General features: G+C 73.5%; 50 protein-coding genes (2 of these 50 cut by a window edge). 26 read left to right on the forward strand and 24 right to left on the reverse strand.

The window, feature by feature from the left end; all coding sequences use genetic code 11:
- Positions 1–806, forward strand: the 3' portion of a protein-coding gene (locus LY05_RS00750) for a branched-chain amino acid ABC transporter permease (protein WP_148921749.1). 250 nt of this gene lie to the left of the window's left edge; only the last 806 of its 1,056 coding nucleotides appear in the window; its start codon lies beyond the left edge, outside the window; it ends in the stop codon at positions 804–806.
- Complete coding sequence (locus tag LY05_RS00755) at positions 803–1,576, forward strand: alpha/beta fold hydrolase (RefSeq protein ID WP_148921750.1); 774 nt, start codon at positions 803–805, stop codon at positions 1,574–1,576. Before LY05_RS00750 ends, LY05_RS00755 begins: the two co-directional genes overlap by 4 nt.
- On the opposite strand, the gene LY05_RS00760 is transcribed toward LY05_RS00755, so the two are convergent.
- From LY05_RS00760 to LY05_RS00830, 15 genes are all read right to left on the reverse strand, one after another.
- Positions 1,573–1,962: a hotdog family protein gene (locus LY05_RS00760; protein ID WP_148921751.1), complete on the reverse strand. Its 390-nt coding sequence runs from the start codon at positions 1,960–1,962 to the stop codon at positions 1,573–1,575. The two genes, LY05_RS00755 and LY05_RS00760, sit on opposite strands and share 4 nt — an antisense overlap.
- Complete coding sequence (locus LY05_RS00765) at positions 1,956–2,315, reverse strand: MaoC family dehydratase (protein WP_148921752.1); 360 nt, start codon at positions 2,313–2,315, stop codon at positions 1,956–1,958. Before LY05_RS00765 ends, LY05_RS00760 begins: the two co-directional genes overlap by 7 nt.
- Complete coding sequence (locus tag LY05_RS00770) at positions 2,312–3,814, reverse strand: AMP-binding protein (RefSeq protein ID WP_148921753.1); 1,503 nt, start codon at positions 3,812–3,814, stop codon at positions 2,312–2,314. Before LY05_RS00770 ends, LY05_RS00765 begins: the two co-directional genes overlap by 4 nt.
- Positions 3,815–3,840: 26 nt before the next feature.
- A complete protein-coding gene (locus LY05_RS00775; protein ID WP_148921754.1) occupies positions 3,841–4,626 on the reverse strand; it encodes an enoyl-CoA hydratase/isomerase family protein in 786 nt (261 codons plus the stop codon).
- On the reverse strand, positions 4,623–5,204 hold the full coding sequence (locus tag LY05_RS00780) for a TetR/AcrR family transcriptional regulator (protein WP_148921755.1): 582 nt from the start codon (positions 5,202–5,204) through the stop codon (positions 4,623–4,625). Before LY05_RS00780 ends, LY05_RS00775 begins: the two co-directional genes overlap by 4 nt.
- Positions 5,205–5,299: 95 nt before the next feature.
- Entirely contained in the window at positions 5,300–6,280 is a 981-nt protein-coding gene (locus LY05_RS00785; RefSeq protein WP_148921756.1) for an energy transducer TonB, read from the reverse strand.
- Entirely contained in the window at positions 6,277–6,660 is a 384-nt protein-coding gene (locus tag LY05_RS00790; protein WP_072746394.1) for a biopolymer transporter ExbD, read from the reverse strand. The genes LY05_RS00785 and LY05_RS00790 overlap by 4 nt, the downstream gene beginning before the upstream one ends.
- A gap of 3 nt (positions 6,661–6,663) precedes the next feature.
- Positions 6,664–7,038 (reverse strand): ExbD/TolR family protein, encoded by a 375-nt coding sequence (locus LY05_RS00795; protein ID WP_148921757.1) that lies wholly within the window; start codon positions 7,036–7,038, stop codon positions 6,664–6,666.
- Between the two features lies 1 nt (position 7,039).
- Entirely contained in the window at positions 7,040–8,161 is a 1,122-nt protein-coding gene (locus tag LY05_RS00800; RefSeq protein WP_249041816.1) for a MotA/TolQ/ExbB proton channel family protein, read from the reverse strand.
- Complete coding sequence (locus LY05_RS00805) at positions 8,158–9,240, reverse strand: siderophore-interacting protein (protein WP_170258713.1); 1,083 nt, start codon at positions 9,238–9,240, stop codon at positions 8,158–8,160. The genes LY05_RS00800 and LY05_RS00805 overlap by 4 nt, the downstream gene beginning before the upstream one ends.
- An 11-nt stretch (positions 9,241–9,251) precedes the next feature.
- Complete coding sequence (locus LY05_RS00810) at positions 9,252–10,040, reverse strand: ABC transporter ATP-binding protein (protein WP_282957551.1); 789 nt, start codon at positions 10,038–10,040, stop codon at positions 9,252–9,254.
- Positions 10,041–10,075: 35 nt separating this feature from the next.
- The gene (locus LY05_RS00815; protein ID WP_148921759.1) at positions 10,076–11,092 is read right to left on the reverse strand and encodes a FecCD family ABC transporter permease; all 1,017 of its coding nucleotides are present in this window, start codon (positions 11,090–11,092) and stop codon (positions 10,076–10,078) included.
- A complete protein-coding gene (locus LY05_RS00820) occupies positions 11,089–12,177 on the reverse strand; it encodes a FecCD family ABC transporter permease (protein ID WP_249041817.1) in 1,089 nt (362 codons plus the stop codon). Before LY05_RS00820 ends, LY05_RS00815 begins: the two co-directional genes overlap by 4 nt.
- Positions 12,167–13,162: an iron-siderophore ABC transporter substrate-binding protein gene (locus tag LY05_RS00825; protein WP_148921760.1), complete on the reverse strand. Its 996-nt coding sequence runs from the start codon at positions 13,160–13,162 to the stop codon at positions 12,167–12,169. Before LY05_RS00825 ends, LY05_RS00820 begins: the two co-directional genes overlap by 11 nt.
- Positions 13,163–13,219: 57 nt before the next feature.
- Complete coding sequence (locus tag LY05_RS00830) at positions 13,220–15,313, reverse strand: TonB-dependent siderophore receptor (RefSeq protein WP_211356251.1); 2,094 nt, start codon at positions 15,311–15,313, stop codon at positions 13,220–13,222.
- A gap of 26 nt (positions 15,314–15,339) precedes the next feature.
- Between LY05_RS00830 and LY05_RS00835 the strand changes: the two genes are divergently transcribed.
- The 3 genes from LY05_RS00835 (at position 15,340) to LY05_RS00845 (ending at position 21,658) form a co-directional block, all read left to right on the forward strand.
- Positions 15,340–17,334 (forward strand): ABC transporter transmembrane domain-containing protein, encoded by a 1,995-nt coding sequence (locus LY05_RS00835; protein WP_428842378.1) that lies wholly within the window; start codon positions 15,340–15,342, stop codon positions 17,332–17,334.
- Between the two features lie 527 nt (positions 17,335–17,861).
- On the forward strand, positions 17,862–19,781 hold the full coding sequence (locus LY05_RS00840) for an acyl-CoA synthetase (RefSeq protein ID WP_072746387.1): 1,920 nt from the start codon (positions 17,862–17,864) through the stop codon (positions 19,779–19,781).
- Positions 19,782–20,152: 371 nt separating this feature from the next.
- Complete coding sequence (locus LY05_RS00845; protein ID WP_148921762.1) at positions 20,153–21,658, forward strand: protein adenylyltransferase SelO; 1,506 nt, start codon at positions 20,153–20,155, stop codon at positions 21,656–21,658.
- Between the two features lie 6 nt (positions 21,659–21,664).
- Here the strand turns inward: LY05_RS00845 and LY05_RS00850 are convergent, their stop codons facing one another.
- Positions 21,665–22,270 carry a TadE/TadG family type IV pilus assembly protein gene (locus tag LY05_RS00850; RefSeq protein ID WP_148921763.1) on the reverse strand — a complete coding sequence of 202 codons (606 nt, stop codon included), beginning with the start codon at positions 22,268–22,270 and terminating at the stop codon, positions 21,665–21,667.
- Complete coding sequence (locus tag LY05_RS00855) at positions 22,267–22,788, reverse strand: TadE/TadG family type IV pilus assembly protein (RefSeq protein ID WP_170258715.1); 522 nt, start codon at positions 22,786–22,788, stop codon at positions 22,267–22,269. The genes LY05_RS00850 and LY05_RS00855 overlap by 4 nt, the downstream gene beginning before the upstream one ends.
- Positions 22,789–23,126: 338 nt before the next feature.
- Between LY05_RS00855 and glpD the strand changes: the two genes are divergently transcribed.
- The 11 genes from glpD (at position 23,127) to LY05_RS15045 (ending at position 36,096) form a co-directional block, all read left to right on the forward strand.
- On the forward strand, positions 23,127–24,656 hold the full coding sequence (gene glpD, locus LY05_RS00860) for a glycerol-3-phosphate dehydrogenase (RefSeq protein ID WP_148921765.1): 1,530 nt from the start codon (positions 23,127–23,129) through the stop codon (positions 24,654–24,656).
- Positions 24,653–25,744 carry an ABC transporter ATP-binding protein gene (locus LY05_RS00865; protein WP_148921766.1) on the forward strand — a complete coding sequence of 364 codons (1,092 nt, stop codon included), beginning with the start codon at positions 24,653–24,655 and terminating at the stop codon, positions 25,742–25,744. The genes glpD and LY05_RS00865 overlap by 4 nt, the downstream gene beginning before the upstream one ends.
- Before the next feature lie 18 nt (positions 25,745–25,762).
- Complete coding sequence (locus tag LY05_RS00870; RefSeq protein WP_148921767.1) at positions 25,763–26,854, forward strand: ABC transporter ATP-binding protein; 1,092 nt, start codon at positions 25,763–25,765, stop codon at positions 26,852–26,854.
- A complete protein-coding gene (locus tag LY05_RS00875; RefSeq protein WP_072746382.1) occupies positions 26,851–27,726 on the forward strand; it encodes a carbohydrate ABC transporter permease in 876 nt (291 codons plus the stop codon). Before LY05_RS00870 ends, LY05_RS00875 begins: the two co-directional genes overlap by 4 nt.
- The gene (locus LY05_RS00880; RefSeq protein ID WP_148921768.1) at positions 27,723–28,562 is read left to right on the forward strand and encodes a carbohydrate ABC transporter permease; all 840 of its coding nucleotides are present in this window, start codon (positions 27,723–27,725) and stop codon (positions 28,560–28,562) included. The genes LY05_RS00875 and LY05_RS00880 overlap by 4 nt, the downstream gene beginning before the upstream one ends.
- Positions 28,562–28,969 (forward strand): DUF2160 domain-containing protein, encoded by a 408-nt coding sequence (locus LY05_RS00885; RefSeq protein WP_072746381.1) that lies wholly within the window; start codon positions 28,562–28,564, stop codon positions 28,967–28,969. Before LY05_RS00880 ends, LY05_RS00885 begins: the two co-directional genes overlap by 1 nt.
- 64 nt (positions 28,970–29,033) lie before the next feature.
- Positions 29,034–30,743, forward strand: a complete 1,710-nt coding sequence (locus LY05_RS00890) for an ABC transporter substrate-binding protein (protein ID WP_148921769.1) — start codon at positions 29,034–29,036, stop codon at positions 30,741–30,743.
- 312 nt (positions 30,744–31,055) lie between these two features.
- Positions 31,056–32,552, forward strand: coding sequence for a glycerol kinase GlpK (glpK, locus tag LY05_RS00895; protein WP_148921770.1), 1,497 nt, complete (start codon positions 31,056–31,058; stop codon positions 32,550–32,552).
- A 465-nt stretch (positions 32,553–33,017) separates the two neighbouring features.
- A complete protein-coding gene (locus LY05_RS00900) occupies positions 33,018–34,322 on the forward strand; it encodes a cobyrinic acid a,c-diamide synthase CobB (protein WP_148921771.1) in 1,305 nt (434 codons plus the stop codon).
- Positions 34,323–34,360: 38 nt separating this feature from the next.
- On the forward strand, positions 34,361–35,116 hold the full coding sequence (locus LY05_RS00905) for a metallophosphoesterase (RefSeq protein WP_148921772.1): 756 nt from the start codon (positions 34,361–34,363) through the stop codon (positions 35,114–35,116).
- A 5-nt stretch (positions 35,117–35,121) separates the two neighbouring features.
- Positions 35,122–36,096 (forward strand): hypothetical protein, encoded by a 975-nt coding sequence (locus tag LY05_RS15045; protein WP_170258717.1) that lies wholly within the window; start codon positions 35,122–35,124, stop codon positions 36,094–36,096.
- Positions 36,097–36,237: 141 nt separating this feature from the next.
- Here the strand turns inward: LY05_RS15045 and LY05_RS00915 are convergent, their stop codons facing one another.
- The 3 genes from LY05_RS00915 to LY05_RS00925 all read right to left on the reverse strand — a co-directional run bounded on the left by LY05_RS00915 (position 36,238) and on the right by LY05_RS00925 (position 39,050).
- Positions 36,238–36,999 (reverse strand): FCD domain-containing protein, encoded by a 762-nt coding sequence (locus LY05_RS00915; protein WP_072746375.1) that lies wholly within the window; start codon positions 36,997–36,999, stop codon positions 36,238–36,240.
- 81 nt (positions 37,000–37,080) lie between these two features.
- Positions 37,081–37,584, reverse strand: a complete 504-nt coding sequence (locus LY05_RS00920) for a DUF302 domain-containing protein (RefSeq protein WP_148921773.1) — start codon at positions 37,582–37,584, stop codon at positions 37,081–37,083.
- Positions 37,585–37,649: 65 nt separating this feature from the next.
- Positions 37,650–39,050: a YeeE/YedE family protein gene (locus LY05_RS00925; RefSeq protein WP_148921774.1), complete on the reverse strand. Its 1,401-nt coding sequence runs from the start codon at positions 39,048–39,050 to the stop codon at positions 37,650–37,652.
- Positions 39,051–39,240: 190 nt separating this feature from the next.
- On the opposite strand from LY05_RS00925, the gene LY05_RS00930 reads away from it, so the two are divergent.
- Genes LY05_RS00930 through LY05_RS00945 form a run of 4 tightly spaced genes read left to right on the forward strand, consistent with a single transcriptional unit; the run spans position 39,241 to position 43,583 of the window.
- Entirely contained in the window at positions 39,241–40,620 is a 1,380-nt protein-coding gene (locus LY05_RS00930; protein ID WP_072746373.1) for a tetratricopeptide repeat protein, read from the forward strand.
- On the forward strand, positions 40,617–42,257 hold the full coding sequence (locus LY05_RS00935) for an OpgC family protein (protein WP_148921775.1): 1,641 nt from the start codon (positions 40,617–40,619) through the stop codon (positions 42,255–42,257). Before LY05_RS00930 ends, LY05_RS00935 begins: the two co-directional genes overlap by 4 nt.
- A gap of 58 nt (positions 42,258–42,315) precedes the next feature.
- Entirely contained in the window at positions 42,316–43,017 is a 702-nt protein-coding gene (locus LY05_RS00940) for a RibD family protein (protein ID WP_148921776.1), read from the forward strand.
- On the forward strand, positions 43,014–43,583 hold the full coding sequence (locus tag LY05_RS00945) for a cytochrome b (RefSeq protein WP_148921777.1): 570 nt from the start codon (positions 43,014–43,016) through the stop codon (positions 43,581–43,583). The genes LY05_RS00940 and LY05_RS00945 overlap by 4 nt, the downstream gene beginning before the upstream one ends.
- Positions 43,584–43,792: 209 nt before the next feature.
- Here LY05_RS00945 and LY05_RS00950 read toward each other — a convergent pair whose 3' ends face one another.
- From LY05_RS00950 to LY05_RS00965, 4 genes are read right to left on the reverse strand one after another with little or no spacing between them, the layout of a single operon-like run.
- Positions 43,793–44,560, reverse strand: a complete 768-nt coding sequence (locus LY05_RS00950; protein WP_148921778.1) for a class I SAM-dependent methyltransferase — start codon at positions 44,558–44,560, stop codon at positions 43,793–43,795.
- Positions 44,557–45,624: a glycosyltransferase family 4 protein gene (locus LY05_RS00955; protein ID WP_148921779.1), complete on the reverse strand. Its 1,068-nt coding sequence runs from the start codon at positions 45,622–45,624 to the stop codon at positions 44,557–44,559. The genes LY05_RS00950 and LY05_RS00955 overlap by 4 nt, the downstream gene beginning before the upstream one ends.
- Positions 45,621–46,034 (reverse strand): 6-pyruvoyl trahydropterin synthase family protein, encoded by a 414-nt coding sequence (locus tag LY05_RS00960; protein ID WP_072746367.1) that lies wholly within the window; start codon positions 46,032–46,034, stop codon positions 45,621–45,623. Before LY05_RS00960 ends, LY05_RS00955 begins: the two co-directional genes overlap by 4 nt.
- On the reverse strand, positions 46,031–47,053 hold the full coding sequence (locus LY05_RS00965; protein WP_211356252.1) for a zinc-dependent alcohol dehydrogenase: 1,023 nt from the start codon (positions 47,051–47,053) through the stop codon (positions 46,031–46,033). The genes LY05_RS00960 and LY05_RS00965 overlap by 4 nt, the downstream gene beginning before the upstream one ends.
- 649 nt (positions 47,054–47,702) lie before the next feature.
- Here LY05_RS00965 and mdoH point away from each other — a divergent pair.
- The 6 genes from mdoH to LY05_RS00995 form a co-directional block, all read left to right on the forward strand.
- Complete coding sequence (gene mdoH, locus LY05_RS00970; RefSeq protein WP_211356253.1) at positions 47,703–49,688, forward strand: glucans biosynthesis glucosyltransferase MdoH; 1,986 nt, start codon at positions 47,703–47,705, stop codon at positions 49,686–49,688.
- A 405-nt stretch (positions 49,689–50,093) separates the two neighbouring features.
- Positions 50,094–51,089 (forward strand): N-acetyltransferase DgcN, encoded by a 996-nt coding sequence (dgcN, locus tag LY05_RS00975; RefSeq protein WP_148921780.1) that lies wholly within the window; start codon positions 50,094–50,096, stop codon positions 51,087–51,089.
- Positions 51,086–52,066: an N-acetyl-D-Glu racemase DgcA gene (dgcA, locus tag LY05_RS00980; protein ID WP_148921781.1), complete on the forward strand. Its 981-nt coding sequence runs from the start codon at positions 51,086–51,088 to the stop codon at positions 52,064–52,066. The genes dgcN and dgcA overlap by 4 nt, the downstream gene beginning before the upstream one ends.
- 16 nt (positions 52,067–52,082) lie before the next feature.
- Positions 52,083–52,937, forward strand: a complete 855-nt coding sequence (locus LY05_RS00985) for a D-amino-acid transaminase (protein WP_072746363.1) — start codon at positions 52,083–52,085, stop codon at positions 52,935–52,937.
- A 176-nt stretch (positions 52,938–53,113) separates the two neighbouring features.
- Entirely contained in the window at positions 53,114–54,817 is a 1,704-nt protein-coding gene (locus LY05_RS00990; protein ID WP_072746362.1) for a bifunctional sulfate adenylyltransferase/adenylylsulfate kinase, read from the forward strand.
- Positions 54,818–55,441: 624 nt separating this feature from the next.
- A protein-coding gene (locus LY05_RS00995) for a TAXI family TRAP transporter solute-binding subunit (protein WP_072746361.1) crosses the window boundary here: on the forward strand, positions 55,442–56,227 show its 5' portion. The gene runs 363 nt beyond the window's last position; only the first 786 of its 1,149 coding nucleotides appear in the window; it begins with the start codon at positions 55,442–55,444; its stop codon lies off the right edge, out of view.

Here is a 56,227-nt window from a genome sequence, read left to right on the forward strand (position 1 = left end):
CGAGCGACGGCATGGGGCGCAGCTTCGGCGCGCTTGCGGCGGGCAGCCTCGCCGGCGCGCTGGCCGCGGCGGCGCTGGCGCTGCTGGTGGGCCTGTTCAGCCTGCGGGTGCGGGCGATCTTCTTCGCCATGATCACCCTTGCGGTGGCCAGCGCCGTGGCGGTGCTGTTCAGCCAGCTTTCCGGCATCACCGGCGGCGAAGACGGCCTCAACTACCGCATCCCGCGTGCGCTGACGGCGGCGGCCAGATACGCCGAGGAACCGTTCCTGGGCATGCGGCTCACCGGCAAGGTGCTGAACTACTACCTTGTCTTCTTCGGCGCGCTGATCCTGTTCCTGGCGCTCTTGCGGGTGGTCAACTCGCCCTTCGGGCGGGTGCTGCAGGCGATCCGCGAGAACGAGTTCCGCGCCGAGGCGATCGGCTGCCGCGTGGTCTGGCATCGCACCGCGGCGACGGTGATCTCGGCGGTGAGCGCGGCGCTGGCCGGCTCGCTCTACGCCATCTGGCTGCGCTATGTCGGCCCCGACACCGTGCTGAGCTTCGAGATCATGGTGGACATCCTGCTGATGGTGGTGATCGGCGGCATGGGCACGATGTATGGCGCGGCGGTCGGGGCGGCGCTGTTCGTCCTTGCCCAGAACTACCTGCAAGCGCTGATGGGCGCGGCGGCCGAGGCGGCCGCGGGCGTGCCGGGGCTGCCGCTGATCCTCGATCCCGACCGCTGGCTCCTGTGGCTGGGAGCGTTGTTCATCCTGTCGGTCTACTTCTTCCCCACGGGGGTGGTCGGAAGGCTGCGCGGTCGATGACGATCGAGGCCGGAAGCGGGCGGCCCGTGATCTTCCTGCATGGCTGGACGATGCGCGGCGCGGTCTTCGCCGGGCAGATCGCGCGGCTTGCGGGGCGGGCGCGCTGCCTGGCGCCGGACCTGCCGGGGCATGGCGCGGCGCCCGGCCCGGCGCGGCTGGACGCGATGGCGCGCGCGGTGGCGGCGCTGATCGCCGAGCGGGGGCTGGAGCGGCCGGTTCTGGTGGGCTGGTCGATGGGCGCGGCCGTGGCCTGGCGATATGCGCGCCTGTTCGGCTGCGCGGGGCTTGCCGGCATCGTCAGCGTGGACATGAGCCCGAGGCTGATCAACCAGGACGGCTGGACGCTGGGCATGATCGGCCAGACGACGCGCTCGGCGGCCGCCTTCGCCCGGCGCCTGGCGTCGGATTGGGAGGGCGCCGCCGGGGCCATCGCGGCGGGGATGTTCGCGCGCCCGCCGGGCCCGCGCGGCTTCGACGTCGACGCCGCGCGCGCGCAGATCGCCGCCTGCGATCCGGCGCGCATGCTCGAGGCCTGGCGCGACCTTGCGGCGATGGACGAGCGCGCGACGATCGGCGCGCTGGCGCTTCCCTTCGCCGTCTTCCACGGCGCCCGGAGCCGGGTCTACCCGGCCGAGACCGCGCGCTGGCTGGTCCGCGCCGCGCCGCAGGCCGAGCGGGTCGCCTTCGCGCGCTCGGGCCACTCGCCCCATCTCGAAGAGCCCGACGCCTTCGCCGCCGCGCTCGGGGCGTTTCTGGACCGGCTGGACTAGGCGCCGGCCGGGCGCGCGAAGGCGCCGGCCACGTCCCGCGCCAGGACAAGCGCGCGGCCCTCGCAGATGAGCCGGCCGGCGCCGTCGCGGCAGGTCGTCGCCAGATCGACCAGATGCTTGTCGGGCCGCAGCCGCACGATCTCGACCCGCGCGGTCAGCGGCTCGTCGAGCGGGGAGGGGGCGAGAAAGCGCAGCTCCTGCTTGAGATAGTTCGTCCCCGGCCCCGGCAGCCGCACCCCGAGAAGGTAGGAGAACAACGACGCCACGAGCGGCTCGGGAACATGTCCGGGCGGCGCGCCCGGAGCGCCCGAAAGCGCGGCGAAGCCCGCCAGCTCGTCGCGCCCGAAGCGCCGCTCGATCTCGGCGGCCTGGCCTAGGGTCAGCATGCCGCCTCCGCCTCTCCGACGAACAGCGCGGCGCCGTCGGCCGCGCGCTCGGCCCTCAGCGACCAGCGGGTTTCGTCGATGCGCTCGACCGTGAGCCTGACCGGCTCGCCGGCATAGGCGGGGTTGGGAAACATCATGCTCTGCGACGCCTGGCGAAAGCCCGGGCGCGCCTCGGCCAGCATCGCCCAGAGCCTGGCGTAGATCAGCATGCCGTGGCTGACCGTTCGGCCGAAGCGGGTGCGGGCGGAAAACTCGGGGTCCACATGGATCGGGTTGTCGTCGCCCGAGACGCGCGCAAAGGCGTCGAACTCGGCCTGGGTGGGGGTCCATTCGCGGATGATGCGCGCGCTCATCGGATCATCTTCCTCAGCTCGGGCTTGCGCACCTTGCCGGCGGCCGTGCGCGGGAAATCGTCCAGGATGCGGTAGGCCCTGGGCGTCTTGTAGGCGGCGAGCCGCTCGCGGCACCAGGCGTCCAGCGCCTGCGGCTCGACGGCGCCGCCGGGCCGCAGGATGAGGAAGGCCATGCCCACCTCGCCCCATTTCGGGTCGGGAACGCCGATCACCGCCGCTTCCAGAATGGCCGGATGGGCGTTGAGCACGCGCTCGACCTCGGCGGGATAGACATTCTCGCCGCCCGAGATGTACATGTCCTTGATGCGGTCGACGATGTAGTAATAGCCGTCCTCGTCGCGCCGGCCGACGTCGCCGCTCCTGAGCCAGCCATCCTCGGCGAAGGCCTCGGCCGTGGCGGCGTCGTTGCCGAAATAGCCGGGGGTGACGTTGGGTCCGCGGATCTGGATCTCGCCCTCGCCCGGCGCGCCGTCGGGCACGCCCGCAAGGCGGACCTCGGTCAGCATCTGCGGCCGGCCCACCGAGCCGACCTTGCGCGCGGCGTTGGCGGCGTCCATGAGAAAGACGGTCGGTCCGGTCTCGGTCATGCCCATGCCGTTGCAGACCGTCCCGCCGCGTTCGGCGAAGAAGCGGATCAGCGGCTCGGGCAGGGGCGCGCCGCCGCAGCCCATCCCGAGGGCCGACCAGTCGATCTCGTCCGCCTCGGGGCGCAGGCTGAAGGCCTGATAGATCGCCGGAACCCCGAAGAAGCGGTTGATGCGCCCTTGCCGGATCAGGTCGAAGAGCATGTCCGGCTCGAACCGGCGCAGCACATGCGACAGCCCGCCCTCGAGGAAGGTCGGCAGGGCGTAGAGGTTGATGCCGGCGGTGTGGAACAGCGGCAGGAAGTTCGCCGTGGCCGTGTCCGCGCCCAGATCGGCCGCCTGGCCGATGTTCACGGCGTTGGCCCAGGCCATGCGCGCGGTCTGGATCACCGCCTTGGGCAGGCCGGTGGTGCCGGAGGTGAGGAGCAGATACCAGGGCCGGTCGGCGTCGATCATGCCCGCGCCGAAGGGGGCGGGCGCGGCGGCCAGCTCGGCGAAGGCGGTCTCGCCGGGGGCGGGGGCGTCCATGGCGATCGCGGCCATCGCGCGGCTTCGGGCCAGGGCGCGCGCGGGCGCGGCGTTCTCGTCGTCGAAGATGATGGCCGACGCGCCCACGCTGTCGAGCACGGGGCCAAGCTCGGCCACCGGCTGGCGCCAGTTGAGCGGCGCAAGGATGATCCCCGACTTCTGCGCCGCGAAAAGGGCGACGAAGAACTCGACCCGATTGTGGCACAGCGCCGCCAGCCTGTCTCCGGGCCCAAGGCCCAGCGCGCGCAGCCCGGCGGCAAGGCCGGCGGCGGCGCGGTTGATCTGCGCAAAGCTCCAGTCCCGGCCCGAGGCGACGTCGGCGAAGGCGACGCGCTCGGGCGAGATCTCGGCCCGCTTGGCGGCCATGTCGGGTATGCGGTCGAACATCGCGCCCCTCCCTCCCTGCGGCGTGTTCAGCTGTTCCTGGACAGAAACCGTTCCATCCCCGCCCGCGTCGAGCCAAGGTCGATGCGCGCGGCGAAGGCGTCCCTTTCGGCGGCGAGGCGACGCTCGAGCGCCGCCAGGCGGGCCTCGTCCCACACCAGCCGCTTGGCGGCGACGAGCGCCTGCGGGTCGGCCGCTTCGGCCAGGTCGGCCAGCATCCGGGCGGCGGCGCCCGCCAGCCCGTCGCGCTCCGTCACCAGGTCGGCGATGCCCAGGCGCAAGGCCTCGCGCGCGTCGATGCGGGCGTTGCGCAGCTGCCATGCCAGCGCCCGCCGCGCGCCGACCGTTTCGGGCAGAAGGGCCGCCCAGCCGCCGTCGGGGGCGAAGCCGACCTCGCGATACCAGGGCTGAAGGAACGCATCCTCGGACAGCGCCGCAAGGTCGGCCGCCAGCACCAGGCCCGCCGCCCCGCCGGTGATCGCGCCTTGCGCGGCCGCGACCACGATCGCGTCGCGCGCCTTCAGCGCCAGCACGATGCGCTGCAGCGCCCCGACCAGCGCCGCCGCATGCGCCGCCGCGCGCCCCTCGCGCGCGGCGCGGTCGAAGGCGGCGATGTCGCCCCCGGTCGAGAAATGGCGCCCCTCGGCCGCGATCAGCACGAAGGGCGCGCCGGCGTCTTCGGCGAGCGCCGCCTCGAGCTCGGCCAGGAACGGCTCGGTCAGCGCGTTGCAGCGCGCGGGGTTGTTCAGCGTCACCGCCAGCGCGCGCAGCCCGCCGGGCAGCGCGATCCGCTCGGCCTTGACCATCGCGCTCATGGGGCCAGCCCGTCGCGGATCATGTCGAAGGCGGCCTCGACCACATGGTCCAGATCCCCGCCGCCCTCCCACAGCACGAAGCGGTCGCCAAGGCTCTTGGCGATGCCCATGAGCATCCAGGCCCGCACCTCGTTGTCGCCGGGGCGGATGCTGCCCTCGGCCTCGGCCTTGTCGAGCGATTGGCGGTAGGCCTCGGCGAACTCGGTGAAATAGGCGCGATAGGCGGCGGGATCGACGAAGCGCGCCTCTTCGACGATGCGGTAGAGCGCCGGGCGTTCGGCGGCGAAGCGCAGGAAGGCGGCAAGCCCGCGTCTTTCGGCCTCGAGCCTGTCGGGCGCATCGGCCACCGCCCGCGCCATGGCCCGGCGCGTCATCCGCCCCATTTCGCGGACCAGCTCGGAGAAGATCTCCTCCTTGCCCGAGAAATAGATGTAGAGCGTGCCTTGCGCCGCGCCCGCGGCGCGGGTGATGTCGGCCACCGACGTGTCCGCATAGCCGCGCGCGCCGAACATCTGTTCCGCGGCGGCCAGGATCTGGGCGCGGCGCTCGCGGCCTCTCTTGGTCTTGGGGGCGGACATCGTCCTCTCTTCATGAAACATGACTCATGTCTCATTATCATGGCGGCGCGCGCCAGTCAAAGCATGCGGGACGGGCGTGCGGCGGCCGCGATCGCTCAGCGCTTGGTCAGCATGGCCAGCGAAAAGACGTATGAGTCGCCCGGCAGCTCGCGCGGCGCCGCGGGGAAGCGGCCGACGCGCCGGACGGCCTCGAGGGCGGCGCGGTCCAGGGCCGGATGGCCGGACGAGCGCGAGATCTCGACCTCAAGCAACCGGCCGTCGCGCGAGACGGCGATCCTGAGGCGGACCTCTCCGGCCGCGTTCGCGCCTCGCGGCGGGCGCTTGGCGCGCTCGATGCTGGCGCGGATCCTCGCGCCCCATTGCGCCAGCGCCGTGGTCGCGCGGCCGCCCGAAGGCTTGGCCGCCGCGCCCGAGTCCGCCCCGGCTCCGGCCGTCGTTCCGGCGGTTGCGCGCGCCGTCGACTCCGCGCCCTGCGCCCCGGCTTCGGCCGTCATGGCCGAGCGATCGGGGCGGGCGGGCCGCTCCTCGGGCGCCGCTTCGCGGGCGGGCGAGGCGCGGGGCCTCGGGCGTCCGGGCGGGGGCGGAGAGGCGTCGACGGCCGCGGACCGCCGAGACGGAGTCCGCCGGGCGTCCGCCGCGTCCGGCGTCTCGGGCAAGGCGGGCGCGGCCGCGGCGGGCTGCTCGGGCGGGGGCGGGGCGACCGGCGGCCGATCGGGCGCCGTCGTCGCGGCCGGCGCGGCGAGCGGACGCGGGACGTTCGGCGCCGCGGGCTGCGGGGCGGCCATGCGGATCTCGGCGCGCGGCCCCCGCCCCAGGGCGATGCGCGGCGCGGCGGGAGCGCCGTCGGCCTGCGCCGGCGCCGCCGGCAGCGCGGCCTGCGCAACCCAGGCCTGCGGCGGGCGATCCCACGCCGCGACCATTTCCGCCACCGCCGCGTCGGCCGCGTTCAGCACGATCGGGGCCGCCCGCCGCGATCCGGCCGCCTCGTCGGCCGGTTCCGGCGCCGACGCGAGCAGAACCGCATGGGCCAGCGTCGCAAGCGCCGCGAAGACCGCGAATTCGGCGGCGCGCCTCATTTTGGCGCGACCACCAGCTCCACGCGGGAAAGGCCCGCCTCGGACAGTTCGCGCAGGATGGCGGCAAGGCGCCGCGCCTCGAGCGCGGCATCGGCGCGCAGCCGCACGGCGCCGCCCTGCGCCCCCGGCCCCGCCAGGGCCGCGATGGCCTGCGCGCCCTCGTGGCCGTCGAAGGCGATCCGGCCGTCGCGGCTGACGAAGACGACCGCCTCGGCCTCGGCCTGCGCATCGGTCCGCGCCCTGGGCGGCGTCGTTTCGAAAGGCTCGGGACGCGTCAGCTGCGAGGTCGTCAGGAAGAAGACGAGCAGCAGGAAGACGACGTTGATCATCGGCACGATCGACTCCCTGCGGGGGCGTCGAGCCGATTCGTTCAGATCCATGTCTCACTCCACCAGAACAAGCGTGACGAAGCCTGCGCGGCGCAACTCTTCGCCGACGTCGACGACTCGCTGAAGGTCGGCGCCCTCGCGGCCGCGCAGGATGATCATGTCCGTGGGCGCGTCGGTCAGCGGCCGCAGCGCGGCGGGCAGGTCGCGCACGACCCTGCCGTTGAGCGCCACGGCGCCGGGCGATATGTCGACCAGGCGCGGCGGGCCGGCATAGGCCGTTCCCCCGGATGAGGCGAGCGGAAGGGGCGTCATGGCCTCGGTTCCGAAGCGCGACGCCAGCATGAAGAAGACGAGCAGCAGGAACACCACGTCGATCATGGGCGTCAGGCTGGGCTTTCGCCCTGGGCGGGGGGGCGGAGCGAGCTGCATCTCATTCCGCCGCCAGCCGCAGCTTCTCGGGCCGCGCCGCGACGAAGATGCGCGTGGCGTTGTCCTCGATGTCGGCGCGCATACGCTCGACGACGGACTCGAACCATGTCAGCGCCGCCGAAGCCGGGATCGCCACGGCCATGCCGGCCGCCGTGGTCAGGAGCGCCTCCCAGATGCCGCCCGCGAGCAGTGCGGGATCGGCGCGCGAACCCGCTTCCTGCAGGGTCCGGAATGCGGCGATCATGCCCAGAACCGTTCCCAGAAGGCCAAGCAGGGGCGCGATGCCGGCGATAAGTTCGAGCGCGCCGAGCCCCTCTCTCGCCATGGCCAGCTGACGCTTGGCGACGCGCGCCGTCTCTTCGCGCGCGGCTTCGACGGGCAGGCGCTCGAGACTGCGCATGGCGGCGGCCAGGACTTGCGCGCGGACCCCGCGCCGCCCCTCGACAAGGGCCAGCGCGCCGGCCGCGTCCGCCCTCCGCCAGGTCTCGACCGCGCGTTCGGCCCGGCCGCGCGACCAGGCCCCCATGAGCGCCAGACGCCAGATCTTCCACAGGATCAGCGCCAGCGTCGCCACCGAAAGCGCCGCGATGGCCCACATCGCCGGGCCGCCATCGCGCAGGAAGGTCCAGGCCCGGCCGCCTGCGACCCCCATCGCCGACAGGATCGAAGCCGAGGCCGCGCCGGGCGCGGGCGCCTCGGCCCGCGCCTCGTCACCTGCAGCCGCAGCCGTCGCGCCCGCTTCGCTTGCGCCGGGCGCGGAAGGCCCCATCGCGGCGTCGGACGCCGCTTCGGTCTGCGCGCCGACGGCTTCGCCGGGCGCCGCGGCCTTCGGCGCGGCGGCGTCGGCCGGCGCCCGGGTCGCCGGCGCAGAGGCTTCCTGGCCGGAGGCGGCGAGGGTCGAGCCTGCGCGCGGCGTCGGCCCCTCGGGGCCGCCGCGAGGCGCGGGCCCGGCCTTTTCGGGCTGCGCGGGCGCGACGATCTCGGGCGGCGCATCCGCGGTCGCAGGGGGTCTGGGGCTCTCCTGCGCGGCGGCCGCGGCGGCCAGCGCGCACAGCGCGAGCATGGCCCATCCCGCCGGCGCGGCGCCCGGGCGGCCCGGCGAGGGGAAGCTGAATCGGGTCATGTCCGGTTTCCTCGTTGTTTGCTCTCGTCCCGCGTCCAGTAGGCGGCGACGTGGTGGTCGCGAAGATCGACGCCGTTTGCCCTGCACCAGTCGCGCAGCATTTGCGCGCCGGCCTTCTCGGCGGCGAACCACAGGCTGCGCGCCGGATCGTCGGAGCGTTCGGCGATGGCGATCCTGGCCAGCCGGGTCGCCGAGCCTTGCGCCAGCCAGCGAAGGCGCACGCCCGGATGGGTCGGCAGGGGGTAGGAGGACGGCGCCGCGCCGGTGGTGCTCAGCACCGCATGCCCGGTCGCGTCGGGCGGCAGGGCCTCGAGAATCCTCGCCACCGCGGGATAGCCGGTTTCATCGGCGTAAAGCGCGATCCGGCGCGTTCGCGGGACGCCGCCGCCGCCCGGTCCCGCAAGCCCGACGCGCGCGCCCGCCGCGACGGACCGCGCCCATGCGCTCGCGCGTCCGCCCTCGTGCACGAACAGATCGAACGTCAGCTCGCCGCGCGCCGCATCGACGCGGCGCGCCGTATAGACCGGTCGGTGCAGCGCCTTGGCCCCCTTGGGCCAGATCGTGGCGCCGCCGGGGCCGATGCGGGGCCATTCGGGAGCCGGGTCGCCGGGCGGAGGAAGCACGAGACGAAAGTGGATGGCGTCGTCGCCATAGGCCGACAGATCCTCGGCGCGCGCCGTGACGCGCAGGAAGTCGCGGCCGAGCGGCGCGGCCGAGAGGATCTCGGCGAGCTGGAAGTTGGGCGGCCGGCCCCCTTCCGGCGCGGCGTCCGACCAGCGCAGGCGCTGGGCCGCGGCGGGATCGATGGCCGATGCGTGCTCGCTCAGCGCCTCCTTCAACGCGAACAGCCAGTCGGCCCGGGGCGAGTCCACCTCGGCGCGCGCCGCGCCGGCCTCGACGATCAGCCGGCAGCGGCCGTAGGCGGTCGCGATCGCCAGCGACGCGCCGTCGTCGCGCAGAACCTCCAGCCCATGCTCGCGCGCCTGCGCCAGCAGGGCCTTGCGCAGCGCCGCCGGGTCCAGCCCCGGAAGCGCGGTTTCGGCGCCATGGGCGAAGTCGCCATGAGGGGACAGGGTCACGGGCATCTCCTTCAGGCAGGGATGACATGGGGCCGGCCATGGACCGGATCGCGGATCACCGTGCAGGGCAGCGAGAAGACCTCCTGCATCGTCTCGGCGGTCACGACCTCGGCGGGCGGGCCCTGGCGGCGCACCTTCCCGTCCTTCAGCGCGACGATGTGATCGGCGAAGCGTGCGGCCAGGTTGACGTCGTGAAGAACCATCGCGACGGTTAGTCCGGCGTCGCGGTTGAGCTGGCGGATCAGCGCCAGCAGCTCGATCTGGCGGGGCAGGTCCAGATAGGTCGTCGGCTCGTCAAGCAGCAGCAGCTCGGGGTCCTGCGCCAGGGCCATGGCGATCCAGGCGCGCTGCCTCTGCCCGCCCGAGAGCGTGTCGAGCATGCGCGAGGACAGGCCTTCGAGCCCCGCCAGGCTCAGCGCCCGCTCGACCGCCTCGGCGTCCGCGCGCGACCACTGCCGCAGAACGGACTGATGCGGCGTGCGTCCCCGACGGACAAGGTCGAGCACGGTCAGCCCCTCGGGCGCGGCGGGCGACTGCGGCAGGATGGCCAGGCGCCGCGCGACCTGGCGCGAGCGTTGCTTCTCGATGGGCCGTCCGTCCAGCAGGACCCGCCCGCCTTGCGTCGGGATCAGCCGGGCCAGGGCCCGCAGCAGGGTCGACTTGCCGCAGGCGTTGGGGCCGACGATGGCGGTGACCTTGCCGTCCGGGATGTCGAGCGACATCGCGTCGAGCACCGTCCGTCCGGGATAGCCGACCGAGATCTCCTCGGCCCGCAGGCGGTTCATGGACCGTTGCGACATGCTCGGAGAACCTTCTCGTCCGTCTTGCGAAAACGTCACAGCCGCCGCCTCCGCGCCTCGATCCACAACAGCCAGACCAGAACGGGCGCGCCCGCCATGGCGGCGAAGACGCCCGCGGGCAGCCGGAAGGTCGGGACCATCCGCGCCGCAAGGTCCGCGCCCAGCGTGACCGTCGCTCCGGTCAGCGCCGCGGCCGCAAGCGCCGGTCCCGCGCATCGAGTCAGGCGGCGCGCGATGGGGCCCGAGACGAAGGCGACGAAGGGCAGCGGCCCCGCGACGCTCACCGCCAGCGCCACCAGCGCGACCGCCAGCGCCGCGACGGCCAGCCGCAGCCGCGCCAAGCGCAGCCCCAGCCCGGCGGCGAGGTCGTCGGACAGCGCCATGCGCCCAAGCGGAAAGCCGAGCCAGAGCGCGGCCGGAGACAGCAGCGCCAGTCCCGCCCACGCCAGGGCTGCGTCCTCGGGGCTGCGCGCGTGCAGCGTTCCGGTCAGCCAGCGCGCCATGTCGGCGGCGGTGCGCTCGTCGGCGAAGCTGAGCAGCAGATCGGCCGTCGCGCCCAGCGTCAGGTTGGCGCCGACGCCCACCAGGATCAGGCGATGCGCGTCGAGCCCGCCGCGCCAGGCGAGCGCGACGACCGCGCAGGCCGTCAGCGCCCCGCCCGCCAGCGCTCCGCCCACGATCATTCCGCCGGTCGTCAGCGCCGCAAGCAGCGCGCCCGCATTCGCCCCGGCGACGAAGCCGATGATGTCGGGCGCGGCCAGCGGGTTGCGCAGCATGGTCTGGACCATCGCGCCCGCAAGGCCCAGCGCCGCGCCGGCGCCGATGGCGGTCAGAATGCGCGGCAGGCGGTGCTCGAGCACGATCATGGCCGCGACGGCGTCGCCCCGGCCGGTCGCGGCCTGCCATGTCTCGCCGGCCGAGAGCGGATAGCCGCCCCAGGCAAGCGCCGCCAGTCCCAGCGCCGCGAGGCAAAGCGAAAGGCCCAGCGACGCCGCCAGCGGGCGCGGGCGAAGCGGCGCGCAAACGGGGCCGATGCGAACCGCGCGCATCATGACATGCGCCCTTCCTTCGCGCGGGCCAGCCAGATCAGCGCGGGGCCGCCGATCAGCGCCGACATCACGCCAGCCTGCATGGCGCCGCCGAACAGGGGCGATCGGCCGGCAAGCTCGGCCAGCGTCATCAGCCCTGCGCCGAACACGCCGGCGCAGGGGACCAGCCACAGCATGTCGTTGCGCATCGCCGCGCGCGCCATGTGCGGCACGATCAGGCCGACGAAGGCGATCGGGCCGGCCATGGCGACCGTGCTCGAGGCGAGCAGCACGATGGCCAGACCTGCCAGCAGCCTTGCGCCGCCCACCCTCACGCCCAGCCCGCGCGCCGCATCCTCGCCCAGCGCCAGAGCGTCGATCAGCGCCGCGGCGGCCAGCGCCGCCAGCGCCCCGGCCGCAAAGAAGGGCCACAGCGCGCCGAGCGTGTGCGCCGTGACGTTGTCGAACCCGCCCAGCACCCAGAACCGATAGGTTTCGAGGCTTTGCCGGCTCATCAGAAGCAGCCCGCGCACCATGGCCAGAAAGAAGGCCGACAGCGCCGCGCCCGCCAGCAGCAGGCGCGCCGGGCTGGCCTGCGCCCCGCCGCCCAGGGCGAAGACCGCCGCCGCGCCAAGCGCGCCCCCGCCCAACGCAAGCCAGATCTGCTGCGAAGGCGCGCCCATGCCGAACAGGAAGGTTCCGCCGATCACCCCGGCCGCCGCGCCCGCGTTGATGCCCAGAAGGCCCGGGTCGGCCAGCGGGTTGCGGGTCATTCCCTGCATGAGCGCGCCCGCGATCCCAAGGCCCGCCCCGGCCAGAAGCGCCCCGACAAGGCGCGGCAGCCGCAGCTCGCGGATCACGATCTGCTCGGGATCGGTCGGCTCATAGGCGATCAGCGCCTGCGCGAGATCGGCCCAGCCGACGGGGCGCAGCCCAAGCCGCAGAGCCAGCGCCGACAAGAGGACCAGCGCCGCGCACGAAGCCAGCAGCGCCATGCGCCGGGATCGCCCCGCGCGCGCCCGGCGCGCCTGGCGCGCATGGTCGCGCGAGACGTCGTCGAGAAGGCGATCGGCCCGCACGGGCGCGCGTCCGGCCGAGTCAACGCGCATCGGCACCCTCCCGTCCAAGGATGCCGGCCTGCCGCGACGTGGCGACCACGGTCGCCGGATCGCCGTCCATCGCCGCCTCGAGCAGGGGCGTCAGCCGGTCCAGCGCGTAGTCGAGGCTGAGCGGGCTCGAATGCGACAGCGCGGCCGAAAGCATCAGATCGGAATAGATCTCGCGCCCTTCGGCATGAGCGCGCATCGTGCGGCGCAGGGGAAGCGTCCTCAGGCGCTCGACCGAGGCGCCGGAGTCGAGCCAGATCAGGGCGTCCACGTCGATCGCGGACAAGTCCTCGGGCGGAATGCGCACATAGGCGCGGTTGAGGCTGCCGCGCGCCTCGACGGCCGCCGGCGCGACGAAGCCCAGCTCGCGCAGCAGCCGGCCGCGGATGTCGCGCGAAGTGTAGGCGCCGACCGAGCCGGCCCAGACCATGACGGCGCTCGCTCCCTGCCAGTCGGGATGCGCGGCGCGGATCCGCGCGAAGCGCGCTTCGAGGCGGGCGATCTCGGCCTCGGCCCTTTCGAGGCGTCCGGTCGCCATGCCGAGCGTGCGCAGCATCTCCTGCCAGGGCGCGCCATAGGGGCCCCATTCGGCGCGATGGGCGATGGTGGGCGCGATCTGCGACAGCAGGCGATGGTCGTAGGCGGTCATGCCGCTCCACTGTCCGACGATCAGGTCGGGGCGCATGGCGGCGATGGCCTCGATGTCGATCTCGCCCTGCATGACGATGGGCTCGGCGTCGCCCAGCGCCTCCTGCGCCCAGGGCCAGACGCCGTGGGGATGGTCGCCATACCATTTGCGCAGCGCGTAGGGCTTCACGCCAAGGGCCAGCAGGAAATCATGGCCGATGAAGCTGAGCGAGACGACGCGGCTTGGCGGCGCGGGGATCTCGGCCGTGCCGAAGGCATGCGCGATGCGCACGGGAAACTCCTGCGCCGCGGCGGGCGCGCCGAGCAGAAGAAACGGGACAAGTCGCAGCGAACGCAGCATCGCAGGGCGCCTCGTGGAAAGGGGGCGGGCTCCGTCGCCGGAGCCGCCCGGGACGTCTCAGAAGGCGGAGGTCAGGGTCAGCGTGACGTTGCGGCCCTCGCCGAAAAAGCAGGCGCCGCTCTGGCATGTGGTGACGTGGCGCTTGTCGGCCAGGTTCGTGACGTTGAGCGCCAGCCGCCAATTGTCCCGCTCGTAGGCGATGCTGGCGTCCGCCAGCGTGTAGGCCGGCGTCTTCTGCGCCCCGGCGCCGTCCCAGGCCGATCCGTTGTGGCGAAGCCCGCCGCCCAGCCGAAGGCCGGGAAGGGCGGCCGGGGCGTATTCGAGCCAGAAGGAGGCCGCGTGCGCCGGAACCTGCGCGATGTCGAACCCGGCCTCGTTCCTGGTGTCGAGAAACGTGTATGCCGCCTGGATCGACATTTCGCCGAAGCTGTGGCGAAGCTCGAGCTCGAATCCGCGCGCAGACGCCTCGCCGCTCTGGATCTGAAAGCCCGGATTGTCGGGGTCGGCGACCAGCATGTTGGACTTGGTCAGGTCGAACGCCGCGGCCGAGATCAGCGTGTCGGAGCCGGGGGGCTGGAACTTCACGCCCAGCTCGATCTGCTCGCCTTCGGTCGGCTCGAAGGCCTTGCCGTTCGCGTCCGCGCCGATGGCATCCTGCTGGAAGCTGGTCGCGTAGCTGGCATAGGGCGCAAGGCCGTTGTCGAAGCGATACATCACCGCGGCGTTGCCGGTCAGTTTCCGGTCGCTGGCCGCCGCCGAGCTTGCGCCGAAGTTTCCGGTCGAGGGGCCCGTCTCGACGCCGCCGTAGCGCAGTCCGAAATCGACGATCCAGCGGTCGAGCAAGAGGCGGTTCTGGGCGTAGACGCCCCACTCGTCCACCGAAGTTCCCGGCGTGTCGGTGACGCTGATGGGGTTGAAGCCGGCGTAGACCGGGTTGAAGGGGTCGATGGGCGCGACCTGGGCGCCGTATCCGAAGTCGGAATCGTACGTCCCGCGCGCCAGGCTCGCGCCCAGCATCGTCCGCATCCGCGCGTCCGCCAGCGCGTATTCGGCGGTGGCGTAGGCGTCGAAGGCCAGCGTCTTGAGCGTGTTTTCGGCGCGATAGAAGGTGCGGTTGATGGTGCCGTCGGGGTTGTAGCGTCCGTTGGCGAAATTGTCGAAGGCCCACCAGGCGTGCTGATACTCGGCCTCGCCCTCGAGGTATCGGAAATTGGCGTCGACGCGCCACACCGGATCGAAGCGGTGGCCGAACATGGCGGTGACGCTGCGCTGCTCGGACTCGAACCTGTCGAAGCCCGGCTCGCCCACGAACAGGCTGTCGGGAAGGAACCTGCCGTTGCCGAAGCCGGTGGCGGGCAGCAGCGTGCCGTAGATCGAGGCGAACTGGATCAGGGGGCTGCGGTCGGCGTCCTGGTAGTTCAGCAGGATGGTCAGCTCGGTGTCCGCGTCGGGCTTCCAGGAAAGGGACGGAGCAAGGGCGAGCACGTCGTCCTGCGAATGGTCGACCTGGGTTTGCGAGTCGCGCGCGACGCCGACGAGGCGGTAGCGCAGCGCGCCCTCCGCGTCGATCCGGCCGCCGACGTCCAGCGCGCCCTGCACGCGATCGAAGGATCCGACCTGAAGCTGCCAGAGGCGCGGCGCGTCCTGCGCCGCGGTTTTCGAGACGGTGTTGACCACGCCGCCAACCGAGCCGCTGCCATACAGTCCCGACGCCGGCCCGCGCAGCGCCGCGACGCTTTCGAGCATGAAGGGTTCGGGCGTGGCGTCGTTGTAGTAGCCGTAGCGCGCGGGCAGGCCGTCATGCAGCGTGCTGGGGCGGAAGCCGCGGATCAGCGACCAGTCCGAGCGCGCGTCCAGCCCCCACTGGCCGGCGACCACGCCGGACGAGTATTTCAGCGCATCCTCGACCGTTCGCGCGCCGCGCCGCTGAAGCTGCTCTTGCGTCACCACCGTGACCGAGCGCGGCGTCAGCGCGATGGGGTCGTCGGTCTTCATGATCGCGCCGACGTCGGCGGCGAAAGGTTCCGCGAAGAATCCGTCGTGCGACCGGCCTTCGATCGTGATCCGTTCCAGTTCGATGACCTCTTGCGCCATGGCCGGCATGGCCGCCGCCAGGGCGCAGACCGAGGCCGCTGCGCGCGTGCGAAGCATGTCCCGTTCCTCGTTGCAATTATGGGATGATGCCTGGCGACGCGCTGGGTCACGGGCGACTCGATAGATCGCGGCCACGAAAAAGTAAACCGAAAAAGTCGGAATTGCGCCGCCCCGGAAGCCGCCCCGCGCCTCGGGCCGCGCGCGCCGGGGCGCGACCTTGCGGCTATTGTCGGCCCGGCGGGCGGTTGATACATCGGGTCCCGCCCAGCCGGGCGATCAGCCAGACCGCGGGAACTCAGCCCTTGTCCTTGCTCTCCGACACGCCCGAACGCGCCAAGTCCCGATCCGTGGGCGCGCTGCGCCGCCTTGCGCCTTTCGTGCGCCCGCACAGGCGCCTGGCGTATGGCGCGCTGGCCATGCTGCTGCTGACCACGGTGCTGAACCTGGCGCTGCCCATGGCGGCGGGGCGGGTGGTGGACGGCTTCTCGGCCGAGTCCGAATACCTGATGGACAGCTACTTCCTGGCCGCGGTGGCCATCGCGGGCGCGCTGGCGCTGGCGACGGCGGCGCGCTTCTACCTGGTCACGCGGCTGGGCGAGCGGGTGATCGCCGATCTGCGCAAGGCGGTCTACGGCAAGGTCATCGCCATGAGCCCGGCCTTCTACGAGCGCCTCATGACCGGCGAGGTCATCAGCCGCCTGACCGCGGACACGACGCTGCTTCTGTCGGTGATCGGCTCGAGCGCCTCGATCGCGCTGCGCAACCTGCTGCTGTTCGCCGGCGGTCTGGCCCTGATGTTCTGGACCTCGCCCAAGCTGTCGGCCTATGCGCTGCTGATCGTGCCGATGGTGGTGTTCCCGATCCTGACTCTGGGCCGGCGGGTGCGCCAGCTGTCGCGCGAAAGCCAGGACCTGGTGGCGCGAAGCTCGGCGCAGGCGTCCGAGACCCTTCAGGCCGCGCAGACCGTTCAGGCCTACACGCGCGAGGACATGGCGCGCGCGCGCTTCGGCGCGCTGACCGAGGAGGCCTACCGCGCCGCGCTGCGGCGCATCGTGGCGCGGGCGATGCTGGCGGCGATCATCATCTTCCTGGTCTTCACCGGCGTCGTCGGCGTGCTGTGGATCGGCGCGGGCGATCTGCGCGCGGGCGCGATCAGCGCGGGCGAGCTGGTGCAGTTCCTGATCTACGCGGTGCTGGTGGCCGGTTCGGTCGGCGCGCTGTCCGAGGTGTGGGGCGAGATCCAGCGCGCCGCCGGCGCGACCGAGCGCCTGGTCGAGCTGCTCGAGGCGCAAGACCCCATCCGCCGCCCGGCGCGCCCGATCCCCCCGCCCGAGCCGCCGCGCGGCGAGATCGCCTTCGAGAACGTCGCCTTCAGCTATCCCTCGCGCCGCGACGCGCGGGCGCTGCACGACGTGACGCTGCGCGTGCGCGCGGGCCAGACGGTGGCGCTGGTCGGCCCCTCGGGCGCGGGCAAGACGACGCTTTTCCAGCTGCTTTTGCGCTTTTACGACCCGGATGAGGGGCGCATCCTGCTTGACGGCGCGGACATGGCGCTGATGGCGCCCGAGGCGGTGCGCACGCGCTTTGCGCTGGTCAGCCAGGACCCGGCCATCTTCGCCGACACCATCGCCGCCAACATCCGTTTCGGCCGCCCCGACGCTTCGGACGAAGAGGTGCGCGCCGCCGCCCGCGCCGCCGCGGCGCATGACTTCATCATGCAGCTGCCCCAGGGCTACGACACCTTCGTGGGCGAGCGCGGCGTGATGCTGTCGGGCGGGCAGAAGCAGCGCCTGGCGATCGCGCGCGCGATCCTGCGCGATGCGCCGATCCTGCTGCTGGACGAGGCGACCTCGGCGCTCGACGCCGAAAGCGAGCGCGCGGTGCAGCAGGCCGTCGAGCGCCTGTCCAGCGACCGCACGACGCTGGTCATCGCCCACCGCCTGGCCACGGTGAAGAACGCCGACCGCATCGTGGTGCTGGAAGGCGGGCGCATCGTCGCCGAGGGCGATCACGAAACGCTGTCCGCGCAGGACGGCCTTTACGCGCGCCTCGCGCGGCTTCAGTTCACGCAGGGCTGAACGCGCCGGGCCGCCCCTTGCGCCTGCGCGGCGCTTCAAGCCGGGACGGGGCGCAGGCCCGGCCCCGCCCCTCGCGCCAAAGGGCGGCCGTCCCGCGGGCCGCGACGCGGCGGCCGAGGGGGCGCGCGGACGCCGACCGTCCCAGGCCGCGCCGCTTCGTCGGTCGGCGCAGGCGCCGGGGCGATGCGGCGCGCGGGCGGCGCAGACGTGGTTGCGGCCGCCCTTCCAGCGCCCGGCCGACATGCGCGCGGGCGGCGCAAGAAGGCGGCCGGCCGTCTCCAGCGCCCGTCGAGCCCCGGCATGCGCGCGCGGCGCAAGGGCATGGACGCGGGCGCGCGCCCGGTGCAGGCTGTCGTTTCGTCAAGGCGGCCGGCCGGCCGGCGTCCGCGGCGCTTCGCCCGGGCCGGGCGTCGGCGCGGCGCGCGCCCAAGGGCCGCGATGACGCAAGGTCGCGCTTGCGGGTCGCGGCGCGCGCGGCAAATCTGCGCGCGCGGCCGCCCGCCGCACGTCATGTCGGGAGGATGTCGATGACCCACGCGCCCAGAACGCTCGCCTCCGTGGAGGACAAGATCGCGATCGAGCGCACGCCCGTCGAGCAGCGCTGGACCGCGCGCTCGATCTACGAGATGCTTTCGCAGACCGTCGAGCGGGTCCCCGACCTGCCCGCGCTCAGCTTCCAGATCACCTCGGGGCCCAAGGACCGGGCCGAGACGCTGACCTGGCGCGAGCTCAGGGCCCGCGTCACCCAGACCGCCAACCTTCTGCGCGAGCTGGGGATCGAGGAAGGCGACGTCGTCGCCTATCTGCTGCCCAACTGCAACGAGACGGCCATCACCCTGCTGGCGGGCGCGACGGCGGGCATCGTCAACCCGATCAACCCGCTGCTCGAACCCTCGCAGATCGCCGCCATCCTGCGCGAGAGCGGCGCCAAGGCGCTGGTCACCCTCGCGCCCTTTCCCAAGAGCGACGTCGCCCAGAAGGCGGCCGCGGCGCTGGCCGAGGCGCCGGGGGTCAAGACCGTGCTCGAGGTGGATCTGCGCCGCTATCTGGGCCCGCCGCTGCGCTGGATCGTGCCCTTCGTGCGGCCCAAGGTCTCGTATCCCGAGGGCGTGCGGCGGCTGGATTTCGACGCCGAGACGCGCCGGCGCGACGGCGCGGCGCTGAACTTCGCCGAAAGCCTCGATCCCGCGCGCATCGGCGCCTATTTCCACACCGGCGGCACCACCGGCATGCCCAAGCTGGCGCAGCATGACCACCGGGGCATGATCTACAACGGGTGGATCTCGGACTATCTGATGCTGAACTCGGGCGACAACGTGCTGTGCCCGCTGCCGCTGTTCCACGTCTTCGCGGCCTATCCCATCCTCATCAGCTGCGTGGCGGCGGGGGCGCACATGATCATGCCCACCCCGGCCGGCTATCGCGGCGAGGGGGTGTTCGACAATTTCTGGAAGCTGGTCGAGCGCTGGAACGTGCAGTTCATGGTCATGGTCCCCACCGCGGCGGCGGCGCTGATGCAGCGCCCGGTGGACGCGGACGTCTCGTCGCTGAAATACGCGCTGTGCGGCTCGGCGCCGCTGCCGCTCGAGCTGTTCCGCCAGTTCGAGCAGGCGACGGGCGTCAAGATCCTGGAAGGCTACGGCATGACCGAGGCCACCTGCCTCGTCTCGTGCAACCCGATCGAGGGGCAGCGCAAGGTCGGCTCGGTGGGCATCCCCTTCCCCTACACCGACGTGCGCATCCTGCATTTCGACGAGCAGGGCCGCATCACGCGCGAATGCGCGACCGACGAGATCGGCGAGATCTGCGTGCGCAATCCGGGCGTGCGCCAGGGCTCGACCTACACCGATCCCTCCAAGAACCAGGGCCTTTACGCCGAGACCGGGCACCTGCGCACCGGCGATCTGGGCCGGATCGACGCCGACGGCTATCTGTGGATCACCGGCCGGGCCAAGGATCTGATCATCCGCGGCGGGCACAACATCGACCCCGCGCTGATCGAAGAGGCCCTGGCCGGCCACCCCGCCGTCGCCTTCGTGGGCGCGGTCGGCCAGCCCGACGCCCATGCGGGCGAGGTGCCTTGCGCCTATGTCGAGCTCAAGCAGGGGGCCGAGGCCTCGGCGGACGAGCTGATGGCCTTCGCGCGCGAGCGCATCGCCGAGCGCGCCGCGCATCCCAAGCATGTCGAGGTGCTCGAAGAGCTGCCCAAAACCGCGGTCGGCAAGGTCTTCAAGCCCGATCTGCGCAAGCGCGCCATCGTGCGCGTCTATGGCGAGGCGCTCGAGAAGGCGGGCATCTCGGCCTCGATCCACGTGGTCGAGGACAAGCGCCTTGGGCTGGTGGCCGAGCTGTCGCCCGCCGGGGTCGACTCGCTGGACGAGGACGAGGTGCGGGCGGCGCTCGGCGCCTTCCCGCGGCCGTTCCGGATCGTTCCCGCCGAGGCCTGAGCGGGGCCGCCGGGCGCGCGAAGGCGGCGCCGCGGCGCGCGGGGGCCGCTCGGGCGACCGGCGCGCCGCGGCGCCGCCCCCGGGCAGGCCCGGCGCCCACCGCCGGGACAGGGCCTGGCGCCGGCGGCGCAGGCCGCCGCGGCCGGGGGCCGATGCCGCAGACCGCCGCCCGCCGCCCGCGCGGGGCGCGGCCAGGACAAGGCGCGCTTGCCGCAGGCGATCCGGCCGCCCCGCCGCCCGCGCGGGTCGCCCGCCCGGGTCGCCGGGCGCCGCGGCGCGGGGCGCGGCCCCGGCGGGCGGCGCAATCTGCGCCGGGGGCGTGACGCGGGTGCGTCGCGCCCTAGCTTTGCGGCAAGGAAGGAGACCCGCCCATGCAAACGCCCACCGCCGACGTCGCCGCCGACCGCGCCGCGCCCTTCGCCTTCGACAACAGCTATGCGCGCCTGCCCGAGCGCTTCTACGCCCGCGTTCAGCCCACGCGCCCGCCCGCGCCGCGGCTCTTGCTGCTCAACGCCGATCTGGCGCGCGAGCTGGGGGCCGATCCGGCGCTGCTGGCCTCGGAGCAGGGGGCGCGCTGGCTGTCGGGGGCCGAGCTTCCGCCCGGCGCCGAGCCCCTGGCCATGGCCTATGCGGGGCACCAGTTCGGGCATTTCGTGCCGCAGTTGGGCGACGGGCGCGCGATCCTGCTGGGCGAGGTGATCGACCGCGCGGGCGTGCGCCAGGACCTTCAGCTCAAGGGCGCGGGGCGCACGCCGTTCTCGCGCATGGGCGACGGGCTGGCGGCGCTGGGGCCGGTGCTGCGCGAGTTCATCGTCTCCGAGGCCATGCACGCCATGGGCGTGCCCACCACCCGCGCGCTGGCCGCCGCGGCCACCGGCGCCGTGGTGCGGCGCGAGCGCCCGCTGCCCGGCGCGGTGCTGACCCGCGTCGCCGAGGGGCATGTGCGCGTCGGCACCTTCCAGTTCTTCGCCGCGCAGGGCGATCACGAGGCCGTGCGCACGCTGCTCGATCACGTCGTGGCGCGCAACTTTCCGCATCTGGCCCAGGCCCCGAACCGCGCCCGCGCCGCGCTGGACGAGGCCGTGGCCCGCCAGGCGCGGCTGGTGGCGCAGTGGATGGCGCTGGGCTTCATCCACGGCGTGATGAACACCGACAACATGCATGTGGGCGGGCAGACCATCGACTACGGCCCCTGCGCCTTCATGGACGGGTTCCGGGCCGACCGCGTGTTCAGCTCGATCGACCATGCGGGGCGCTACGCCTGGAACCAGCAGCCGCGCGCGGCGCATTGGAACCTGTCGCGGCTGGCCGGGGCGCTGGCGCGCAGCATCGACCCGGACGAGGACCGCGCCATCGCCTCGGCGCAAGAGGCGATCGACGCCTTTCCCGACCTGTTCGCCGCCGCCTGGCGCGAGGCCTTCGCGCCCAAGCTGGGCCTCGATGCGGCCGCCCCCGAGGCCGAGGCGCTGATCGACGGCGCGCTGCGCCTTCTGGGCGGCGAGGAGACCGACTTCACCCTGTTCTTCCGCCGCCTTTGCCTGGCGGCCGAGGGCGACTCGGCGCCGGTGCGCGCGCTGTTCCGCGATCCGCGCCCGCTGGACGACTGGCTGGGCCGCTGGCGCGCGGCGCTTGAGGCCGGGCGCGTTGCGCCGGCCGAGGCGGCGCGGCGCATGCGGGCGGCGAATCCGGCCGTCATCCCGCGCAACCACCGCGTCGAGCAGGCCATCGCCGCGGCCGAGGCCGGCGATCTGGCGCCGGCCGAGCGCCTGATCGCGGCGCTGCGCCGCCCCTTCGACGAGCCCGCGCCCGAGCACGCCGATCTGGCCGCGCCCCCCGCGCCCGCCGAAGCGGTGCGGGTGACCTATTGCGGCACCTGACGGGGCTCAGTTCCTGTAGGCGATCTTCGAGGTGAAGCGCGGCTCGGTCGGCATGCGCAGGTGCAGCGTGGTCGCCTCGATGCCCGTCCAGCTCAGGATCGGCTCGAAGGGCACGAAGGTCTCGACCAGGATCAGGCTGTCGCCGTCGGCCATGCGCGGAAACTGCGCGGGGTCGAGGTCCGCGTCGGTCAGCGGCAGGCCCGAGCCGCTGGGCGCGGACCATTCGACGAAGTGGCGGCCGCCCTCGTATTTCACGCTCGAGATGCGCAGCCACTTGCCCGGCGGCGAGCCCGACAGCAGCTGCTGCAGCAGGTCGTGCAGCGTCGAGACGAAGGCGTCGTTGACCTCGGTCTGGCGCGAGACGATGTCCGCGATCACGTTCGAGGCGCGCACCGCGTTGCCCCGGTCGCGAAAGGCGTCGTAGAAGGCCAGGCTGGCCACCAGCCAGAAGATCAGGATGGGGACCCAGATCACGAACTCGACCGTGATCGCGCCGCGCTCGTCGCCGCGCATGCGCCGCGCGCGCGCCGCGCAGCGCCGCAGCAGCCGCGCGGGGCGCGCCGCGGCCGCGCCGATCGCCGCGCGCAGGGTTTCGCCGCGCGCGCCCATCATTGCGGCTCGTTCACGAAGGCCGAGTGCGCGATGATCGCGAACTCGCCATTGGCCGAACGGGCCATCGCCTCGGCGAAGCCCATGAGCGGGAACAGCGCGCCGACCACCGTGCAGGCCCGCACGAACATGATCTGCGAGGGCGCGCCGGGGGTGTAGGTCACGGGCGGGTTGATGACGCCCGCCGAGCGGTCCACGCAGACCGGCTCGGTGGTCGGCGCGCCGCTTGACAGGGTGAAGGGCGTCAGCTCGAGAATCAGGCTGCTTTCGCAGTCCTTGATGATCTGCGCATGCTCGCAGATGCGCTTCTTGATCGTGGCGGGGGTGGGGTCGGTCACCAGGCCCAGCCGCAAGTCGCGAATCGCCAGGTCCAGCCCGCGGTCCAGCATGGTGGTGCGCACCATGTACCAGCCGGCTTCGTAGATCGAGAACACGATCATCAGCAGCACCGGCACGACGATCACGAACTCGACCGTCGCCGCGCCGGCTTCGTCGCGGGCCCCGCCGCGCAGGCGAGCCATGGCCCGGCCGCATGCGCGGCGCGTCGCCGCAAGCGCCTGTCGCATCATCTTCGCCTCCACGCTCCCGGCGGCGTCGCCGCGCCGGGACTCATCGCGCGCCCGCAAGGGCCGCGCACGCAACACGCCGGCGGCGCAGGGCGCGCCGATTCGCGCCGGCAGCGAAAAAGGTCGGCCATCGACGCGCCGCGGTCAACCTTGGGGCGCGCGGCGTTCGCGCGCGGGCGCGAAAACGCGCATTCGGCTTTCGCTTTCTTTCGTTATTGACAGAACAGAGCCGTTCCGCGCATTTGTTGAAGGCGAAGCGATCGCGCGCCCCGCGCCTCGGGAAGGAGCATGCCATGACTTCGGACATCTTCGTGATCGGCGGCGGGGTGAACGGCTGCGGAATCGCCCGCGACGCGGCGGGGCGGGGCCTGAGCGTCGAGCTGGCCGAGCAGGGCGACCTGGCGCAGGCGACCTCTTCGGCCTCGACCAAGCTGTTCCACGGCGGCTTGCGCTATCTCGAGTATTACGAGTTCCGCCTGGTGCGCGAGGCGCTGCGCGAGCGCGAGACGCTGCTCGTGGCCATGCCGCACATCTCGTGGCCGCTGCGCTTCGTGCTGCCCCATCACAAGGGGCTGCGGCCGGCCTGGATGCTGCGGCTGGGGCTGTTTCTTTACGATCACCTGGGCGGGCGCAAGATCCTGCCGCCCTCGCGTTCTCTGGACCTGACGCGCGACCCGGCGGGGGCGCCGCTCAAGCCCGAATTCACCCGCGGGTTCGAGTATTCCGACTGCTGGGTCGAGGACAGCCGCCTGGTGGTGCTGAACGCGCGCGACGCGGCGCGGCGCGGGGCGGTGATCCGCACGCGCACGCGCGTCGAGGCCGCGCGGCGCGAGAACGGGCTGTGGCGGGTGACGCTGCGCGACATGACCAGCGGCGAGACCTTCGAGCGCTCGGCCCGCATCCTGGTCAACGCCGCCGGGCCCTGGGTGGCGGACGTGATCGGCGCCAAGGCGGGGCTGGTCACCTCGGACAGGATCCGCCTGGTGCGCGGCTCGCACATCGTCACGCGCAAGCTGTTCGACCACGACCGGCCCTACATCTTCCAGAACGCCGACGGGCGGGTGCTGTTCGCCATCCCCTACGAGCAGGACTTCACGCTCATCGGCACCACCGACGTCGATCACGAGGGCGACCCCGGCGCGGCCGAGTGCACCCCCGCCGAGCGCGACTATCTGCTGGCCGCGGTCTCGGCGTATTTCCGCAACCCCGTGACGCGCGAAGACGTGGTATGGTCCTATTCCGGGGTGCGGCCGCTTTACGACGACGGCGCCTCGTCGGCCACGGCCGCGACCCGCGACTATGTGCTCAAGGTCGAGGGCGGAAAGGACGGAGAGGCGCCGATGCTGAACGTCTTCGGCGGCAAGATCACCACCTACCGCAAGCTGGCCGAGGCGGCCATGGCGCGCCTTGTCCCTTGGACCGGCGCCAGGCGCGCCTGGACCGCGCGCGCGCCCCTGCCGGGCGGCGACTTCCCCTGGGACGGGGCGCCGGCGCTGGCGGCCGAGCTGCGCGCGGCGCATCCCTTCCTGACCGAGCGCTGGGCCATGCGGCTGACCCGCGCCTACGGGACCGAGGCGCGGGCGCTGCTGGCCGGCGCCGAGCGGGCCGAGGACATGGGCCGCGATTTCGGCGCGACGCTGACCGAGCGCGAGGTGCGCTGGCTGATGGACAAGGAATGGGCGCGCGCGGCCGATGACGTGCTGTGGCGCCGCTCGAAGCTGGGGCTGCGGCTGGACGAGGCCGAGGCGCGCGCGCTGGACGCGTGGATGCGCGCCAACGCGCCCGCTCCGGCCCCCGCGCACGCTGAGGGAGAAGCGCGATGACGCTGACGCTCGAGGGGGTGTCGCGGGTCGTCAACGGACAGACCCACATCCACCCCACGGATCTGACGCTCGAGAAGGGCACGATGAACGTGCTGCTGGGTCCGACCCTGTCGGGCAAGACCAGCCTCATGCGGCTGATGGCCGGGCTCGACCGGCCCAGCCAGGGGCGCATCCTGTGGGAGGGGCGCGACGTGACCGGCATGCGCGTGCAGGACCGCCGCGTGGCCATGGTCTATCAGCAGTTCATCAACTACCCGTCCATGACGGTGTATGAGAACATCGCCTCGCCGCTGCGCCTTCAGGGCCTGGACCGCGTCGAGATCGACCGCCGGGTGCGCCGCGCGGCCGAGCTGGTCAGGCTTGACGACGACAAGCTGCGGCGCAAGCCGCTCGAGCTGTCGGGCGGCCAGCAGCAGCGCTGCGCCCTGGCGCGCGCGCTGGTCAAGGATGCGGGGCTGGTGCTGCTGGACGAGCCGCTGGCCAATCTGGACTACAAGCTGCGCGAGGAGCTGCGCGCCGAGATCCCGCGCATCTTCGCCGAGTCGGGGGCGATCTTCGTCTACGCCACCACCGAGCCGCACGAGGCGCTGCTGCTGGGCGGCTTCACAGCCTGCCTGTGGGAAGGCCGCGTGACCCAGTTCGGCCCCACCCCCGAGGTCTACCGCCGCCCGGCCGACGCGACCACGGCGCGGGTGTTCTCGGACCCGCCGATGAACTTCCTGCGCGCGGTCAAGAGCGGCGGCGTCCTGCGCGCCGAGACGGGCGACGAGCTGCCCGCCGCCGGGCCGCTGGCGGCGCTGCCCGACGGCGCGCTGCAGCTGGGCTTCCGCCCCGATCATCTGCGCATCGGCGCGCCGCGCGCGGGCGACCTGGCCTTCGAGGCGCGCGTGGCGGTGACCGAGCTGACGGGCTCGGAAAGCTTCGTGCATCTGGACCACGGCGCGTCGCGCTGGGTGGCGCTGGTGCATGGGGTGCATGACCTGGCGCCGGGCGCCTCGGCGCAGGTCGCCGTCGCCCCCGAACATGTCTATGCGTTCGGCGAGGACGGGCGGCTCATCGCCGCCGCGGCCTACGCCGCCGCGGCCTGAAACGCGAAGGACACGCCCATGGCGAGGATCACCCTGGCGCAGCTGGCCCATTCCTACCTGAAGGCGCCTTCGGGGCCGGCGGATTATGCGCTCAAGCGCATGGATCATGAATGGGAGGACGGCGGCGCCTATGCGCTGCTGGGGCCGTCGGGCTGCGGCAAGACCACCCTGCTCAACATCATCTCGGGGCTGCTGCGCCCGTCCGAGGGGCGCATCGCCTTCGACGGGCGCGACGTGACCGACCTGCCCACCGCCGAGCGCAACATCGCGCAGGTGTTCCAGTTCCCGGTCGTCTACGACACCATGACGGTGTTCGACAATCTGGCCTTCCCGCTGCGCAACCGCGGCGCGGAAGAGGATTACGTGCGCCGCCGCGTCGGCGCCGTGGCCGAGATGATCGGCATGACCGACGCGCTGGGCCGCAAGGCGCAGGGGCTGACCGCCGACGCCAAGCAGAAGATCAGCCTTGGCCGCGGCATGGTGCGCGAGGACGTCAACGCCATTCTGTTCGACGAGCCGCTGACCGTCATCGATCCCCACATGAAGTGGGAGCTGCGCACCCAGCTCAAGGCCCTGCATCGCGAGTTCGGGCACACGATGATCTACGTCACCCACGACCAGACCGAGGCGCTGACCTTCGCCGACAAGGTGGTGGTGATGCATGACGGGCAGGTGGTGCAGATGGGCGCGCCAGAAGAGCTGTTCGCCCGCCCCGCGCACACCTTCGTGGGCTTCTTCATCGGCTCGCCGGGCATGAACGTCCTGCCCGCGCGGGTGGCCGGCGCGCAGGCCTGGATCGGCGAGCACGTCATTCCCCTGGCGGGCGACCATGCCCCGCAGGAGCGCGCCGAGATCGGCGTGCGCCCCGAATTCGTGCGCCTGGCCGGCCCGGACGAGGGCATTCCCGTGGTCGTGCGCCGCGTCGAGGACATCGGGCGCCACCAGATCGTGCGCGCCGAACATGCCGGACGCGAGGTCAACATGCTGGCCCCCGAGGGGCAGGCCGTGCCGCTGGGCGAGGCGCGCTTCGCCTTCGATCCGGAGGCCGTCAACGTCTATGTCGACGGCTGGCGCGTGCCCGCCCGCGACGAGAAGGAGACCGCGCGATGAACAAGACCGTCAACCAGCGCGCCTGGTTCCTGGTCCTGCCGGTGCTGCTGCTGGTGGGCTTCTCGGCCGTCGTTCCGCTGATGACGGTGGTCAACTACTCGGTCCAGGACACCTTCGGAAACAACCAGTTCTTCTGGGCCGGGCTCGAGTGGTTCGAAGAGATGCTGGCCTCCGAGCGGCTGCACAACGCCTTCCTGCGCCAGCTGGCCTTCTCGGCGATCATCCTGGCGATCGAGGTGCCGCTGGGGGTGTTCGTGGCGCTGAACATGCCCAAGCGGGGGGTGTGGGCCTCGGTCTGCCTGGTGCTGATGGCGCTGCCGCTGCTGATCCCGTGGAACGTGGTGGGCACGATCTGGCAGATCTTCGGGCGCGTGGACATCGGTCTTCTGGGCTACGCGCTGTCGGCGCTGGGGATCGACTACAACTACACCCAGGACCCGATCGACGCCTGGATCACCATCATCGTGATGGATGTGTGGCACTGGACCTCGCTGGTGGTGCTGCTGGCCTATGCGGGTCTGCGCTCGATCCCCGACGCCTATTACCAGGCGGCCAAGATCGACCAGGCCAGCCGCTGGAAGGTGTTCCGCTACATCGAGCTGCCCAAGATGCGGGGGGTGCTGCTGATCGCCGTCCTGCTGCGCTTCATGGACAGCTTCATGATCTACACCGAGCCCTTCGTGGTCACGGGCGGCGGTCCGGGCAACGCGACCACGCTCCTGTCGATCGACCTGGTCAAGATGGCGATCGGGCAGTTCGACCTTGGCCCGGCGGCGGCGTTCTCGATCATCTACTTCCTGGTGATCCTGCTGCTGAGCTGGGTGTTCTACACGGTGATGACCAATCTCGACGCGCAGGAGAGCCGCAAATGACCGCTCCCGCACCCGCCGGCGCGCGCCGCCGCTTCGCCTTCAACGGCTCGGCCCTGACCTGCGCGCTCTACATCCTGTTCCTGCTGCTGCCGATCTACTGGCTGGTGAACATGAGCCTGAAGACGAACGAGGAGATCCTGTCCTCGTTCTCGCTCTGGCCGCGCGATCTGACGCTGGCCAACTACATGGTCATCTTCACCGATCCGAGCTGGTATTGGGGCTACATCAACTCGCTGATCTACGTGGTGCTGAACACGGTCATCTCGATCGCGGCGGCGCTGCCGGCGGCCTACGCCTTCAGCCGCTACAGCTTCCTGGGCGACAAGCACCTGTTCTTCTGGCTGCTGACCAACCGCATGGCGCCGCCGGCGGTGTTCGCGCTGCCCTTCTTCCAGCTCTATTCCTCGATCGGGCTGTTCGACACCCATATCGCGGTGGCGCTGGCGCACTGCCTGTTCAACGTGCCCCTGGCGGTGTGGATCCTCGAAGGGTTCATGCGCGGCGTGCCGAGGGAGATCGACGAGACCGCCTATATCGACGGCTATTCCTTCGGCCGCTTCTTCGTGAAGATCTTCATGCCGCTGATCGCCAGCGGGATCGGCGTGACGGCGTTCTTCTGCTTCATGTTCTCGTGGGTCGAGCTTCTGCTGAGCCGCACGCTGACCTCGGTGGACGCCAAGCCCATCGCGGCGACCATGACGCGCACGGTCTCGGCCTCGGGGCTTGACTGGGGGGTGCTGGCCGCGGCGGGCGTGCTGACCATCGTGCCCGGCGCGCTCGTGATCTGGTTCGTGCGCAACTACATCGCCAAGGGCTTCGCGATGGGGAGGGTGTGATGACGACGCGCAAGAAGGCTTTCCTGACCACGGCCGCGGGCGTCGTCCTGGTCCTGGGCGCGCTGGCCGCCGGGCTGCTGGCCGCGGCGCCGCGCAAGGACGGGGCGGTGGACTGGACCGCGCCGCTGATCCCCAACGGCTGGATGGCCTGGACCCTGGCGACGGCGGCGTTCTTCTATGTCATCCTGTGCCTTCTGGCGGCGATGACGCTGTGGACGGCGTTCTGGCCGCAGCCCCCGCGCATGGGCGTGCTGCGCTTCGAGACCACGCCGGGCGACCGGCTGTTCGTCAGCCTGCTGGGCTCGGCCTGGATCTGCCTTGGATGGCTTGCGTTTTTCGGCGCGCCCCTGACCGGCGCGCTGGCGGTTTGCCTCGTCTGGGCCGCGGCGGTGTTCCGCTGGGTCTGACGGAGCGAAGGCCCCCGCATCGGGCGGGGGGAGGTGAATGCATCTCGACACGGGAGGAATGAAGATGAGAACGGGATTGAAGGCCGGCGTCGCGGCGCTGGCGCTCATCGCGGGGGCAAGCCCCGGATGGGCGGACATGGCCGCGGCCAAGAAGTTCCTGGACGAGGAGATCGGCGATCTCTCGACGCTTTCGCGCGCCGAGCAGGAAGCCGAGATGCAGTGGTTCATCGACGCCGCCAAGCCCTATGCGGGCATGGAGATCAAGGTGGTGTCCGAGACGATCACCACGCATGAATACGAGTCCAAGGTGCTGGCACCCTGGTTCACCAGGATCACCGGCATCAAGGTCACGCACGACCTGATCGGCGAGGGCGACGTCGTCGAGAAGCTGCAGACCCAGATGCAGTCGGGCGAGAACATCTACGACGCCTACATCAACGACTCGGACCTGATCGGCACCCACTGGCGCTACCAGCAGGCCCGTCCGCTGTCCGACTGGATGGCCGGCGAGGGCAAGGACGTCACCAACCCCAACCTCGACCTCCAGGACTTCATCGGGCTTCAGTTCACCACCGGGCCCGACGGCAAGATCTACCAGCTGCCCGACCAGCAGTTCGCGAACCTTTACTGGTTCCGCTACGACTGGTTCAACGACCCCAAGAACAAGGCCGACTTCAAGGCGAAATACGGCTACGAGCTGGGCGTTCCGGTCAACTGGTCGGCCTATGAGGACATCGCCGAGTTCTTCACCGGCCGCGAGATCGACGGCCAGAAGGTCTACGGCCACATGGACTACGGCAAGAAGGACCCCAGCCTCGGCTGGCGCTTCACCGACGCCTGGATGTCCATGGCCGGCATGGGCGACAAGGGCGAGCCGAACGGCTTCCCGGTGGACGAGTGGGGCATCCGCGTGAACGAGAAGTTCCAGCCCACCGGCTCGTGCGTCAAGCGCGGCGGCGCCACCAACGCGCCCGCGGCCGTGTATGCCGTGCAGAAATACGTGGACTGGCTGAAGAAGTATGCGCCGCCGGCGGCCGCCGGCATGGTCTTCTCCGAGGCCGGCCCGGTGCCCGCGCAGGGCGCGATCGCCCAGCAGATGTTCTGGTACACCGCCTTCACCGCCGACATGGTGAAGGAGGGGCTGCCCGTGGTGAACGAGGACGGCACGCCCAAGTGGCGCATGGCCCCCTCGCCGCACGGCGCCTACTGGGAAGAGGGCATGAAGGTCGGCTATCAGGACGCCGGCTCGTGGACCATCCTCAAGTCCACCCCCGTGGACCGCGCCAAGGCCGCCTGGCTCTACGCGCAGTTCGTGGTCTCGAAGACCGTGGACGTGAAGAAGTCGCATGTCGGCCTGACCTTCATCCGCGAGTCCACCATCCAGCATGACAGCTTCACCGAGCGCGCGCCCAAGCTGGGCGGTCTGATCGAGTTCTACCGCTCGCCCGCGCGGGTGCGCTGGTCGCCGACCGGCGTGAACGTGCCCGACTATCCCAAGCTGGCGCAGCTGTGGTGGCAGAACATCGGCGACGCCTCGTCCGGCGCCAAGACCCCGCAGGAGGCGCTCGACGCCCTTTGCGAGGCGCAGGAAAAGGTGCTGGCCCGTCTCGAGCGCGCCGGCGTGCAGGGCGAGCTGGGCCCGCGCCTGAACGAGGAGAAGGACCCCGAGTGGTGGCTCTCGCAGCCCGGCGCGCCCAAGCCGAAGCTGGCCAACGAGAAGCCCAAGCCGATGACCGTCTCGTATGACGAGCTGATCAAGTCCTGGCAGCAGTGACGCGCGGCGCGGCCGGCGCCCCACGAGCCGGCCGCCCCGCCAGGCGCCCCCGTCCGCCCAGGCGGGCGGGGGCGCCGCCTTTTTCGGGGCCCGACGCGCAAGACCGCTTGCCGCGCGGCGCGCCTTCGGCTTCCCTGCGGCGCAGGGCGCAGGGGCCGATGCGGCGTCCCGCCGATCGGGGGGCGCAGCAGGTCCGCTTGCCGGGAACGGGCGCGGCGGGCGGCGCGCCGGCTCCATGACGTGCGCGGGCGCGCCCGCGCTCGACGACCAGGGCGGGCGCCAGCCCGCGCCGCGCAACAGGGAGGCGCATCCATGACGCACATTCTGGCCATCGATCAGGGCACCACCTCGACCCGGGCGATCGTCTTCGACGCGGCCCCCGCGCCCGTCGCCGTCGATCAGCAGGAGTTCGCGCAGCATTTCCCCGCCTCGGGCTGGGTCGAGCACGACCCCGCCGATCTGTGGGCCAGCACGGCGGCGACCTGCCGCGCGGCCATCGAGCGCGCGGGCCTGCGCGCCGCCGACATCGCGGCCATCGGCATCACCAACCAGCGCGAGACGACGGTCGTCTGGGATCGCGAAACCGGCCAGCCCGTGGGCCGCGCCATCGTCTGGCAAGACAGGCGCACCGCCGATCTGTGCCGCCGCCTCAAGGACGAGGGCGCCGAGCCCGAGGTGTCGGCCAAGACGGGGCTTCTGCTCGACCCCTACTTCTCGGCCACCAAGATCGCCTGGATCCTCGACAACGTCGAGGGCGCGCGCGCCCGCGCCGAGGCCGGCAAGCTGGCCTTCGGCACGGTCGATTCGTGGCTGATCTGGAACCTGACCGGCGGCAAGGTCCACGCCACCGACGCCACGAACGCCTCGCGCACCATGCTCTACGACATCCGCGCGGGCGCCTGGGACGCCGAGCTGTGCCGCATGTTCCGCGTGCCCATGTCCATGCTGCCCGAGGTGCGCGACAGCGCCGACGATTTCGGCCGCGCCCGCGCCGACCTTCTGGGCGCCGAGATCCCCATCCTGGGGGTGGCGGGCGACCAGCAGGCGGCGACGGTCGGCCAGGCCTGCTTCGCGCCGGGCATGGTCAAGAGCACCTACGGCACCGGCTGCTTCGCGCTGCTCAACACCGGCGATGCGCCGGTCGCGTCCGCCAACCGGCTGCTGACCACCATCGCCTACCAGCTGGACGGCAAGCCGACCTATGCGCTCGAAGGCTCGATCTTCATCGCCGGGGCGGTGGTGCAATGGCTGCGCGACGGGCTGGGCATCATCCGCGAGGCGGCGCAGACCCAGCCCCTGGCCGAGGCCGCCGATCCGGCGCAGAACGTCTATCTGGTGCCGGCCTTCACCGGCCTTGGCGCGCCCTGGTGGGATTCCGAGTGCCGCGGCGCCATCTTCGGCCTGACGCGCGGCACCGGCCCGGCCGAGCTGGCGCGCGCCGCGCTCGAGAGCGTGGGCTATCAGAGCCTCGATCTGATCGAGGCCATGCGCCGCGACTGGAGCGCCGAGGGCGCCGCCGACACGGTGCTGCGCGTGGATGGCGGCATGACCGCCTCGGACTGGACCATGCAGTTCCTGGCCGACATGCTCGACGCGCCGGTGGACCGGCCCAGGGTGCTCGAGACCACGGCGCTGGGCGCGGCCTGGCTGGCGGGCATGAAGGCGGGCCTGTGCCCCGACGCGCAGGGCTTTGCGGCGTCGTGGTCGCTGGACCGGCGCTTCGTCCCGTCGATGGACCCCGAGCGGCGCCGGGCCAAGATCGCCGGATGGCGCGACGCCGTGCGCCGCACGCTCAGCCAGCCGCGCTGACGCGTCCTTGCGCGGGCGGGGGCGGGCGCTGGCGCCGGGCAAGCCCAAGGCGCTTGCGGGTTTCTCGCGCGCCTTCGCGCGGGCGGCCCACGCCGAAATGAACACCTTGCCCGCGTCGAAGTTTCGCCCGCGCCTGCGCGCGGGCGGCGGCGGGCGGGCCGCGGTCGCGCCTTTCGTCCCCCGACGCGTGCGCGGGCGGGCCAGGGGGCGCCCCCGCGCCGCCCGCTCTCGCGGCGACTTCCGCCCCGCGCATCTCCGCGCGGCGGGGGGGGGGGCGGCTTCGCCGGCGCAAGCGGCGCGCGCGCCCTGATCGCGGCTGATCGGCGGGCCGTCCTCAGACCGACGGCCGCTCCGCGCCGGCCGCCAGCGCGTCGCGCGGCCCCCTCCCGGGCGCCTGGCTGCTCGGCCCGCGCATGGCCCCGGGCGCCCTTGCCCGCCGGCGCGCGGGGCGTTACCGACTGGGGCATGACGGCGACGCGGGCGTTCCTCATTTCGGCTCCATCCTCGGGCTCGGGCAAGACGGTCCTGACCCTCGGGCTCTTGCGCGCGCTGCGCCGGGCGGGGGCGGACGTCGCCTCGGGCAAGTGCGGACCCGACTACATCGACCCGGCCTTCCACGAGGCCGCCACGGGCCGGCCTTGCGCGACGCTCGACGCCTGGGCCGAGCCGCCCGCCGCCCTTCGCGCCCGCGCCCGCGCGACCGGGGCCGAGCTGCTGCTCGTCGAGGGCGCGATGGGCCTGTTCGACGGCGCCGAGGCGCCCGGCGCGGGCGGGACCGGGGCGGCGGCCGACGTCGCGCGCGCGCTGGGCGCGCCGGTGGTGCTGGTGCTGGACGCCGCGCGCATGGCGCAGACGGCCGGGGCGCTGGTGGCGGGGCTTGCGCGCCATCGGCCGGGGGTCGAGGTGGCGGGCGTCATCCTCAACCGCGTCGCCGGCGCGCGGCACGAGCGCATGCTGGCCGGCGCGATCGCGCCGGTCGCGCCGGTGCTGGGCGCGATCGCGCGCGACGCGCGGCTGCAGACGCCCGCGCGTCACCTGGGGTTGGTGCAGGCGGCCGAGCGCGCGGATCTCGAGGCCTTCGTCGAGGCGGCGGCCGATCTGGTCGCGCAAGGCTGCGACCTGGCGGCGCTGCGCGCCCTGGCCCGGCCCGTGGCGGCGGGCGCGGCGCCGGCGCGGCTGGCGCCCTTGGGCGCGCGCATCGCCGTCGCGCGCGACGTGGCCTTCGCCTTCGCCTATGACCACATGCTGCGCGACTGGCGCGCGCAGGGGGCGCAGGTCATGCCCTTCTCGCCCCTGGCCGACGAGCCGCCGGCCGCCGATGCGGACGCCGTGTTTCTGCCCGGCGGCTATCCCGAGCTGCACGCCGACCGCCTGGCCGCGGCGACCCGCTTCGCCGCCGGCATGCGCGCGGCGGCCGAGCGGGGCGCGCTGATCTATGGCGAGTGCGGGGGCTACATGACGCTGGGCCGCGGGCTGGAGTGCGCCGACGGCGCGCGGCGCGAGATGCTGGGCCTGCTGCCGCTCGAGACCAGCTTCGCCCGCCGCCGCCGCACGCTGGGCTACCGGCGCCTGACGCCGCGCGCGGGCGCGCCCTGGGCCGGGCCCCTGGCCGCGCACGAGCATCGCCAGGCCACCACGCTGCGCGCCGAGGGCGCGCCGCTGTTCGACGCCGCCGACGCCGCCGGCCGCGAGCTGGGCGCGATGGGCTTGCGCGCGGGGCGGGTGTGCGGCTCGTTCGCGCATGTGATCGCGCCATTGGCGGCAGTGTGACCACGGCCCGCCCGGGCCCCCGAGCGCAAGGAGGCGCCATGAGCCGCATCGTTCTTCTGTGCGATTCCCACATCCGCGCGGGCGAGGCCGGGCGCGAGGCGGCCGCGCGCCTGGCGTTGGCGGCGGCCGCGGCGCGCCGGCTTGCGCCCGACCTGATCGTGCATGCGGGCGATCTGGCCGATGACGGCGCGCCCGAAAGCTACGCCATGGCGCGCAGGGCGCTTGCCGGGGCGGCGCCGCTGTGGATCCTGCCGGGCAATCACGACGAGCGCGGCGCGCTGGCCGCCGCCTTCCCCGAGGCCGTCGCCGCCGAGGCGCCGCCCTTTCTGTGCGGCGTGCGTCAGGCGGGGCGGCTGCGCCTGGTGGGGCTCGACACGCTGGCGCCGGGGCAGGTTGCCGGCCGTCTGACCCCGGCGCAGGCCCAGTGGCTGCGCGCCCGCCTCGCCGAGATGGGCGACGAGCCGTGGGTTCTGATCATGCATCACCCGCCTTGCGCGCTGGGCATGCCGCAGCTGGACCGCTGGCCCTTCGAGGGCGCCGACGAGCTGCTGTGCGCCCTGGCCGCCGCCCCGCGCCCGCCGCTGTGCATCCTCTGCGCCCACGCGCACGGCGCGCACGAGATCGACTGGCGCGGCTTGCGGGTCTCGGTCTCGCCGCCCACGGGGCCGCTTTTCGCGCCCGAGCCGGGCGAGCCGGGCCTGCGCCGGCACATGGGCGCGCCGATGCTGCGGGCGATCGAGCTGACGCCCGAGGGCCTGCGCCTGCGCGCCATGCCCGCCCTCGGGCAAGGCTGAGGGCCATGAGCGGCGTGCGGCCGGGCGCGGCGGGCCGGGTCCTGATCGGGGCGCTGGCCTGGCTTGGCGGGCGGGCGCGCTGGGCGCTGGCCCTGTCGGCGCTGGTCGCGCTGGCCGCGCCGCAGCTGGCGGCGGCGCTGCGCCCCTTCCTGCCGGCGCTGGTGGCGATGGTCTATGCGCTGGCGATGACGCGGATCGACCTGCGCGCGGCGGCGCGGCTGGGCGGAGGCCGGCGGGCCGCGCGGGCCTTCGCCGCGGCCGCGGTCATGGTGGGGCTGGCGCCGCTGGCCGCCTTCGGGGCGGCGCGGGCGGCGGGCGCGCCGCCGGACGTCGTCGCGGCGCTTGTCTATACGCTGGCCGCGCCGCCCATCGCCTCGGCGGCGGGCTTCGCCTTCATCATGGGGCTGGACGCGGCGCTGGCGCTTGAGGTCACGCTGGCGGCGTCGATCCTGGCCCCGCTTGCGGGCGCGCCGCTGGCGGCGTGGCTGCTGGGCGCGGCGGCGCCGGTGGGCGGGCTGGAGCTTGCGCTGCGCACGGGGGCGATGATCGGCGCGGGGGCGTTGGCGGCGGCGCTGTTGCGGCGCCTTCTGGGCCCGGCGCGCATCGCGCGCTCGGGCCCGGCCTTCGACGGGCTGACGGTGCTGGCGATGACCGTCTTCATCATGCCGCTGTTCGACGGCGTCGGCGCGACGCTGGCGGCGGCTCCGGGTCGGGCGGCGCTTTATCTGGCGCTCGGCTCGGCGCTGATCCTGGGGCCCTATCTGGCGCTGCGCCGCCTGCGCGGAGGCGCGGGCCCGCGCGCGGGAGCGCTGGCGCTCACGGGGGGCACGCGCTCGGTCGCGATCTATCTGGCCGCCTTGCCGCCCGATCCGTTGTTCGGCCTGTTCGTCGCGCTCTACCAGATCCCCATGGTGCTGTCGCCGCTGGCGCTGTCGCGCCTGGCGCGCCGGTCCCGGCGCGGGGGCGGCGAGGGGGGCTGAGACGCAAGGCGAGACGGGCGACGCGGCCCCGCGCGCGGCCCGGGCGCGGCCCGGGCGCTGCCAGGGTTCGGGCGCGGCGCCGGGGCCGCGGGCCGTGACGGGGCCCGGGGGCGCCTTCACTGACGGGGCCCGGGGGCGCCTTCACTCCAGCCGCGCCAGGCGCAGCCGCGCCACCTGTTCGAGCGAGGCGCGCCGGCCGACCTCGCGCATCATGGCGGCGACATAGTCCAGATGCGCCTCGACCGCCGCGCGCGCCTCGTCCGGCCGGCCGGCCAGCACCGCGTCGCGGATGGCGCGGTGCTGCTCGAGCAGCGCGTCGCGCGCCGGGCGCAGGGCGAACAGCGCGTCGCGGTTGTAGAACACCCCGCGGCGCAGCAGCTCGAACATCGAGCGCATCATGTGCAGCATGACCACGTTGTGCGCCGCCTCGACCACGGCCATGTGGAACTCGGCGTCAAGGCGCGCCTCCTCGTCCGGGTTGCGGCGGGCGTGGGCGGCCTCCATGCGCGCGAACACGCGGGCGATCACGGCGCGATCGCCCTCGGTGGCCTGCGCGGCGGCGCGGGCGGCGGCCAGCCCCTCGAGGTCGCGGCGGAAGCTGAGATAGTCGTAGAGCGCCTGGTCATGCGTGGCGAACAGCTCGATGAGCGGCGGCGCGAAGGCCTGGCCCAGCACGTCGGCCACGAACACGCCCGCCCCGCGCCGGGTCGCCGTCAGGCCGCGCGATTCCAGCTCGGCCAGCGCCTCGCGCAGGGTCGGGCGCGAGACCGCAAGGCGGCGCGCCAGCTCGCGCTCGGCCGGCAGGCGGTCGCCGGGGCGCAGCACGCCCTGAAGGATCAGCTCCTCGACCTGGCGCACCACGGCTGCGGCGGTCTTCTCGGTCTGGACCGGGCGGAAGGGCATGGCGGGCCTGGCGGGTTGAATTGGTCCGATCGGTTGACCAATAGCAGCCCGCCGGGCGCCGGGGCAAGCCGGCCGGGCCCGTCAGGGCGCCGTCGCGCGGGCGGCGGTGGCTTCGAAGATCGCGTCAAGCTCGCGCGCCAGGCCGGCCAGGGCCGGGCCGCCCTCGGCCATGTAGGGGGCGAAGACGTGGCTGGGCGTCTTCCATGCCAGCGTCGCGCCGCTCGGGGTCTGGACGACGTAGAAGCGGATCGGCGCCTCGATCATGGCCGCGAGCGAGGCGCGCAGCGCCCGCACGGCGAAATCGTTGCGGAAGACCCCGACCACCCGGTTGCCCGGAACGCGCACGCCGCGCGCGCGGGCGGCCTCGGTGGGGCCGGCCTCGGCGACCACGGCCATGCCTTCGGCGCGCACGGCCGCGCGCAGGCGCGGCAGCAGCTCGGCATAAGGCAGGGCGACGTCGATCGTCCGCCATCCGGGCCGGGGCGAGAGGGCGGCGGGGGCGACGGGTTCGGCGGCCGCCGCGGGCGGCGCGGCGGCGCCAAGGGCGGCGACAAGGGCGAGGCAGACAGGAAGCGGGCGGATCATGGTTGGTCCTTTCCTTCGGTGCGACGAGAAGAACGAACGCGCCGGAGGCGCGGCGTCGGGCGGCCTCATGCGCGAGGCGGGCAGGCGGGCGGGTCCATGCCCAGCCGCGCGCGCAGGCGCGTTCCCAGCGCCGAGCCCGCCCAGCCCCAGATCAGCCACCACCACCCATGCGCCGAGCCCGACGCCAGCCCGCCCAGATAGGCCCCGATGTTGCACCCATAGGCCAGGCGCGCGCCGTAGCCCATCAGCAGCCCTCCGGCGGCGGCCGTCAGCGCGCCGCGCAAGTCCGGCCGCGCGCCGCCGCCCCAGCGCCCGGCAAGCGCGGCGGCGGCCATGGCGCCCAGCACGATGCCGAAATTCATCACCGAGGTCGCGTCGGCGAACACCGACGCCTCGAGCGCGCCGCGCCGCCAGCCGCTCCAGTAGGTCCACTCCTGCACCGGCAGCCCGGCGGCGTTCAGCGCCTTGGCGCCCCACAGCGCGAAGGCCGAGGTCACGCCCCATGGCCGGCCCAGCGCCAGGAAGCAGCCGATGCCGACCAGCGCCAGCGCCGCCGCGCCCATGCCCGGCGTCCATGGGCCGCGCAGCGGGTCGCCGGCGCGCGCAGGCGGCTCGAGCGCGCCGTGGCGCCGGCGCTCGAGCGCCGCCGAGGCCAGCGCGATCGCGCCCAGCAGGGCCAGCGTGACCGCCAGCGCGGGCAGCGCGCCCATCATCTGCGGCAGCGACGCGCCCGCGCGCGTGCGCGGCAGGGCCGACCAGAAATCCCAGTGCGCCGTCGCCAGGACCGATCCGCCGACGAAGAAGGCCAGCGTGATGGCCATGCGCGGCGCGCCGCCCCCCAGCGCATGCAACGTGCCCGAGGCGCAGCCGCCGCCCAGCTGCATGCCGGCGCCGAACATGAACGCCCCGATCGCCGAGGCCGCGCCGATGGGCAGCACATGGCCGCGCGCGGGCAGGCCGATCTGGGCGCCCCATTGCATGAGCGGGTAGGACGCCGCGCAGGTCAGCCCGATCAGCAGCATCTGCGCGCGCAGCCCCGCGCCGCGCCGCTCGCGCGTCATGCGCCGCCAGGCCGAGGCGAAGCCGAAGCGCGCGTGATGCAGCGCCAGCCCCGCGAACGCGCCCAGCAGCGCCGCCCAGACCAGGGGCGCGCCCCGCTCGGCATGGGCCCGCGCCGCCAGCAGCGCCAACAGCGCCAGCGCCGCCGCCAGGGCGCGGGCGTCGACGGGGGGCGCGGGGCCGGCGCCGGGCTTTTCGGCAGGGACCGCGGCCGAGCCTGAGGCGGCGTTTGCAGCGGGGCCTGCGGCGGGGGTGGCGGCGGGCGCGCCGGCGGGCGCGACGACGGGGGCGCCGGCGACGGGATCGTTCACGGGGGCGCCGCGCCGCGAGGCGACCGGCGCGCCGACGGGCGCGTCCTTGGGCGCTTCGGTCCGGGCGGCGCCTTCTGGGGGCGGGGTTCGGCTCATCGGCTCGTTGGACTCCTGTCGGCGCGGCGCGTCGCGCTTTCCCCGCGGGGCGGGCCTCGGGGGCTTCCCCACAATGCGCCGCGGCGCGCTCGCGCGTCGTCACAAGAGGGTGAGAGCGCCTTCCGCCCCCTCGCCATCGCCGCAATGCTGGTCCAGCGTTCGGGCAGGAAACAGGACGAAAGAGACGCTCATGCGCACCGATGCCGCCGGACACGACCTGACGCTGCAATCCTCCGAGGCCGCCGGCGCCTGGGACGCCTGCGTGGCCGCCTTTCTGGCCCACGGCGCCGCGACGCCCGAGCATCTGGCGCGCGCGCTGGCGGCCGAGCCGGGCTTTGCGCTGGGGCACGCGGCCAAGGGGTTCTTCATGCTGCTGCTGGGCCGCGCCGAGCTGCTGCCCGCCGCCGACGACGCCCTGCGCGCGGCGCGCGCGGCCGCCGCGCAGGGCGGCGCCAATGCGCGCGAGGCGGCCTATGTGGCCGCCCTGTCCGACATGCGCGCGGGGCGCCAGCGCGCCGCGGCCGCGCGGCTCGAGGCCATCGCGCGGCGCTGGCCCGGCGATTCGCTGGCCATGAAGCTGACGCAGGCGGTGCGCTTCATCCTGGGCGATCCGGCCGGGATGCGCGCCGCCCTGGCCGATCAGGCGCCGGGCTTTGGCGCCGATCACCCGCATCGCGGCTATTTCCTCGGATGCACGGCCTTCGCGCTGGAAGAGACGGGCGACTACGCCGCCGCCGAGCGCGCCGGGCTCGAGGGGCTCGAGCTTGCGCCCGACGACGCCTGGGGGCTGCACGCCGTCGCCCATGTCCACGACATGACCGGCCAGCCGGAAAGGGGCGTGCGCTGGCTGGCGGGGCAATCGGCGCGCTGGGCGCATTGCAACAATTTCGGCTATCATGTGTGGTGGCATCTGGCGCTGTTCCATCTGGACCGGGGCGCCTGGGGGCCCGCGCTCGAGCTATACGACCGCAAGGTCTGGCCCGACCGCACCGACGACTATCGCGACATCGCCAACGCGGCGTCGCTGCTGATGCGGCTCGAGCTGGAGGGGGTCGATGTGGGCGCGCGCTGGGAGGCGCTGGGCGAGCTGTGCGCGCGGCGCGTCGATGACGGGCAGGTGATGTTCGCCGATCTGCACTATCTGCTGAGCCTGACGCGCGCCGGCCGCGCCGCCGAGGCCGAGGCGCTGAGCGCGCGCATCGCCCGCGACGCCGAGCGGCTCGACCACGACCAGCACGAGGTCGCCGCCCTGGCCGCCCTTCCGGCGGCGCAGGCGCTGCTGGCCTTTCGCAACGGCGATCATGCGCGCGCCCATGCCGCCTTCGCGCGCGCCGCGCCGCGCATGCAGGCGCTGGGCGGCAGTCATGCGCAGCGCGACGTGTTCGAGCGCCTGGCCGTCGAGGCCGCCCTGCGCGCCGGGCTGCTTGACGAGGCCGAGGCCATGCTGGCCCGCCGCGCGGCGCGCCGCGGCGCCGAGGACGGCTATTGCGCCCGCCGCCGCCAGGCCATCGCGGCGCGGCGCGCCCAGGGGCGGAGCGGCGGGCTGCGCGCCGCGCCGGGCGCGGCATGAACGCGGCCGTCGGCGCGAGGCTGGCCGATTCGGGGCGTGGGGCGGGGCGCGATCCGCGGCTCGACTTCTTTCGCGGGCTGGCGATGTTCATCATCTTCGTCGCGCATGTGCCGAACGATGCGTGGGCGCTGTGGATTCCGGCGCGCTTCGGCTTTTCGGACGCGACCGAGATCTTCGTGTTCTGCTCGGGCATGGCCTCGGCCATCGCCTTCGGCGGCGTGTTCGCGCGGCGCGGCTGGCTGATGGGAACGGCGCGGATCGCGCATCGCGTCTGGCAGGTCTATTGGGCGCATGTGGGGCTGTTCCTGTGCGTGGCGGCGCTGCTCTACGCGGTCGATCGGCTGCAGCTGGGGCTGCCGGACAAGCGCTATGTGGCGGCCGTGCCCATCGTGCCGTTCTTCGAGAACACGGGAGAGGCGCTGTTGGGTCTGATGACGCTGCGCTGGACGCCGAACTATTTCGACATCCTGCCCATGTATCTGGCGATCCTGGCGATGATCCCGGCGATGATGGCGCTGCACCGGCTGGGCGGGCGCGGCGCGGTGGCGGCGGCCGCGCTGGCGGTGTGGCTGGCGGCGCAGCTGGGCTGGGCGCATCTGCCCTCGCGCCCCTGGGCGCCCGAGATCGACTGGTTCTTCAACCCCTTCGGCTGGCAGCTGGTGTTCTTCACCGGCTTCGCCTTCGGCATGGGATGGCTGCCGGCGCCGCCGGTCTCGCGCGCGCTGGCCATCGCGGCGGCGGCGGTGCTGCTCACGGCGCTGCCCTTCGCGTGGTTCAAGATCCACCAGGGGCTTTACCTGCCGGCCGACTGGGCGCTGACCGAGGCGATCGCGCGCCTGCGCGCGCAGACCGAGTTCCTGTGGTGGAAAAGCTGGGTCGGCGGGTGGCGCTATCTGCACTTCCTCGCGCTGGCCTATCTGGCATGGCTGGCGGCGGGTCCGGCGGGGCGGCGGCTGGCCGCGCCGGGACGGCGCGCGGCGCCGCCGGCGGGGCCGGGGCGGCGCATGCTGATCGCGGCGGCGGCGGCGGCGCTGGCGACGGCGCCCCATGCCTATGTGGACGAGATCCGCGCCCATCTGCCCGCGCTCGACGCGCTGATTCTGGCGCTTTACGGCGAAGGCGCGCGCGCCCTGCTGGGCTTCGATCTGTTCCTGCCGGCCGAGCGCATCGGGCTTGCGCAGCTGCTGCATCTGGCCGCGCTGGCGACGCTGGTCTGGAGCGCGCTGGGCGCGCGCGGGCGCGGCTGGCTGGCGGCGCGGGGCTGGCCGGCGGCGGTGCGGGTCGTCCGCAAGGTCGGGAGCCAGTCGCTGGCCGTGTTCCTGACCTCGATGGTTCTGGCGCAGGCGGCCGGGGTGTGGCTGGACGTGGCGGGCCGCAGCCCGTGGACGAACGCGCTGGTCAACCTGACCGGCTTCGCGGCGCTGATCGCGACGGCGCATGCGGCGTCCTGGTTCAAGCGCCAGCCCTGGCGCGGCCTGCCGGCCGAGCCCGCGCCTTCATCCGCCAAGCCCGCGCCCCGGCCGGCGCCGCTCGCGCCCCGGAAGGCGCAGCCTGCGCCAGCCCCGGCGCGGCCCGCCCGGTCGTCCGGCCCCCGCGCCATGCGCGAGTCTTGTCCGGCGGCGGAGGGACGGCCATGATGTGGACGCGAAGCGCGCGCATCCTCGCACCCGTCGGCAAGGAAGGGAGCGGCCGCACATGAACCATGCTCCGGCAACGCGCCCCCAGGCGCTCGCCCCGCTGCGCGCGGATGGCGCGCCGGTGGTGATCGCGCAGCTCGGCCAGTCGCTGGACGGGCGCATCGCCACGGTCACGGGAGCGTCGAAATACATCAACGGCGCGCGCGCGCTCGAGCATCTGCACCGCCTGCGCGCGCATGTCGATGCGGTGATCGTGGGGGTCGGCACCGTCGCCGCCGACGATCCCCGGCTGACGGTGCGCCGCGTCGACGGCCGCCACCCGGCGCGCGTGGTCATCGACCCGCGCGGGCGCATGCCGCGCGACGCCGCGATCCTGGCCGACGGCACGGCGCCCGTGCTGGTGGCGAGCGCGCCTGACGCCCCCCCGCCGCCGCCGCCGGCCGAGGCGCTGCGCCTGCCCGCGCCGGGCGGGCGCTTCGACCCCCGCGCCATCGTCGCCGCGCTGGCCGAGCGCGGCCTGACGCGCCTTCTGGTCGAGGGCGGCGCCGACACGCTGGCCGGTTTCCTCGAGGCGCGGGCGGTGGACATGCTGCACATCCTCATGGCGCCGATGATCCTGGGATCGGGCAAGCCGGGCTTTCGCCTCTCGCCCATCGAGCGGCTGGACGAGGCGCTGCGCCCGCGCACCGAGGTGCATGTGTTCGACGACGGCGACGTGCTGTTCACCTGCGACATGCGCAACAGCTGGAGCCGGCCATGAGCGCGGGCGCCTACACGCCTCTTCAGCGCGCGCTGCACTGGATCGTGGCGGCGCTGGTGATCGTGTTGATCCCGGCGGGGCTGTTGATCGAGGGCTACGACCCCGAAGTGGCGGCGCGCGTGAACGGCGCGCTGGGGGCGGGGGCGTTCGATCTCATCTACGATCTGCACAAGTCGGCGGGTCTGACGGTGCTCGGGCTGATGATCCTGCGCGCGGCGGCGCGGGCGGCGCGGCCGCCGGCGCCCCATGATCCGCCGCTGCGCGCGTGGGAGCGGGCGGCCTCGCGGATCGTGCATCTGCTGCTCTATGCGCTGCTGATCGCGGCGCCGGTCGTCGGCTGGATCGGCGTCAGCCTGTATCCCGCGCCGGCGCCGGTCTGGTTCCTGTTCGACGCGCGGCTGCCGCTGACGCCGGACCGGGCGCTGTCCGAGACGTTGCTCGGGCAGGTGCATGGGCCGATGGGCGTGATGATCGGCCTTCTGGCCGCGGCGCATGTGCTGGCGGCGCTCAAGCACGCCTTCATCGACCGCGACGGCGTGATGCGCCGCATGCTCGGGGGCGGCTGATCCGGGCCGCGGCTCGCCGGGGCTGGGCGCGGCGGGCGCGGTTCCCGACAAGGGCTGCGCGAAGGCCGGCGCGGCGGATCTGCGCTTGGGCCGCCGGGCCCGCCGTCGGGTCGTCGGCCGGCCGTTCGGGGCGCGTCTTGGCGGCCTTGCGGCGCGGCCCAGGGGATCGGCGCGGCCGCGGGATTCGCACTGCGCGTCCTTGCATCTTGTCAGCCGGGCGGCAGCGCCAGGATGTCGACATGCCCGATCTCGACCTGCCGTGCCGCGCGCCGCGCCAGCCGCCAGCGCTCGAGCGTCGGCGCCGTCAGCGCGCCCGTCTCGCCCACCGCGGCGGCGGCGCCCTCGGCCAGTGCGGCGATCAGCGCCGCGTCGCCCGCCCCCAGCCGCCAGGGCGAGGGCGCTGCGCTCACGCTCCAGCCCGCCGCGCGCAGCATCCGCGCCAGGGTGGGGGCGGCGTCCGGGCCCAGCGCCGGGCCCAGCCCCTTGTCGCGGCGCTGATGCGCGTGGAAGGCGGCCAGGGCGGCGGGCTCGGCCGGATCGGCGGGCGACCAGCGCTCGCGCCCGTCATAGGTCAGCGCCGCCAGCACCGCCGCATCGCGCGGCAGGGCCCGGACGAAGCGGGCGATCCAGGCCTCGGAGCACAGGTCGAAGAAGGCCGAGGCGGCGACGACCCGCGCCCCGGCCAGAAGCCGCTCGACCTCGTCGGGCGCGGACAGGTCGGCGCGCGCCGTTCGCGCGCCGGTGCGGCGGCGCGCCTCGGCCAGAAGCCCCGCATCCGCATCGACCAGCAGCCAGCGCAGCCGCGGCGCCAGCGGGGCCAGCGCCTGAACCGTCGCGCCCGCTCCGGCGCCCAGATCCACGGCCGCAAGCGGCGCGCCGCCGGTCCACGCGGCCAGGCGCCGGGCCAGAGCCATGCTGCGCGCGGCGCGGTCGGCCGGCGCGCGCAGGTCGAGCCAGTCGAGCGCGAAGCCGCTCATGCCCGCGCCGCCGCCGACGGCGCGCCGCGCGCATCGCGCACGACGCGCAGGATGCGGCGCGCGGTCTCGTCCCAGTCGGGCAGGGTCATCGCATGCGCGCGCGCCGCCTGCGCCAGGCGCCGGCGCGCCTCGGGGCGCGAGAGCAGCAGCGCCAGCGCGTCGGCCAGCGCCTCGGGATCGTCGGGCGGGACCAGCAGCGCCGCGCCCGGCGGCGCGGCCTCGCGCACGGCGTGGGTGGCGACGACGGGCAGGGCGCGCATCATCGCCTCGGCCGCGGCCATGCCATATCCTTCGTAGCGGCTGGGAAGGCAGAAGATGTCGGCCCGCGCGAACATGCGCTCGAGCGCGGGCGCGTCGAGCGCGCCGGTCAGCGTCGCCCGCTCTTCCAGGCCAAGCTGCGCGATCAGCGCGCGCAGGCGCGCCGCCTCGGCCGGGTCGCGGTCATGCGCGCCGACGATGGCGCAGCGCCACGCGCCCGGCCCCAGCGCGGCCAGCGCGCGCAGCAGCACGTCCCAGCCCTTGCGCGGGGTCAGCGCGCCGACGCCCAGGATCAGCCGAGGCGCGCCGGGCTCGGCGCCCCGGGCGGGGGCGGCGCGGGCAAGGCCGGGCGGCGCGACATGCACCCGCGCGGGATCGAGGACGAAGAGCTCGGCCGCCGCGTGCGCCGTCGCGGCGCTTGTGGTCACGACCGCGGCGCAGGCGCGCAGCGCCGCGCCCTCGCTTTGCAGCAGCGCCCTGGCGCGCGCCGGCTCAAGCCCCGTCTCGAGCCCCAGCGGATGGTGCAGCAGCCCGATGACCGGCCCCGCCAGCGCGGCCACGCCTTCGGCCGGCAGCACGCCCAGCGCCAGCCCGTCGATCGCCACCGGCCCGCGCGCCAGCGAAAGCGCCTTCAGCGCGCCCTCGATCTGCGCGGGAGAGGGATCGGGAAATCCGCCGGGCAGCGGCAGATGCCCCAGCAGGCCCCCGGCCGCGCGCAGCACGCGCCGGGCATAGGCATAGCCCCCCGTCGGCGCGTCGAGCGCGCCCGGAACCGCCAGCCAGGCCGCCGGGGCGCGCGCGCTCATGCCGGGCCTTCGTGCCAGGCGCGGGCCAGATGCGACTCGCTCAGCGTCACGCGGATGCGCGTCAGCCCCTCGGCGCCCGGCCCCAGCGCCCCCGCGCGCGCCGCGTCGCGCAGTCGCTCGTAGATGTGGCGGCACAGATATTCCGTGGTGGTCAGGCGCCCGGGCAGCAGCTCGTCCAGATTGCCGTAGTCCAGCGGGGCCAGCGCGGCGCGCAGCGCCTCGCGCGCGCGGCCGATGTCCACGACCACGCCCTGCTCGGTCAGCTCGGGGCGCATGAAGGCCGCGTCCACGACATAGGTCGCGCCGTGCAGCTTCTGCGCCGGGCCGAACAGCGGGTCGGGCAGCGAGTGGGCGATCATCACATGGTCGCGCACCTCGACGGCGTAAAGAGAGGCTTCCTGTCCTGTCATGGGGCGGTCCTTGCTTGCGCCGGCGCGCCGTCGCGGCCGGCCGGGGGATATGCGATCGCCACGCCCCCGCCGGGCGCGCCGGGCGCAAGCAGCGCGGGCAGGCGGGCGGGCAGGTCGAAGAAGGGCGCGCGATGCTCGATCAGCGCGTCGAGGGCCGGGTCCTCGGCCAGGATGCGCAGCGCCGCCGCAAGGCGCCGCGGGCCGTCCCAGCGCGGGGCGCGCGCCGGCGGCACGCGCCCGACCTGCGAGGACGCCACCGTCAGCCGCAGCGCGTGGAAGGCGCCGCCAAGGCGCAGCGTGGCCTCGGCGTCGCCGTGCCAGCTGACCTCGACGGCGCGCCCCTCCGGGCCCAGCGCGTCGAGCGCGGCTTGCAGACCCGCCCCCGCGCCGGTGCAGTTGAAGGCCAGGTCGCAACCGGCGGGCAGGTCGTCGGGCGCGCGCCAGGTCACGGCAAGTTCACCCGCGATGCGGGCGCGCTCGGCTACCCTGTCGGTCACGAAGACCTCGCAGCCGGGCATGCGCGCCGCCAGCCGCGCGATCAGGCAGCCGACGACCCCCGCGCCCACGACTAGGATGCGGTCGCCCGGCCCCGCGCCCGCGTCCCACAACGCGGTCAGCGCGGTTTCCGTGTTCGCCGCCAGCGTCGCGCGCGCGGGCGGCAGGCCGGGCGGCAGCAGGTGGCAGGCGCGCGCGGGCAGCCACGCGCGCGTCTGGTGCGGGTGCAGGGCGAAGACGCGCTTGCCCGCCAGCTCGGGCGGCCCCTGTTCGACCTCGGCCGCCAGCGCGTAGCCATAGCGCACTGGGAAGGGGAAGTCGCCGACCTGCATCGGGGCGCGCATGCGCGCATGTTCCGAGGCGGGCACGCGGCCCTCGAAGACCAGGCGCTCGGTGCCGCGGCTCAGCCCCGAGGCCAGGGCGCGCACCAGCACGTGACTGGGCCCCGGCGGCGCGTCGGGCAGCGCGACGGGGCGGATCTCGGCGCGGCGGGGCGCGGCATACACCAATGCGTGAGCTTCCATGCGGGGGCCTTTCGCGACTCGTGACGGCAACAGTAGGCAAGGCGGACCGCAGGTCCAGAGGGAGGCGCATCACATGACCGACAGCGAAGCCGCGCGGCGACGAGCCGACGGCCTTCCGAGCGACGAGGCGCCGGCGCCGAGGCTTGCGCCCCGGCCCGGGGCCGCGGGGCCGGGATGCGCTCGGCCTGAGGGACCGGAGGCGCGCGCCGCGCCGCCCGCGCCGCGCGGCGGCGCGGCGCCTGACCAGGGCGCCGGTCCCGTGCCGGGGCTGGCGCCCCGTGACGCGGCGCAGCGGTCCGGCGGCGGTTCTGGCGGCGGCTCTGGCGGCGGGGCGGGGCCCGCCCATGCGCCGATGCGCGCGCCGGGCGCCGACGGCGCCGGGCGGCCCAAGGGCGTGTTTGCCCTGGGAGCGGCGGGAGGGCCGGTTGACGGGGCGGCCGGCGCCCGAGGCCCTGGCCGGCAGGAAGCGGGCGCGACGAGCTGCGTCGGGCCGGGCGAGGGCGCCGGCGGCGCCGGGGGCGCCGGGGGCGGCGGCGCAGGCCCGGCCGGCGCGGCTCCCGCTTGCGGCCCCGCGCCGGCCGAGGCGTCCGCCTTCGCCGGCGTGGGGCTGCGGGGGACGGCGCAAGAGGGCGCCGCCGGCGCGCCCAGCGTGCGCCCGCCGCGCGCGCCGCGCCGCCTGACCCCCGCAGGGCTGCAGCCGCGCCGCATGCTGGCGCGGCGGCGGGCGACGGCGGCGGCGCTCAATCTGGGATCGCTGGCGCTGGTGCTGGCCGGGGCGGCGCATGCGTTCGGCGCCGGGGGCTGGTCGGTCAGCGACGCCGTCGCGCTCGCTTGCGTGGCCGTGGGGGCGCCGTGGACGATCATGGGCTTCTGGAACGCGCTCATCGGCCTGTGGCTGGCGCATGGACGCCGCGACGGGCTGGCGGCGGCCGCCCCGCACATGGCCGCCGCCGACTCCGATGCGCCGCTGCGCGCGCGCGTGGCGGTGGCCATGGCGCTGCGCAACGAGGATGCCGAGCGCGCCTTGACGCGCCTGGTCGCCCTGCGCGAGTCGCTCGACGCCACGGGCCAGGGCGCGCATTTCGACCTGTTCGTGCTGTCCGACGGCGACCGCCCCGAGGCGATCGCGGCCGAAGAGGCGGCGCTGGCGCGTCTTGCGCCCCGGCTCGGGCCGCGGCTGATCTATCGCCGACGGCCGCTCAACGAAGGCTGGAAGGCCGGCAACATCCGCGACTTCCTGCGCCGCTGGGGAGGCGGGTATGAGCTGTTCCTGCCGCTCGACAGCGACAGCCTGATGTCCGGCGAGACCGTCTTGCGCATGACGCGCATCATGCAGGCGCATCCGCGCATCGGCATCCTGCAGAGCCTTGCGGTGGGGGCGCCGGCGCGCTCGGCCTTCGCGCGGATCTTCCAGTTCGGCATGCGCCACGGCATGCGCAGCTTCACGCTGGGCGCGGCCTGGTGGCATGGCGATTGCGGCCCCTATTGGGGGCACAACGCGCTGGTGCGGGTCGCGCCCTTCCGGCGCCATTGCCGCTTGCCGCGCCTGCCCGGCCGCCCGCCGCTGGGCGGCGCGATTCTCAGCCACGACCAGGTCGAGGCGGCGCTGATGCGCCGCGCCGGCTACGAGTGCCGCGTCATGCCCGTCGAGGCCGGCAGCTGGGAAGAGAACCCCCCGACGCTGCTCGACTTCACCCGCCGCGACCTGCGCTGGTGCCAAGGCAACATGCAATACTGGGGGCTTCTGGGGCTGCGCGGGCTCAAGCCCATGTCGCGCTTTCAGCTCTTCGCGGCCATCGCGATGTATCTGGCCGCGCCGGCCTGGATGCTGATGACCGCGACGGCGGCGTTCAAGCTGCTCGAGGGCGGCGCCGGCCAGGTCGACGCCGCCTTCGCCGCCTCGATGATGCTGGTGATGTTCTCGGTCTCGCTCTTTCCCAAGATCGCGGGGTGGATCGACGTCGCCCTGCGGCCGGGCGAGGCCGCGCGCTATGGCGGGCGGCTGCGCTTTGCGGCCGGCGCGGCGGTGGAAACCGTGTTCTCGATGCTCATGGCGCCGGCGGTCGCCTTTCGCACGACGCTGTTCCTGGCGGGGCTGGCGGCGGGGCGTTCGGTGGTCTGGGGCGCGCAGGCGCGCGACGCCTACGCGCTGGGCTGGGGGCAGGCGGCGCGGGGGCTGTGGATGCAGACGCTCTTTGGCCTGGGCCTTGCCGCCGCGGTCTGGGCCAGGGCGCCCGAGGCCCTGCCCTGGGCGGCGCCGGTGCTCGCGGGGCTGTGCCTCGCGATCCCCTTCGCCGTGCTGACCGCCGCGCCGGGGCTGGGGCGGGCGATGGCGAGGGCGCGTGTGTGCGCCGTTCCCGAAGAGCTGGCGCCGCCGCCCGTCCTGTCCGGGGTCTTCGACCTCGAGCCGGGCGATGGCGCGGCCGCCGGGGGCGAGGCGGCATTCGACCCGAGGCCGGCCTCGGGTGCGGCGCAAGGCGCGGAGCCAGGCGCGGGGCCGGGAACGGCGCAAGGCGCGGGGCCGGGAACGGCGGCAGGCAACGGGCCGGGAGCGGAGGCGCGCGCGTCGGCGAAGGCCGCAAGGGCATCGGCGAGCGGAGCGGGCAAGCCGCCGGCCGCCCGCGCGGCCGGCTGATCGGCGCGCTTCGGCCCGGGGCCGAGCGCTCCGGCGCGGCGCTCGGCCGCAGGGGCGTTGTGCGCCGCGGCGCGAAGCCCGCGAGGGGCGGCTCGCGCCGCGCGCTCGGTCGCCCCGTCGCGCCGCGTGGGGCCGGCTCCGGGGGCCGCGCGCGCCGCGGGGCTGCGCAAACGCGCGGCGCGAAACGGAACAATCGCCTGCATGGCGGGGCGCTGTGCGAATGATCTTCGATCATTTGCAGATAAGGACGAAGGATCTTCGACATTCGGCCCGATCCGCGCGGGCCCGCCGAAGGGCGTTGCGTTTTCGTCCGCCCCCGCGCGCGACCATTGACGCGCCCGCGCGCCGATGCTCGGATCGCCCGAAAGCCCGGCGCTGCGCGCCGCCACATCACGGAGACGCCCGATGCTCGAGCAACCCTACCTTCTTTTCCTCGGCGACGCCCCCGACCAGCTGGCCGCCAAGGTGGCGCAGGGGATCCGCGACTGGCGCCCGGAATCGGTGGTGGGGCAGCTGCGCATGCCCGGCTGCCAGGCCGATCTGGGCTTGCCCGACATGACCATCGAGCAGGCCGCGGCCGCCGGCGCGCGCACGCTGGTGGTCGGCGTGGCGAACCGGGGGGGCATGATCTCGCCCGCCTGGATCAAGGTGCTGCGCGAGGCGCTCGAAGCCGGCATGGACGTGGCCTCGGGGTTGCACAACCTGCTGCGCGACGAGCCCCTGCTGGTCGAGGCCGCGCGCCATGCCGGGCGCAAGCTGCACGACGTGCGCGTGCCCACGGTGAAATACCCCATCGCCAACGGCAAGAAGCGCAGCGGCAAGCGCTGCCTGGCCGTGGGCACGGACTGCTCGGTGGGCAAGATGTACACCGCGCTCGCCATGGAGAAGGCGATGCGCGCGCGCGGCATGAAGGCCGACTTCCGCGCCACGGGGCAGACCGGCATCCTCATCACCGGCGAGGGCGTGCCCCTCGACGCCGTCGTGGCCGACTTCATGGCCGGCGCGATCGAGTGGCTGACCCCCGACGCCGAGCCCGACCACTGGGACCTGATCGAGGGGCAGGGCAGCCTGTTCCACCCCTCCTATTCGGGCGTGACGCTGGCGCTGATCCATGGCGGCCAGCCCGACGCGCTGGTGCTGTGCCACGAGCCGACCCGCGGACACATGCGCGGCCTGCCCGAATACGCGCTTCCCAGCCTCGAGGACCTGCGCGACGTGGCGCTGCGCATGGCGCACATCGTCAACCCGGCCTGCGAGGTGGTGGGCGTCTCGATCAACACCGCCGCCATGGACGAGGAAGAGGCGCTCGACTACCTCGCCGCGGTCGAGCGGCAGATGGGCCTGCCCACCGTCGATCCCTTCCGCCAGGGCGCCGACCGCCTGGCCGAGGCGCTGGAATGATCCGTCTCGATCTGCGGCGCGAGGCGTTCCCCCTGCGCGAGGCCTTCACCATCTCGCGCGGGTCGCGCACCGAGCAGGTCGTGGTGACCGTGACGCTGACCGAGGGCGAGCGCCGCGGCTGGGCCGAATGCACGCCCTACGCGCGCTATGGCGAAAGCGTCGAGGGGGTGATGGACGCCATCTCGGCGCTGGCCGAGGACATCGCCAACGGCATGGACCGCGCGGCGCTGCAGGCGGCGCTGCCGCCGGGCGCGGCGCGCAACGCGCTGGACTGCGCGCTGTGGGATCTGGAGGCCAAGCGCGCCGGCCGGCGCGCCTGGGAGCTGGCGGGCCTGCCCGAGCCCGAACCCGTGGCGACCGCCTACACCCTGTCGCTGGACGCGCCCGAGCGCATGCGCCGCAAGGCGGCCGAGAACGCCGGCCGGCCGCTGCTCAAGGTCAAGCTGGGCGGCGAGGGCGACCTCGAGCGGCTGCGCGCGGTGCGCGAGGGCGCGCCCGAGGCGACGATCATCGTCGACGCCAACGAGGGCTGGAGCGCAGAGACCTACGCCGAGCTGGCCCCCGAGATGCTGCGCCTCGGGGTCGCCATGGTCGAGCAGCCGCTGCCCGCCGGGCAGGACGAGGCCCTGGCCGAGATCGCGCGCCCGCTGCCGGTCTGCGCCGATGAAAGCTGCCACGACCGCGCCTCGCTGGACGCGCTGACCGGGCGCTACGACATGGTCAACATCAAGCTCGACAAGACGGGCGGGCTGACCGAGGCGCTGGCGCTGCGCGACGAGGCGACGGCGCGCGGGCTGGGGGTGATGGTGGGCTGCATGATGGGCACCTCGCTGGCCATGGCGCCGGCGACGCTGGTCGCGCAGGGGGCGCGGATCGTCGATCTGGACGGGCCGCTGCTGCTGGCGCGCGACCGCGAGCCGCCCCTGACATACGACGCGGCGGGCCTGCACCCGCCGCCCGCCGCCCTTTGGGGCTAGGACACGGAGAGATGCCATGAGCCGCACCGTCTACGTCAACGGCGCCTATCTTCCCGAAGAGGAGGCCAGGGTCTCGATCTTCGACCGCGCGTTCCTCTTCGCCGACGGGGTCTACGAGGTGACCTCGGTCATCGACGGCAAGCTGGTGGACTTCGCCGGCCATGCGCGGCGGCTGGCGCGCTCGCTGGCCGAGCTGGACATGCCCGCGCCATGCTCCGAGGACGAGCTGCTTGCGATTCACCGCGAGCTGATCCGGCGCAACGGCCTGACCGAGGGCATGATCTACCTTCAGGTCACGCGCGGCGCGGCCGATCGCGACTTCGCCTGGTCCGAGGGCATGACGCCGACGCTGGTGCTGTTCACCCAGGCCAGGGCGCTGATCGACAGCCCGGCCGCCGAGCGCGGGCTGAAGGTGATCTCGCTCGAGGACCTGCGCTGGGGGCGGCGCGACATCAAGACGGTGCAGCTGCTCTACCCCTCGATGGCCAAGATGCAGGCCAAGGCCCGGGGCAAGGACGACGCCTGGCTGGTCGAGGACGGCTTCGTGACCGAGGGCACCTCGAACAACGCCTGGATCGTCACCCGCGACGGGGTCCTGGTCACGCGCGATCTGTCGAACCGCATCCTGCACGGCATCACCCGCGCCGCGGTGCTGCGCTTTGCGCGCGAGGCGCAGATGCGCGTCGAGGAGCGCCCCTTCACGATCGACGAGGCGAAGGACGCCGCCGAGGCCTTCGTCACCGCCGCCACCACCTTCGTCACCCCGGTGGTCGAGATCGACGACGCCCCGGTGGGCGACGGCGCGCCGGGGCCGGTGGCGCGGCGCCTGCGGGCCATCTACATCGAGGAAAGCCGCAAGGCGGCGATCTGACGGCTCGGCCGGTCCCGGCGGGCGCGGCGGCCCGCGCAACCCTGTCATGCGCCGGGCGCATCCCCTGCGGGTTGTGTTTTTCCGCCGCAGGGGCGAAAACGCGCACCGAGTCGCCGGCCGCGCCGGAACCCCGGCCGGCGCCGCGCGCCCGCCGCATCATCGAGCCGAGAGTTGTCATGACGCATTCCAATCACGCCCCGGTCCCCGAGCTTTACGTCTCGTCCGAAAGCGCCGCCAAGCTCAAGCGCGAGGCGGGGGACATGCCCTCGTGGGATCTGACGCCGCGCCAGATCTGCGACCTGGAGCTGCTGATGAACGGCGGCTTCAATCCGCTCAAGGGCTTCCTGACCGAGGCCGACTATGACTCGGTGGTCGAGAACATGCGCCTGGCGGACGGCTCGCTCTGGCCCATGCCGATCACGCTGGACGTGTCCGAGGAGTTCGCCGAGCGCATCGAGCCGGGCCAGGACATCGCCCTGCGCGATCAGGAAGGCGTGATCCTGGCCATCCTGTCGGTCACCGACAAATGGCGCCCGAACAAGAAGCGCGAGGCCGAGAAGGTGTTCGGCGCCGACGACCTGGCGCATCCGGCGGTGAACTACCTGCACAACGTGGCCGGTCCGGTCTATCTGGGCGGGCCGGTGCTGGGCATCCAGCCGCCGGTGCATTACGACTTCCGCGCCCGCCGCGACACCCCGAACGAGCTGCGCGCCCTGTTCCGCAAGCTGGGCTGGCGGCGCGTGGTCGCCTTCCAGACCCGCAACCCCCTGCACCGCGCGCATCAGGAGCTGACCTTCCGCGCCGCGCGCGAGGCCCAGGCCAACCTGCTGATCCACCCGGTCGTCGGCATGACCAAGCCCGGCGACGTCGATCACTTCACCCGCGTGCGCTGCTACGAGGCCGTGCTGGACAAGTATCCCGCCGCGACCACGACCATGAGCCTTCTGAACCTGGCCATGCGCATGGCCGGCCCGCGCGAGGCGGTCTGGCACGGCCTGATCCGCAAGAACCACGGCTGCACGCATTTCATCGTCGGCCGCGATCACGCCGGGCCGGGCAAGAACTCGAAGGGCGAGGACTTCTACGGCCCCTATGACGCGCAGGAGCTGTTCGCCGCCCATGCCGAAGAGATCGGCATCGAGATGGTGCCCTTCAAGCACATGGTCTACGTGCAGGAGAAGGCGCAATACTTCCCCGCCGACGAGGTGCCCGAGGGCGCGACCGTGCTCAACATCTCGGGCACCGAGCTGCGCCGGCGCCTGCGCGAGGGGCTCGAGATTCCCGAGTGGTTCTCCTTCCCCGAGGTGGTGGCCGAGCTGCGCCGCCGCTTCCCGCCGCGCAACAAGCAGGGCTTCACCGTGTTCTTCACGGGGCTGTCGGGCTCGGGCAAGTCGACCATCGCCAACGCGCTGATGATCAAGCTGATGGAGATGGGCGACCGGCCGGTGACGCTGCTGGACGGCGACGTGGTGCGCAAGCATCTGTCCTCCGAGCTGGGCTTCTCGAAGGAGCACCGCGACATCAACATCCGCCGCATCGGCTATGTGGCCTCCGAGATCACCAAGAACGGCGGCATCGCCATCTGCGCCCCGATCGCGCCCTATGCGGCGACGCGGCGCGCGGTGCGCGAGATGATCGAGCAATACGGCGCCTTCGTCGAGGTGCATGTGGCCACCAGCCTCGAGGAATGCGAGCGCCGCGACCGCAAGGGGCTTTATCGCCTGGCGCGCGAGGGCAAGATCAAGGAGTTCACCGGCATCTCGGACCCCTACGAGGCGCCCGAGAACCCCGAGCTGCGCGTGGACACCGAGGGGCAGGACGTGGACAACTGCGCCCATCAGGTGATCCTGAAGCTCGAGAGCATGGGCCTGATCGGCTGAAGGCGGACCGCCCGCGCTTGCCGACCCCGACGCCCCGGCCATCGGCCGGGGCGTTTTCTTTCGCCTGCGCGGCTTTTCGTGTCCGGGCGGACGTCGAAAAAGAGAAGCGCCGACGAGGTTTGGGGTCCTCGCCGGCGCGAAATTCACTGAACGTCAATACTCGCGACGTCTTACTTACGCATCTCCCTACGCTACGCTGCGCTTGATACTCATCAGCGCGTGACCGCTACGCTTCACCAACTACGCTACGAGAGAAAGACTGCCATCATCCGTTCATCCGATCAAGCCTCTTGTTGGATTAAATTGATGATTTTAACGCTTTGTTAACAAATGATAATTTTTGAAAAACGCAGTCTGAATCCCTGTTCATGAATGTGCAGGTCGCGGAAATCACCCTGTCTCGACCATGAATGCCCCAGGGTCATCATCCCGGTTTGCGGCGGCGATTCGGCGCGCGAGCGCCCCCGAAGCCGCTTCCGCATCGCGGGAAGCGCCGGCCGCGCCGCGGGCGAATCATTTGCGGCGCTTGCCTGACCCGGCGGGAAATGCTCAAATCTTCCGCATAACGGAACTGCGGTTCGCAATTCGCTTCCGCAACCAAGTCCGCAACCAAGGGAGGACGCCATGAAACTCGACCGCCTCGCAGGCGCCGCGCTGGCGCTGACGCTCGCCGCCGCGCCGGGCGCATCGTGGTCCGCCGACATCAAGCTGCCGCGCCAGATCGCGTGGACGGCCTACGGCACCGGATCGGCCGGATACAACCAGTCCGTCGCCATCGGCGCCGCCTTGCAGGATGCGCTGGGCGTGAATCTGCGCGTTCTGCCGGGCAAGAACGACGTCGCCCGCGCCGAGCCGCTGCGCCAGGGCAAGGTGCAGTTCTCGGCCACCGGGGTCGGGGGCTCGTTCATGGCGCAGGAAGGCGCGTTCGAATTCGGCGCGCCCAACTGGGGCCCGCAGCCGGTGCGGCTGCTGCTGGCCAACAATGGCGGCACGGTCGGCCTGTCGGTGGGCGTCGCGGGCGATGTGGGGGTGAAGGAATACGCCGACCTCAAGGGCAAGCGCGTGGCCTGGGTCAAGGGCGCGCCGGCGCTCAACGTCAACGTCACCGCCTATCTGGCCTATGCCGGGCTGGATTGGGACGACGTGGTCAAGGTCGAGTTCGGCGGCTTCGGCGACAGCTGGAAGGGCATGGTCAACGGCCAGGTTGACGCGGCCTTCGCCTCGACCAATTCGGGCCGCGCCTACGAGATGGCCGCCTCGCCGCGCGGGCTGGTCTGGCCGCCCATCGACCCCGAGAACAAGGAGGGCATCGCGCGCATGAAGGCCGTCGCCCCCTTCTTCGAGCCGATGACCGCCAAGGTCGGCGCCAACATCGACGGCACGGACGGCGCGCCCACGGCCGGCTACGCC

It is taken from the genome of Oceanicella actignis, assembly GCF_008124525.1.
In the GTDB taxonomy this organism is placed as follows: Bacteria; Pseudomonadota; Alphaproteobacteria; order Rhodobacterales; family Rhodobacteraceae; genus Oceanicella; species Oceanicella actignis.

Bases quoted from the DNA above. Each gene is read 5' to 3' on its own strand.
- LY05_RS00755 (WP_148921750.1), top strand. From the start codon at position 803: ATGACGATCGAGGCCGGAAGCGGGCGGCCCGTGATCTTCCTGCATGGC.
- LY05_RS00760 (WP_148921751.1), bottom strand. From the start codon at position 1,962: ATGCTGACCCTAGGCCAGGCCGCCGAGATCGAGCGGCGCTTCGGGCGC.
- LY05_RS00765 (WP_148921752.1), bottom strand. From the start codon at position 2,315: ATGAGCGCGCGCATCATCCGCGAATGGACCCCCACCCAGGCCGAGTTC.
- LY05_RS00770 (WP_148921753.1), bottom strand. From the start codon at position 3,814: ATGTTCGACCGCATACCCGACATGGCCGCCAAGCGGGCCGAGATCTCG.
- LY05_RS00775 (WP_148921754.1), bottom strand. From the start codon at position 4,626: ATGAGCGCGATGGTCAAGGCCGAGCGGATCGCGCTGCCCGGCGGGCTG.
- LY05_RS00780 (WP_148921755.1), bottom strand. From the start codon at position 5,204: ATGTCCGCCCCCAAGACCAAGAGAGGCCGCGAGCGCCGCGCCCAGATC.
- LY05_RS00785 (WP_148921756.1), bottom strand. From the start codon at position 6,280: ATGAGGCGCGCCGCCGAATTCGCGGTCTTCGCGGCGCTTGCGACGCTG.
- LY05_RS00790 (WP_072746394.1), bottom strand. From the start codon at position 6,660: ATGGATCTGAACGAATCGGCTCGACGCCCCCGCAGGGAGTCGATCGTG.
- LY05_RS00795 (WP_148921757.1), bottom strand. From the start codon at position 7,038: ATGCAGCTCGCTCCGCCCCCCCGCCCAGGGCGAAAGCCCAGCCTGACG.
- LY05_RS00800 (WP_249041816.1), bottom strand. From the start codon at position 8,161: ATGACCCGATTCAGCTTCCCCTCGCCGGGCCGCCCGGGCGCCGCGCCG.
- LY05_RS00810 (WP_282957551.1), bottom strand. From the start codon at position 10,040: ATGTCGCAACGGTCCATGAACCGCCTGCGGGCCGAGGAGATCTCGGTC.
- LY05_RS00815 (WP_148921759.1), bottom strand. From the start codon at position 11,092: ATGATGCGCGCGGTTCGCATCGGCCCCGTTTGCGCGCCGCTTCGCCCG.
- LY05_RS00820 (WP_249041817.1), bottom strand. From the start codon at position 12,177: ATGCGCGTTGACTCGGCCGGACGCGCGCCCGTGCGGGCCGATCGCCTT.
- LY05_RS00825 (WP_148921760.1), bottom strand. From the start codon at position 13,162: ATGCTGCGTTCGCTGCGACTTGTCCCGTTTCTTCTGCTCGGCGCGCCC.
- LY05_RS00830 (WP_211356251.1), bottom strand. From the start codon at position 15,313: ATGCTTCGCACGCGCGCAGCGGCCTCGGTCTGCGCCCTGGCGGCGGCC.
- LY05_RS00835 (WP_428842378.1), top strand. From the start codon at position 15,340: ATGATGCCTGGCGACGCGCTGGGTCACGGGCGACTCGATAGATCGCGG.
- LY05_RS00840 (WP_072746387.1), top strand. From the start codon at position 17,862: ATGACCCACGCGCCCAGAACGCTCGCCTCCGTGGAGGACAAGATCGCG.
- LY05_RS00845 (WP_148921762.1), top strand. From the start codon at position 20,153: ATGCAAACGCCCACCGCCGACGTCGCCGCCGACCGCGCCGCGCCCTTC.
- LY05_RS00850 (WP_148921763.1), bottom strand. From the start codon at position 22,270: ATGATGGGCGCGCGCGGCGAAACCCTGCGCGCGGCGATCGGCGCGGCC.
- LY05_RS00855 (WP_170258715.1), bottom strand. From the start codon at position 22,788: ATGGCTCGCCTGCGCGGCGGGGCCCGCGACGAAGCCGGCGCGGCGACG.
- glpD (WP_148921765.1), top strand. From the start codon at position 23,127: ATGACTTCGGACATCTTCGTGATCGGCGGCGGGGTGAACGGCTGCGGA.
- LY05_RS00865 (WP_148921766.1), top strand. From the start codon at position 24,653: ATGACGCTGACGCTCGAGGGGGTGTCGCGGGTCGTCAACGGACAGACC.
- LY05_RS00870 (WP_148921767.1), top strand. From the start codon at position 25,763: ATGGCGAGGATCACCCTGGCGCAGCTGGCCCATTCCTACCTGAAGGCG.
- LY05_RS00875 (WP_072746382.1), top strand. From the start codon at position 26,851: ATGAACAAGACCGTCAACCAGCGCGCCTGGTTCCTGGTCCTGCCGGTG.
- LY05_RS00880 (WP_148921768.1), top strand. From the start codon at position 27,723: ATGACCGCTCCCGCACCCGCCGGCGCGCGCCGCCGCTTCGCCTTCAAC.
- LY05_RS00885 (WP_072746381.1), top strand. From the start codon at position 28,562: ATGACGACGCGCAAGAAGGCTTTCCTGACCACGGCCGCGGGCGTCGTC.
- LY05_RS00890 (WP_148921769.1), top strand. From the start codon at position 29,034: ATGAGAACGGGATTGAAGGCCGGCGTCGCGGCGCTGGCGCTCATCGCG.
- glpK (WP_148921770.1), top strand. From the start codon at position 31,056: ATGACGCACATTCTGGCCATCGATCAGGGCACCACCTCGACCCGGGCG.
- LY05_RS00900 (WP_148921771.1), top strand. From the start codon at position 33,018: ATGACGGCGACGCGGGCGTTCCTCATTTCGGCTCCATCCTCGGGCTCG.
- LY05_RS00905 (WP_148921772.1), top strand. From the start codon at position 34,361: ATGAGCCGCATCGTTCTTCTGTGCGATTCCCACATCCGCGCGGGCGAG.
- LY05_RS15045 (WP_170258717.1), top strand. From the start codon at position 35,122: ATGAGCGGCGTGCGGCCGGGCGCGGCGGGCCGGGTCCTGATCGGGGCG.
- LY05_RS00915 (WP_072746375.1), bottom strand. From the start codon at position 36,999: ATGCCCTTCCGCCCGGTCCAGACCGAGAAGACCGCCGCAGCCGTGGTG.
- LY05_RS00920 (WP_148921773.1), bottom strand. From the start codon at position 37,584: ATGATCCGCCCGCTTCCTGTCTGCCTCGCCCTTGTCGCCGCCCTTGGC.
- LY05_RS00925 (WP_148921774.1), bottom strand. From the start codon at position 39,050: ATGAGCCGAACCCCGCCCCCAGAAGGCGCCGCCCGGACCGAAGCGCCC.
- LY05_RS00930 (WP_072746373.1), top strand. From the start codon at position 39,241: ATGCGCACCGATGCCGCCGGACACGACCTGACGCTGCAATCCTCCGAG.
- LY05_RS00935 (WP_148921775.1), top strand. From the start codon at position 40,617: ATGAACGCGGCCGTCGGCGCGAGGCTGGCCGATTCGGGGCGTGGGGCG.
- LY05_RS00940 (WP_148921776.1), top strand. From the start codon at position 42,316: ATGAACCATGCTCCGGCAACGCGCCCCCAGGCGCTCGCCCCGCTGCGC.
- LY05_RS00945 (WP_148921777.1), top strand. From the start codon at position 43,014: ATGAGCGCGGGCGCCTACACGCCTCTTCAGCGCGCGCTGCACTGGATC.
- LY05_RS00950 (WP_148921778.1), bottom strand. From the start codon at position 44,560: ATGAGCGGCTTCGCGCTCGACTGGCTCGACCTGCGCGCGCCGGCCGAC.
- LY05_RS00955 (WP_148921779.1), bottom strand. From the start codon at position 45,624: ATGAGCGCGCGCGCCCCGGCGGCCTGGCTGGCGGTTCCGGGCGCGCTC.
- LY05_RS00960 (WP_072746367.1), bottom strand. From the start codon at position 46,034: ATGACAGGACAGGAAGCCTCTCTTTACGCCGTCGAGGTGCGCGACCAT.
- LY05_RS00965 (WP_211356252.1), bottom strand. From the start codon at position 47,053: ATGGAAGCTCACGCATTGGTGTATGCCGCGCCCCGCCGCGCCGAGATC.
- dgcN (WP_148921780.1), top strand. From the start codon at position 50,094: ATGCTCGAGCAACCCTACCTTCTTTTCCTCGGCGACGCCCCCGACCAG.
- dgcA (WP_148921781.1), top strand. From the start codon at position 51,086: ATGATCCGTCTCGATCTGCGGCGCGAGGCGTTCCCCCTGCGCGAGGCC.
- LY05_RS00985 (WP_072746363.1), top strand. From the start codon at position 52,083: ATGAGCCGCACCGTCTACGTCAACGGCGCCTATCTTCCCGAAGAGGAG.
- LY05_RS00990 (WP_072746362.1), top strand. From the start codon at position 53,114: ATGACGCATTCCAATCACGCCCCGGTCCCCGAGCTTTACGTCTCGTCC.